Annotated in this window: 53 protein-coding genes (2 of these 53 cut by a window edge); 25 read left to right on the forward strand and 28 right to left on the reverse strand. The window is 74.4% G+C overall.

The annotated features are described in order from the left end of the window. The 3 genes from ABEA81_RS42660 to glnA all read right to left on the reverse strand — a co-directional run. Positions 1-182, reverse strand: the 5' portion of a protein-coding gene (locus ABEA81_RS42660) for an alpha/beta fold hydrolase (RefSeq protein WP_425570544.1). Its footprint begins 25 nt before the window's first position; the window shows 182 of its 207 coding nt (coding positions 1-182); its start codon is at positions 180-182; its stop codon lies beyond the left edge, outside the window. Continuing rightward, complete coding sequence (locus ABEA81_RS42665; RefSeq protein WP_425570545.1) at positions 137-943, reverse strand: alpha/beta fold hydrolase; 807 nt, start codon at positions 941-943, stop codon at positions 137-139. The genes ABEA81_RS42660 and ABEA81_RS42665 overlap by 46 nt, the downstream gene beginning before the upstream one ends. Positions 944-1,146: 203 nt before the next feature. Next, complete coding sequence (gene glnA / locus ABEA81_RS13155) at positions 1,147-2,568, reverse strand: type I glutamate--ammonia ligase (protein WP_345605278.1); 1,422 nt, start codon at positions 2,566-2,568, stop codon at positions 1,147-1,149. A 169-nt stretch (positions 2,569-2,737) separates the two neighbouring features. Between glnA and ABEA81_RS13160 the strand changes: the two genes are divergently transcribed. After that, the gene (locus tag ABEA81_RS13160; protein ID WP_345605279.1) at positions 2,738-3,199 is read left to right on the forward strand and encodes an RDD family protein; all 462 of its coding nucleotides are present in this window, start codon (positions 2,738-2,740) and stop codon (positions 3,197-3,199) included. A 121-nt stretch (positions 3,200-3,320) separates the two neighbouring features. Here ABEA81_RS13160 and ABEA81_RS13165 read toward each other — a convergent pair whose 3' ends face one another. After that, complete coding sequence (locus ABEA81_RS13165) at positions 3,321-4,052, reverse strand: DUF4191 domain-containing protein (RefSeq protein WP_345605281.1); 732 nt, start codon at positions 4,050-4,052, stop codon at positions 3,321-3,323. 41 nt (positions 4,053-4,093) lie between these two features. Further along, entirely contained in the window at positions 4,094-4,534 is a 441-nt protein-coding gene (locus tag ABEA81_RS13170) for an Lrp/AsnC family transcriptional regulator (RefSeq protein WP_345605282.1), read from the reverse strand. 115 nt (positions 4,535-4,649) lie between these two features. On the opposite strand from ABEA81_RS13170, the gene ABEA81_RS13175 reads away from it, so the two are divergent. After that, entirely contained in the window at positions 4,650-5,510 is an 861-nt protein-coding gene (locus ABEA81_RS13175) for an EamA family transporter (RefSeq protein WP_345605283.1), read from the forward strand. Between the two features lie 38 nt (positions 5,511-5,548). Here the strand turns inward: ABEA81_RS13175 and lipA are convergent, their stop codons facing one another. After that, positions 5,549-6,550 carry a lipoyl synthase gene (lipA, locus tag ABEA81_RS13180; RefSeq protein ID WP_345605284.1) on the reverse strand — a complete coding sequence of 334 codons (1,002 nt, stop codon included), beginning with the start codon at positions 6,548-6,550 and terminating at the stop codon, positions 5,549-5,551. A 111-nt stretch (positions 6,551-6,661) separates the two neighbouring features. Between lipA and ABEA81_RS13185 the strand changes: the two genes are divergently transcribed. Next, on the forward strand, positions 6,662-7,594 hold the full coding sequence (locus ABEA81_RS13185) for an LLM class F420-dependent oxidoreductase (protein ID WP_345605285.1): 933 nt from the start codon (positions 6,662-6,664) through the stop codon (positions 7,592-7,594). A gap of 160 nt (positions 7,595-7,754) precedes the next feature. On the opposite strand, the gene lipB is transcribed toward ABEA81_RS13185, so the two are convergent. The 6 genes from lipB to lpdA form a co-directional block, all read right to left on the reverse strand. Continuing rightward, positions 7,755-8,495: a lipoyl(octanoyl) transferase LipB gene (lipB, locus tag ABEA81_RS13190; protein ID WP_345605286.1), complete on the reverse strand. Its 741-nt coding sequence runs from the start codon at positions 8,493-8,495 to the stop codon at positions 7,755-7,757. A 5-nt stretch (positions 8,496-8,500) separates the two neighbouring features. After that, entirely contained in the window at positions 8,501-10,051 is a 1,551-nt protein-coding gene (locus tag ABEA81_RS13195) for an FAD-dependent monooxygenase (protein WP_345605287.1), read from the reverse strand. A 67-nt stretch (positions 10,052-10,118) separates the two neighbouring features. Then, the gene (locus ABEA81_RS13200) at positions 10,119-10,727 is read right to left on the reverse strand and encodes a TetR/AcrR family transcriptional regulator (protein ID WP_345605288.1); all 609 of its coding nucleotides are present in this window, start codon (positions 10,725-10,727) and stop codon (positions 10,119-10,121) included. A gap of 55 nt (positions 10,728-10,782) precedes the next feature. Next, on the reverse strand, positions 10,783-11,676 hold the full coding sequence (locus ABEA81_RS13205) for a TIGR01777 family oxidoreductase (RefSeq protein WP_345605289.1): 894 nt from the start codon (positions 11,674-11,676) through the stop codon (positions 10,783-10,785). A 177-nt stretch (positions 11,677-11,853) separates the two neighbouring features. Further along, positions 11,854-13,665: a 2-oxoglutarate dehydrogenase, E2 component, dihydrolipoamide succinyltransferase gene (sucB, locus tag ABEA81_RS13210; RefSeq protein WP_345605290.1), complete on the reverse strand. Its 1,812-nt coding sequence runs from the start codon at positions 13,663-13,665 to the stop codon at positions 11,854-11,856. Between the two features lie 68 nt (positions 13,666-13,733). Further along, positions 13,734-15,116, reverse strand: coding sequence for a dihydrolipoyl dehydrogenase (gene lpdA, locus ABEA81_RS13215; protein WP_345605291.1), 1,383 nt, complete (start codon positions 15,114-15,116; stop codon positions 13,734-13,736). A gap of 155 nt (positions 15,117-15,271) precedes the next feature. Between lpdA and ABEA81_RS13220 the strand changes: the two genes are divergently transcribed. Then, the gene (locus ABEA81_RS13220; RefSeq protein WP_345605292.1) at positions 15,272-15,595 is read left to right on the forward strand and encodes an oxidoreductase; all 324 of its coding nucleotides are present in this window, start codon (positions 15,272-15,274) and stop codon (positions 15,593-15,595) included. Positions 15,596-15,658: 63 nt separating this feature from the next. Here ABEA81_RS13220 and ABEA81_RS13225 read toward each other — a convergent pair whose 3' ends face one another. Then, on the reverse strand, positions 15,659-17,158 hold the full coding sequence (locus tag ABEA81_RS13225) for a leucyl aminopeptidase (RefSeq protein WP_345605293.1): 1,500 nt from the start codon (positions 17,156-17,158) through the stop codon (positions 15,659-15,661). A gap of 104 nt (positions 17,159-17,262) precedes the next feature. On the opposite strand from ABEA81_RS13225, the gene ABEA81_RS13230 reads away from it, so the two are divergent. Genes ABEA81_RS13230 through ABEA81_RS13240 form a run of 3 tightly spaced genes read left to right on the forward strand, consistent with a single transcriptional unit; the run spans position 17,263 to position 20,834 of the window. Then, positions 17,263-18,546, forward strand: coding sequence for an APC family permease (locus ABEA81_RS13230; RefSeq protein ID WP_345605294.1), 1,284 nt, complete (start codon positions 17,263-17,265; stop codon positions 18,544-18,546). A gap of 9 nt (positions 18,547-18,555) precedes the next feature. Next, a complete protein-coding gene (gene gcvT / locus ABEA81_RS13235; protein WP_345605295.1) occupies positions 18,556-19,686 on the forward strand; it encodes a glycine cleavage system aminomethyltransferase GcvT in 1,131 nt (376 codons plus the stop codon). 41 nt (positions 19,687-19,727) lie between these two features. Beyond that, positions 19,728-20,834, forward strand: coding sequence for a branched-chain amino acid aminotransferase (locus tag ABEA81_RS13240; protein WP_345605296.1), 1,107 nt, complete (start codon positions 19,728-19,730; stop codon positions 20,832-20,834). A gap of 423 nt (positions 20,835-21,257) precedes the next feature. Here ABEA81_RS13240 and ABEA81_RS13245 read toward each other — a convergent pair whose 3' ends face one another. The 4 genes from ABEA81_RS13245 to ABEA81_RS13260 form a co-directional block, all read right to left on the reverse strand. Continuing rightward, positions 21,258-21,995: an adenosylcobinamide-GDP ribazoletransferase gene (locus ABEA81_RS13245; RefSeq protein WP_345605297.1), complete on the reverse strand. Its 738-nt coding sequence runs from the start codon at positions 21,993-21,995 to the stop codon at positions 21,258-21,260. Then, a complete protein-coding gene (locus ABEA81_RS13250) occupies positions 21,992-22,993 on the reverse strand; it encodes a nicotinate-nucleotide--dimethylbenzimidazole phosphoribosyltransferase (RefSeq protein WP_345605298.1) in 1,002 nt (333 codons plus the stop codon). The genes ABEA81_RS13245 and ABEA81_RS13250 overlap by 4 nt, the downstream gene beginning before the upstream one ends. Before the next feature lie 173 nt (positions 22,994-23,166). Continuing rightward, entirely contained in the window at positions 23,167-23,694 is a 528-nt protein-coding gene (locus ABEA81_RS13255; RefSeq protein ID WP_345605299.1) for a bifunctional adenosylcobinamide kinase/adenosylcobinamide-phosphate guanylyltransferase, read from the reverse strand. A 25-nt stretch (positions 23,695-23,719) separates the two neighbouring features. After that, the gene (locus ABEA81_RS13260) at positions 23,720-24,364 is read right to left on the reverse strand and encodes a DUF3043 domain-containing protein (protein ID WP_345605300.1); all 645 of its coding nucleotides are present in this window, start codon (positions 24,362-24,364) and stop codon (positions 23,720-23,722) included. 33 nt (positions 24,365-24,397) lie between these two features. On the opposite strand from ABEA81_RS13260, the gene ABEA81_RS13265 reads away from it, so the two are divergent. The 3 genes from ABEA81_RS13265 to ABEA81_RS13275 all read left to right on the forward strand — a co-directional run bounded on the left by ABEA81_RS13265 (position 24,398) and on the right by ABEA81_RS13275 (position 27,075). Then, positions 24,398-25,519, forward strand: coding sequence for a glycerate kinase family protein (locus ABEA81_RS13265; protein ID WP_345605301.1), 1,122 nt, complete (start codon positions 24,398-24,400; stop codon positions 25,517-25,519). A gap of 128 nt (positions 25,520-25,647) precedes the next feature. Further along, a complete protein-coding gene (locus ABEA81_RS13270; protein ID WP_345605302.1) occupies positions 25,648-26,010 on the forward strand; it encodes a HesB/IscA family protein in 363 nt (120 codons plus the stop codon). A gap of 144 nt (positions 26,011-26,154) precedes the next feature. Further along, positions 26,155-27,075 carry a carbohydrate kinase family protein gene (locus tag ABEA81_RS13275; RefSeq protein ID WP_345605368.1) on the forward strand — a complete coding sequence of 307 codons (921 nt, stop codon included), beginning with the start codon at positions 26,155-26,157 and terminating at the stop codon, positions 27,073-27,075. A gap of 6 nt (positions 27,076-27,081) precedes the next feature. Here the strand turns inward: ABEA81_RS13275 and ABEA81_RS13280 are convergent, their stop codons facing one another. After that, entirely contained in the window at positions 27,082-27,675 is a 594-nt protein-coding gene (locus tag ABEA81_RS13280) for a GNAT family N-acetyltransferase (RefSeq protein ID WP_345605303.1), read from the reverse strand. Positions 27,676-27,866: 191 nt separating this feature from the next. Here ABEA81_RS13280 and ctaC point away from each other — a divergent pair, with 191 nt between their 5' ends. From ctaC to katG, 4 genes are all read left to right on the forward strand, one after another. Continuing rightward, positions 27,867-28,787 (forward strand): aa3-type cytochrome oxidase subunit II, encoded by a 921-nt coding sequence (gene ctaC, locus ABEA81_RS13285; RefSeq protein WP_345605304.1) that lies wholly within the window; start codon positions 27,867-27,869, stop codon positions 28,785-28,787. 8 nt (positions 28,788-28,795) lie between these two features. Further along, on the forward strand, positions 28,796-29,194 hold the full coding sequence (locus ABEA81_RS13290) for a cytochrome c oxidase subunit 4 (RefSeq protein ID WP_345605306.1): 399 nt from the start codon (positions 28,796-28,798) through the stop codon (positions 29,192-29,194). 10 nt (positions 29,195-29,204) lie between these two features. After that, positions 29,205-30,650: a purine-cytosine permease family protein gene (locus tag ABEA81_RS13295; RefSeq protein WP_345605307.1), complete on the forward strand. Its 1,446-nt coding sequence runs from the start codon at positions 29,205-29,207 to the stop codon at positions 30,648-30,650. A gap of 106 nt (positions 30,651-30,756) precedes the next feature. Beyond that, positions 30,757-33,090: a catalase/peroxidase HPI gene (gene katG, locus ABEA81_RS13300; protein WP_345605308.1), complete on the forward strand. Its 2,334-nt coding sequence runs from the start codon at positions 30,757-30,759 to the stop codon at positions 33,088-33,090. Here katG and bioB read toward each other — a convergent pair. The 3 genes from bioB to ABEA81_RS13315 are packed head-to-tail and all read right to left on the reverse strand — an operon-like array spanning position 32,987 to position 35,937. Further along, on the reverse strand, positions 32,987-34,048 hold the full coding sequence (gene bioB / locus ABEA81_RS13305) for a biotin synthase BioB (RefSeq protein WP_345605309.1): 1,062 nt from the start codon (positions 34,046-34,048) through the stop codon (positions 32,987-32,989). The two genes, katG and bioB, sit on opposite strands and share 104 nt — an antisense overlap. Before the next feature lie 43 nt (positions 34,049-34,091). Then, the gene (locus ABEA81_RS13310) at positions 34,092-35,249 is read right to left on the reverse strand and encodes an acyl-CoA dehydrogenase family protein (RefSeq protein WP_345605310.1); all 1,158 of its coding nucleotides are present in this window, start codon (positions 35,247-35,249) and stop codon (positions 34,092-34,094) included. A gap of 34 nt (positions 35,250-35,283) precedes the next feature. Then, positions 35,284-35,937 (reverse strand): O-methyltransferase, encoded by a 654-nt coding sequence (locus ABEA81_RS13315; RefSeq protein WP_345605311.1) that lies wholly within the window; start codon positions 35,935-35,937, stop codon positions 35,284-35,286. A gap of 98 nt (positions 35,938-36,035) precedes the next feature. Between ABEA81_RS13315 and ABEA81_RS13320 the strand changes: the two genes are divergently transcribed. The 4 genes from ABEA81_RS13320 to ABEA81_RS13335 all read left to right on the forward strand — a co-directional run bounded on the left by ABEA81_RS13320 (position 36,036) and on the right by ABEA81_RS13335 (position 39,330). Beyond that, a complete protein-coding gene (locus ABEA81_RS13320) occupies positions 36,036-37,337 on the forward strand; it encodes a sensor histidine kinase (RefSeq protein WP_345605312.1) in 1,302 nt (433 codons plus the stop codon). Continuing rightward, the gene (locus ABEA81_RS13325) at positions 37,338-37,979 is read left to right on the forward strand and encodes a response regulator transcription factor (protein ID WP_345605313.1); all 642 of its coding nucleotides are present in this window, start codon (positions 37,338-37,340) and stop codon (positions 37,977-37,979) included. A gap of 5 nt (positions 37,980-37,984) precedes the next feature. Then, positions 37,985-38,854, forward strand: a complete 870-nt coding sequence (locus ABEA81_RS13330; RefSeq protein WP_345605314.1) for a Vgb family protein — start codon at positions 37,985-37,987, stop codon at positions 38,852-38,854. A 143-nt stretch (positions 38,855-38,997) separates the two neighbouring features. Beyond that, the gene (locus ABEA81_RS13335) at positions 38,998-39,330 is read left to right on the forward strand and encodes a hypothetical protein (RefSeq protein WP_345605316.1); all 333 of its coding nucleotides are present in this window, start codon (positions 38,998-39,000) and stop codon (positions 39,328-39,330) included. Positions 39,331-39,401: 71 nt separating this feature from the next. On the opposite strand, the gene ABEA81_RS13340 is transcribed toward ABEA81_RS13335, so the two are convergent. Further along, a complete protein-coding gene (locus ABEA81_RS13340) occupies positions 39,402-40,295 on the reverse strand; it encodes a serine hydrolase (protein WP_345605317.1) in 894 nt (297 codons plus the stop codon). Beyond that, the gene (locus ABEA81_RS13345) at positions 40,292-41,167 is read right to left on the reverse strand and encodes a LysR family transcriptional regulator (protein WP_345605318.1); all 876 of its coding nucleotides are present in this window, start codon (positions 41,165-41,167) and stop codon (positions 40,292-40,294) included. Before ABEA81_RS13345 ends, ABEA81_RS13340 begins: the two co-directional genes overlap by 4 nt. A gap of 98 nt (positions 41,168-41,265) precedes the next feature. On the opposite strand from ABEA81_RS13345, the gene bla reads away from it, so the two are divergent. Together bla and ABEA81_RS13355 are read left to right on the forward strand one after the other, a co-directional pair. After that, the gene (bla, locus tag ABEA81_RS13350) at positions 41,266-42,165 is read left to right on the forward strand and encodes a class A beta-lactamase (RefSeq protein ID WP_425570546.1); all 900 of its coding nucleotides are present in this window, start codon (positions 41,266-41,268) and stop codon (positions 42,163-42,165) included. A gap of 65 nt (positions 42,166-42,230) precedes the next feature. Further along, positions 42,231-42,830, forward strand: a complete 600-nt coding sequence (locus ABEA81_RS13355; RefSeq protein WP_345605320.1) for a D-alanyl-D-alanine carboxypeptidase family protein — start codon at positions 42,231-42,233, stop codon at positions 42,828-42,830. Positions 42,831-43,717: 887 nt separating this feature from the next. On the opposite strand, the gene ABEA81_RS13360 is transcribed toward ABEA81_RS13355, so the two are convergent. The 5 genes from ABEA81_RS13360 to ABEA81_RS13380 form a co-directional block, all read right to left on the reverse strand. Further along, on the reverse strand, positions 43,718-45,520 hold the full coding sequence (locus ABEA81_RS13360) for an NHL domain-containing thioredoxin family protein (RefSeq protein WP_345605322.1): 1,803 nt from the start codon (positions 45,518-45,520) through the stop codon (positions 43,718-43,720). A 242-nt stretch (positions 45,521-45,762) separates the two neighbouring features. Next, on the reverse strand, positions 45,763-46,467 hold the full coding sequence (locus tag ABEA81_RS13365; protein ID WP_345605323.1) for a phosphatase PAP2 family protein: 705 nt from the start codon (positions 46,465-46,467) through the stop codon (positions 45,763-45,765). 14 nt (positions 46,468-46,481) lie between these two features. Further along, on the reverse strand, positions 46,482-48,149 hold the full coding sequence (gene pgi, locus ABEA81_RS13370; RefSeq protein ID WP_345605324.1) for a glucose-6-phosphate isomerase: 1,668 nt from the start codon (positions 48,147-48,149) through the stop codon (positions 46,482-46,484). A gap of 20 nt (positions 48,150-48,169) precedes the next feature. Then, entirely contained in the window at positions 48,170-48,943 is a 774-nt protein-coding gene (locus tag ABEA81_RS13375) for an ROK family protein (RefSeq protein WP_345605325.1), read from the reverse strand. Positions 48,944-49,026: 83 nt separating this feature from the next. Further along, positions 49,027-49,740: a flavin reductase family protein gene (locus ABEA81_RS13380; protein ID WP_345605326.1), complete on the reverse strand. Its 714-nt coding sequence runs from the start codon at positions 49,738-49,740 to the stop codon at positions 49,027-49,029. Between the two features lie 107 nt (positions 49,741-49,847). Here ABEA81_RS13380 and ABEA81_RS13385 point away from each other — a divergent pair, with 107 nt between their 5' ends. The 5 genes in view from ABEA81_RS13385 to ABEA81_RS13405 are tightly spaced (each overlapping or abutting the next) and all read left to right on the forward strand, a layout consistent with a single transcriptional unit that may run on beyond the window. Further along, the gene (locus ABEA81_RS13385) at positions 49,848-51,137 is read left to right on the forward strand and encodes an SWIM zinc finger family protein (RefSeq protein ID WP_345605327.1); all 1,290 of its coding nucleotides are present in this window, start codon (positions 49,848-49,850) and stop codon (positions 51,135-51,137) included. After that, positions 51,134-52,561, forward strand: a complete 1,428-nt coding sequence (locus ABEA81_RS13390; protein WP_345605328.1) for a DUF5691 domain-containing protein — start codon at positions 51,134-51,136, stop codon at positions 52,559-52,561. The genes ABEA81_RS13385 and ABEA81_RS13390 overlap by 4 nt, the downstream gene beginning before the upstream one ends. Beyond that, on the forward strand, positions 52,558-53,655 hold the full coding sequence (locus ABEA81_RS13395) for an ATP-binding protein (RefSeq protein WP_345605329.1): 1,098 nt from the start codon (positions 52,558-52,560) through the stop codon (positions 53,653-53,655). Before ABEA81_RS13390 ends, ABEA81_RS13395 begins: the two co-directional genes overlap by 4 nt. After that, a complete protein-coding gene (locus tag ABEA81_RS13400; RefSeq protein ID WP_345605330.1) occupies positions 53,652-55,817 on the forward strand; it encodes a DUF5682 family protein in 2,166 nt (721 codons plus the stop codon). The genes ABEA81_RS13395 and ABEA81_RS13400 overlap by 4 nt, the downstream gene beginning before the upstream one ends. Continuing rightward, positions 55,814-56,686, forward strand: partial view of a VWA domain-containing protein gene (locus tag ABEA81_RS13405; RefSeq protein ID WP_345605331.1) — the 5' portion only. It continues 288 nt past the right edge of the window; 873 of the gene's 1,161 nt are visible here — the first part of the coding sequence; its start codon is at positions 55,814-55,816; its stop codon lies off the right edge, out of view. The genes ABEA81_RS13400 and ABEA81_RS13405 overlap by 4 nt, the downstream gene beginning before the upstream one ends.

Below are 56,686 nucleotides of genomic sequence, written 5' to 3' on the forward strand. Positions count from 1 at the left end.
ATGATCGCCGCGCTGACCTCCTCCGGCCGCTCCTGCTGGGTCCAGTGTCCGCACCCGGGCAGCAGGGTGGCGCCGCGCAGGTCGGTGAGCGTGCCGCGCAGCGCGTCGACGAGGGCGTCGGCGGGAACGCCGGCGATCACGAGATCCTGTTCGCCTGCCACGAACAGGGCGGGCCGGGTGATCGGTGCCCCGTTCCAGGCGGCGGTGAGCGCCCAGCTCCGGTCGAGGTTGCGGTACCAGTTGAGCCCGCCGGTGAAGCCGCGGCCGCGGTACTCGTCGACGTAGACGTCCAGGTCCTCCTCGGTGAGCCAGGCCGGGAGGTGTTCCGGTTCGGGCATGAGGTCCAGGAGGCCCGTGCCCGGCTCGACCACCGGCAGCAGCGGCGACGTCCCGCCGGACGTGGCCGAGAGCAACCGCCGGAACGTCGCCCGCGGGTCGGCCGCCAGCTCGGCGTCCGCCACGCCGGGGGGCTGGAAGTACAGGATGTAGTGGCCCGGGCCGAAGTGGCGGGCCAACGCCTCGGTGGGCCGAGCCGGGCCGCGGCCGCGGAACGGCACCGACAACCCGACGGCGCCGCGCACGCGATCGGGGCGCAGCAGCGCCGTGTGCCACGCGACCGGCGCGCCCCAGTCGTGCCCCACCACCACGGCCCGCTCCTGCCCAGCGCGTCCAGGAGGCCGACCACGTCGCCCACCAGGTGCAGGATCGTGTAGTCCGCGACGTCCCCGGGCGCGTCCGTGCCGCCATAACCGCGCTGGTCGGGCGCGACGGCGTGGAACCCGGCTGCGCCGAGGGCCACCAGCTGGTGGCGCCAGGAGTACCAGCACTCCGGGAACCCGTGCAGCAGCAGGACGACGGGTCCGTCCGCGGGCCCGGCCTCGGCCAGGTGCACCCGCAGGCCGGGTACGTCGACGGACCGGTGGCTGATCGCGGTGGCGTTCATGCCGCTGAACCTACGGGCGACGGGACGCGATCGGGCCGGACGGGCGGCACGTTCGTCCAGCCCGATCGGACGGGAGTGCCGCTCGTCCGATGATCGGCGCCGCCACCCGCCGGCCGCTGGGTCCCCGCTCCTCGCACACGACGAAGGCCCGGCCTCCCCGTCCGAGGACGGAGCGCCGGGCCTTCGTCAGATCGTCGCGACGATCACACGTCGTAGTAGAGCGCGAACTCGTACGGGTGCGGGCGCAGCCGCAGCGGGTCGATCTCGTTCTCCCGCTTGTAGTCGATCCAGGTCTCGATCAGGTCGGGGGTGAACACGCCGCCCTCGAGCAGGTAGTCGTGGTCGGCCTCGAGCCGGTCGATCACGGCGCCGAGGCTGCCCGGCACCTGCGGGATGTCCTTGGCCTCCTCGGGCGGCAGCTCGTAGAGGTCCTTGTCGATCGGGGCCGGGGGCTCGATCTTGTTCTTGATGCCGTCGAGGCCGGCCATCATCATCGCCGAGAAGGCGAGGTACGGGTTGCCGGACGAGTCGGGGCAGCGGAACTCGATGCGCTTGGCCTTCGGGCTGCTGCCCGAGAGCGGGATGCGGATGCAGGCCGAGCGGTTGCGGGCCGAGTAGACCAGGTTGACCGGGGCCTCGAAGCCGGGCACCAGGCGGTGGTAGGAGTTCACCGTCGGGTTGGTGAAGGCCAGCAGGCTCGGCGCGTGGTGCAGCAGGCCGCCGACGTAGTAGCGGGCGGTGTCGGACAGGCCGCCGTAGCCGGACTCGTCGTGGAAGAGCGGCTGGCCGTCCTTCCAGAGCGACTGGTGGACGTGCATGCCCGAGCCGTTGTCGCCGAACAGCGGCTTCGGCATGAACGTCGCGGTCTTGCCGTGCTGCCACGCCGTGTTCTTGACGAGGTACTTGAACAGCATGATGTCGTCGGCGGCGTGGAGCAGGGTGTTGAACTTGTAGTTGATCTCGGCCTGCCCGGCGGTGCCCACCTCGTGGTGCTCCCGCTCCACGGTGAAGCCGCTCTCGATCATGTTGCTGACGATGTCGGCCCGCAGGTCGGCGTAGTGGTCGACCGGCGGCACCGGGAAGTAGCCGCTCTTGTAGTTGATCTTGTAGCCGAGGTTGCCGCCCTGCTCCTCGCGCCCGGTGTTCCACCAGCCCTCGACGGAGTCGATGTGGTGGAAGGACTCCTGCGGGTTGGAGGCGAAGCGGATCGAGTCGAAGATGTAGAACTCGGCCTCGGGCGCCATGAACGCGGTGTCCGCGACACCGGAGGCGCGCAGGTACTCCTCGGCCTTGCGGGCCACGTTGCGCGGGTCGCGGCTGTAGGGCTCGCCCGTGATCGGGTCGTGCACGAAGAAGTTGATGTTCAGCGTCTTGTGCTTGCGGAACGGGTCGAGCCGGGCGGTGGCGGCGTCGGCGAAGAGCGCCATGTCGGACTCGTTGATCGCCTGGAAGCCGCGCACGGACGAGCCGTCGAACGCGGCGCCGTTCTCGAGCAGGTCACCGGCGGTGGCTGCGGGGACGGTGAGGTGCTGCATCACTCCGGGGAGGTCGCAGAACCTGATGTCGACGTACTCGACACCCTCGTCCGAGATGTACTTCAGGACCTCTTCGGAGTTGCTGAACACCCACTGACTCCTTCGTGCGACACGGTGGTCGGGTAGGGCTGTTGCCCTCGTCTTGGGCGAAGGTATGGCGGCCTTGTTGCCCAGCGGTCACTCGGTCGTTTCACAGAAGTTAACGGACCCGGCCGGGAGGCCGGTCCTCGTCACATCGCGCACGCATACGCTAGGCCCCATGGCCCGCTGGATCGAGTCCTGGCCGCCCGGCGCTTCCGCGGGAACGGGTGGGACGTACCCCGGCAAGCGGCTGGGCCTGCCCGCTACGGGCGTCAACTCGGTGGCCGGGCTCGGGCGCCGGTTCGCGGCGCTCGCGATCGACTGGTTGCTCGCGTACGGGATCGCGGCGCTGCTCACCGGGCCCGGCGCGCTCGACGACCCGAACCTCGGCTGGTCGGTGCTCGGGATCTGGTACCTGCTCACGGCCGTGCCGGTGGCCGTGTTCGGCGCGAGCGCGGGGATGACCGCGCTCGGGATCCGGGTGGCCTCGCTGGGCTCGGCGGCGGTGATCGGTGTGCCGCGGGCGCTGCTGCGCACGGCCATGACCGCGCTGGTGGTGCCGCCCCTGGTGCGCGACGAGGACGGCCGCGGCTGGCACGACCGCGCCACGCGGACGGTCGTGGTCCGCAGCCGGGCGTGACGGATCGTACGAGCGGCACTTCCGTCCGATGGGGCGGGACCGAGAGTGCCGTTCGTCCTGCGGAGCCTCCCTGGAGCGTGCTGGGCCGGGGCTCGGGCGAAGTGCAGTTCGTGCGATCGGGTCAGCGGCGGCGGACCGTGCGCTGCACGCTGCGCATCTTCGCGCCGGCGGGCATCGGGCCCTTCGGCATGGCCGCCGCGCGGGTGCCGAGGGCGGCGAGGCGCGCCTCCATCGACTCCATCTCCTGGCGGTTGATGTTGCGCGGCAGCTTCATGAGGTGGCGCTGCAGCTTGGCGAGCGGCACCTGGCCCTCGTCGTTGCCGACGACCACGTCGTAGATCGGCATGGTGCCGGCGACGCGGGCCGTGCGCTTCTTCTCCTGGGCCAGCAGGCTCTTGACGCGGTGCGGGGCGCCCTCGGCGACGAGGATGATCCCGGGCCGGCCGATGACCCGGTGCACGGCGTCGAGGTGGGTGGTCCCGGCGACGCCGGGGGTGACCCGCCACTGGCCGCGCAGGTTGTCCAGGGCCCAACCCGCGGCGCCCGGCTGCCCGTCGGCCTTGCTGTAGACGTTGCGCTGGACGCGGCGGCCGAAGATGCTGACGGCCGCCAGCAGCCCGACCGCGATGCCGAGCGGCAGCAGGATCCACTGCATGCCGAAGAACAGCCCGATCACGAAGAAGACGGCCACCGACAGCAGCAGGACGCCCACCATGATCGGGAGCAGCGCCTTGTCCTCGCGGCGCTGCATCTGGAACGCCTGCCAGATCTGCTTGTAGCGCGCCCTGGACGCCGCACGCCGCGCGCGCTTGGCTGTCTGCTTCGCTTCCTTGTCGGGCTTCCCACCGGCCATGTGACGAGGATACGGGTGTCACGCCGCCGGCACCGCACGCGTCAGGTGTCGAGGCCCGGCGTGCGCGGCGGCACCGGGGTAGCGACGACGAACGAGCTCGTGGTCTGGCCGTGGAGCAGGAACCGGTCGAGGACCCCTTCGAGGGCGTCGATGGCCGCGACGTGCACCTTCAGCAGGAAGCAGTCCTCGCCCGAGATCCGGTGGCACTCGCTGATCTCGGGGAGCCGGGAGGCGAGCTCCACGATCTTCGGCAGCTGCCCGGGGCCGGGCCGGACCCGCACCCACGCCGTGACCGGGAGGCCGAGCGCGGCGGGGTCGACGTCCAGCCGGTAGCCGCGGATCACCCCGGTCTCCTCCAGCCGGGCCACGCGCTCGCGCACGGCGGGCGCCGACATCCCGACCGCCCGCGCCAACTGCGCCACGCTCTGGCGGGGATCCTCGCTCAGCAGGGCGAGGATCCGGCGGTTCACGTCGTCGAGCACGGACCTTCCGTCCGGAAGGCCGCTCGGGATACGAGGTGTCCGCGACGAGGTCATGATGCCCTCCGGCCTTCCGATGCTCATGGCTTTCACCGATCGGACCGTCGACGATAGGCCGGTGCAGCGCAACCGGCTGCCCGCGCACGCGTACTTCGTGGGGAGCGCGGTCTTCCACTACCTCGGTCCGGCGTTCGCGGTGCTGCTGTTCGCCCGGGTCGACGTCCTCGGCGTGGCCTGGCTCCGGATCGCCGCGGCCGGCATCGTCTTCGCGCTCTGGCGCAGGCCGTGGCGGGTGTGGCGCCGCCTCGACGGCGGCACACGCCGGCTCGTGGCCGGGTGGGGCGCGGTGCTGGCGGTCATGAACAGCGCGTTCTACCTGGCGATCGACCGCATCCCGCTCGGGACGGTCGCAGCGGTCGAGTTCCTCCCCGTGGTCGTGCTGGCTGCGCTCGGGGCGCGCACGCCGCGCAACGGCGCGGCCGTCGGGCTGGCCGTTGCCGGGGTGTGGCTGCTCTCCGACGTGCGCCTGGTCGCGGAGCCGTGGGGCTTCCTGTTCGCCGCCGCGAACGCCGTGCTGTTCGCGCTCTACATCGTGCTCGGCCACCGCGTCGCGCGGAACGAGGCCGTCACCGGGATCGACGGCCTCGCGCTCGCCATGCTCGTCGCCGCGGTCGTCGCCGCGCCGATCGGGTTCCTGGACGCGGCGCCCGCCTTCGTCGACCCGGTGGCGCTGGCGGCCGGCATCGGCGTGGGCATCACGTCGTCGGTGATCCCGTACGTGTGCGACCAGCTCGCGATGGCGCGGCTGCCGCGCGCCACCTACGCACTGCTCGTCTCACTGCTCCCGGCGACCGCGACGATGATCGGGATCATCGTGCTCGCGCAGCTGCCGACCGCTGTGGAGATGGCCGGCGTGGTGCTGGTGGCGGGCGGCGTCGCGCTGCACCGGGAGCGGCGGGAAGCGGCCGTGGCCGCGTGAGCTCCAGATCCCCCACCTGCCGGCCTCGTCGGCGCCGCCTACCGCGCCAGCAGCGAGCTCGCCTCCTGGGCCGCGGGGCCCTCGGCGGCCAGGTGCGCCAGGTCGGGCGAGAGCTCCTCGCCGCGGTGGGCCACGGTCTGCGCGTAGAGCCGCCCGGCCCGGTAGGACGAGCGCACCAGCGGCCCGGCCATCACGCCTGCGAAGCCGATCTCCTCGGCCACCTTCGCGTGCTCGACGAACTCCTCCGGCTTGACCCACCGCTCCACCGGGTGGTGGCGCGCCGACGGGCGCAGGTACTGCGTGATCGTGATGATCTCGCAGCCGGCCTCGTGCAGGTCGCGCAGCGCGGCGGTGACCTCGTCCGGGGTCTCGCCCATGCCCAGGATCAGGTTCGACTTGGTGACCAGCCCGGCCGACCGGGCCTTCGTGATGACCTCGAGCGAGCGGTCGTAGCGGAACGCGGGCCGGATCCGCTTGAAGATCCGCGGCACGGTCTCCAGGTTGTGGGCGAGCACCTCGGGCCGGGAGCCGAAGACCTCGGCGAGCTGGTCGTCGCGCGAGTTGAAGTCGGGGATCAGCAGCTCGACGCCGGTGCCCTGGTTGAGCGCGTGGATCTGGCGCACCGTCTCGGCGTACAGCCACGCGCCGCCGTCGGGCAGGTCGTCGCGGGCCACCCCGGTGACGGTGGAGTAGCGCAGGCCCATGGTGCGCACCGACTCCGCGACGCGGCGCGGCTCGTCCCGGTCGAGCTCGGCGGGCTTGCCGGTGTCGATCTGGCAGAAGTCGCAGCGGCGGGTGCACTGCTCGCCGCCGATGAGGAAGGTGGCCTCCCGGTCCTCCCAGCACTCGTAGATGTTGGGACAGCCGGCCTCCTCGCACACGGTGTGCAGCCCGCCGGAGCGGACGAGCGACTTGAGCTCGGTGTACTGCGGCCCGGTGCGGGCCTTCGTCCGGATCCACGACGGCTTGCGCTCGATGGGGGTCTCGCTGTTGCGAACCTCCAGGCGCAGGAGCTTGCGACCCTCGGTGTTGATGCTCACTCCGCAAAGCTCCGTTCGGAAGCGATCGTCACGGCCCCAGGCTACGCCCCGGCGATGCGCGCATCGGAGGTTGCACGGAGGCTGCACGCAGGGCAGGACTAGGTTCGGACCGTGGACCTGCGGATCTTCATCGAGCCCCAGCAGGGGGCCAGTTACGACGACCAGCTGCGCGTCGCCACCACCGCGGAGGCGGCCGGCTACAACGCCTTCTTCCGCTCCGACCACTTCCTCAAGATGGGCGACGTGTCCGGCGAGCCGGGGCCGACGGACTCCTGGCTGACGATCGCGGGCATCGCCCGGGAGACGTCGCGGATCCGGCTGGGCACGCTGGTGAACTCCGCCACGTTCCGGCTGCCCGGCCCGCTCGCGGTGGCCGTCGCGCAGGCGGACGAGATGTCCGGCGGCCGCGTCGAGCTGGGGCTGGGCGCCGGCTGGTTCGAGGCCGAGCACGCCGCGTACGGCATCCCGTTCCCGGGCCTGCGGGAGCGGTTCGACCGGCTGGCCGAGCAGCTCGAGATCATCACCGGGCTGTGGGGCACGCTGCCCGGTGACCGCTACTCGTTCGCGGGTGAGCACTACACCATCACCGACTCGCCCGCGCTGCCCAAGCCGGTGCAGCAGCCCCACCCGCCCGTGATCGTGGGCGGCCACGGCCCGAAGCGCACGCCCGCGCTCGCGGCCCGGTTCGCCGCCGAGTTCAACGTGGGCTTCTCGCCGGTGGACGTCGTCGCCGCGCAGTTCGAGCGGGTCGACGCGGCCTGCACGGCGATCGGGCGCGACCCGTCGGAGATCGTGCGCTCGATCGCGCAGGTGATCGCGGTGGGCCGCGACGACGCCGAGGTGGCCCGGCGGGCGCTGACGATCGGGCGCGAGGTGGACGAACTGCGCGCGAACGGGATCGCCGGCACGCCGTCCGAGGTCGTCGACCGGCTGGGGGAGTGGCGGGACAAGACCGGCATCACCCGCATCTACCTGCAGCTGCTCGACCTCGCCGACCTCGACCAGGTGGAGCTCATCGCCTCCCAGGTGGCGCCCCAGCTCTAGTGCCCCCCGCCGGAAGTCCGCCGAACAATTCGGCGGCCCAGCCCCACGCTGCGCGCACCGGCCGACGTCCCGAGTACGCCCGGTACGAGGGCCGCCGCCCGGCACACGCAGCGAGAACCTGGATCCGCCGATATACGCACCGAACTTCCGACTCGGGACACTAGCCGAGGGCAGGGTGCAGGCGCAGGTCGAGCCCGGCCGGCGCGGCCGCGCGCGCCACGACGTGCTCGGCCACCGGCAGCGTGCCGTCCAGTACGGCTTCGACGGCCGCAGCGGCAGCGTCGATGATCTCCGCCACCGGCACCGGCCGGCCCAGCTCGGCGGACAGCGACGTGACGCCCGCGTCGGTGATGCCGCACGGCACGATCCGGTCGAACGCGGCGAGATCGGGCTCGCAGTTGAGCGCGAAGCCGTGGAGGGTGACCCCGCCCTGCACGCGCACGCCGATCGCGCCGATCTTGCGTTCGGGGTGCCGGTCGTCGGCGGGCAGCCAGACGCCGCTGCGCCCGTCGACGCGGCCCGCGGTGGTGACGCCCGCGTGGTGCACCACGCGGATGAGGGCCTCCTCCAGCCGCCGGACGAAGTCGACGACGTCGAGCGGCTCGGCCAGCCCGACGATCGGGTAGCCCACGAGCTGGCCGGGGCCGTGCCAGGTGATCCGCCCCCCGCGGTCGACGTCCACCACGGGGGTGCCGTCGGTGGGCCGGTCCTCGGGCTGCGTGCGCTTGCCCGCCGTGTAGACCGACGGGTGCTCCAGCAGCATCAGCACGTCGGGGCCGGTGCCGGCGCGGCGGGCGTCGGCGTTGCCGCGCTGGACGTCCCACGCGGCGCGGTACTCGACGGTGCCGAGGCGGTCGATGCGCAGCGGGTCGGCGCTGCTGCGGCAGGAGCGGGTCACCATGCCGGTCACGCTACCCCCGCGGCCGAGAAGGCCGGCGCGCCGAACCAGGCGCCGAGCGCCTGACGCAGGCCGTCGGCGTCGTGCTCGCCCGCCCACGCGACGTACCCGTCGGGGCGCACGAGCAGGGCGTCCGCGGGCGGCTCCGGGGTCGTGGCGGTCACGACGTCGACCCGGTCCGTCCACCCGCGTGCCGCGGCGGTGAGATCGGCCCGCCCGGCCAGGTCGAGCAGCACCGGGCGGGCGGCCCTGAGCAGCTCGGCCACCCGCGTCTCCCGGCCGTCGACGCGCAGCGGGAGGTCCGGGGCCCACCGACGGGTCAGGGGATGCGCCGGCCCGTCGAACCGCGCCGGGTAGTGCAGGTCGGCTCCCGCCATGAGGTCGGCGATGCGGCGCGTCGCCGTGGTGTCGGCCAGCAACTCGGTGACGAGCGACCGCAGCGCGGTGATGTCGGCGCCGGGGGACAGCAGGGCGCTCTGGGCCCGGCTGTGCATGATCACCCGCTCCCCGGCCGGGCGGCGCTCGTTCTCGTAGGTGTCGAGCAGGCCGGCGGGTGCGGTGCCGTGCACGGCGGCGGCGAGCTTCCAGCCGAGGTTCAGCACGTCCTGCATGCCGAGGTTGAGCCCCGGCCCGCCGACGGCGCTGTGCACGTGGGCCGCGTCGCCGACGAGGAACACCCTGCCGTCGCGGTAGCGGTCGGCCTGGCGGGAGTTGACGCCCACGTGCCGCCGCCGGTCGTACGGCTGCCCGTCCGGGAGCGGGGTCAGCGGGAGCCGGGTGCCGAGCACCCGGTGCAGGGCGGCGGTCAGTTCCTCGAGGGGGATCTCGTCGGCGTCCTCCACGCCTTCCTCTCCCCACTCGAACGCGCTCACGCGGTAGCAGCCCGGTTCGACCATCGCGAAGGCGAAGACCCCCGTCCCGGTCCGCAGGAACATCGCGGGAGCGAGCCGGCCGTGGCCGGGCACGTCCAGCTCACCGGTGTCCAGCGCGACGGGCGCGGCGATGCCGACCCGGCCCGACCGGGACACGAACCCGGTGTCGGTGGTTCCCGGGAAGTCGATGCCGAGCTGCTTGCGGATCCCGCTGGTCCCGCCGTCCGCGGCCACGAGGTAGCGCGCGTCGAGCCGGTAGGGCCCGGCCGGGCCGAGCACGTCGACCGCGACCGAGTCCGGGGTCTGGCGGACGCCCGTCACCTCGTGGCCTCGCCGGACCGGGACGCCGAGCTCGCCCGCCCGCTCCTCGAGCAGCTCCTCCATCCGCCGCTGCGGGATCCCCAGCGCGTGCAGCGAGTGATCGGGGAACGGGGTGAGGTCCAGCGGGATCGCCCCGAAGATGAACCGCGGCACCGGGTGCGGCGGGCCGTCGTGCCCGCTGAAGAGCTCGTAGATCCCCCGCCGGTCGAGCGCCTCCACCACCCGGCCGACGAGGCCGTTGGCCTTCGGCTTCCTCGACCGTTCGGCGAGCCGTTCCAGCACCACCGCATCCACTCCGGCGAGCGCGAGCTCGCCCGCCATCAGCAGGCCGTTCGGACCGGCACCGACGATCACGACGTCGTACACGGAGCCCTCCTCGGGGCAGGACGGATCGGCGTCCCGCCGACGCGGGACGCTGGTTCTGGACGTGGGTCTAGACGGAGCGCGGATCCGGCAGGCCGGCCGCGAACTGGCGCAGTGCGTCGTCGAGCAGGGAGGCGAGCGCGACGGGCGGGTCGGCCCGCAGCCACTGCTCGCTGGCGACCTGGACCGCCGCTCCGGCCGCCGCGGCGACCAGCCGCGGGTACATGTCCCGGTCCGGATCGGTGCCGGTCCGCTCCGCCACGGCCGCCGTGAGCTCGCGTTCGGCGGTGGCGGACGCCTTCACGAACTCGCCGCGCAGCTCGAGCTGCGCCAGGAGCAGGCGCACCCCGCTGGTCCATTCGGCCGGGGGACCGGGAGCGGCGGGGTCGGGCGTGCCGAACACCGCGCGGACGGCATCGGTGAGCGCCGTCCAGAGCGGATCGGTGGTGGGGCGGGTGCGCAGCTGGTCGGCGACGTGCGCGAACCGGTCGAGGTGCCGCCACACGATGGCCTCGTACTTGCTGGCGAAGTAGTTGTTGAACGTGCGCGGGGACACGCCCGCCTCCGCGGCGATCTCGTCCACGGTGACGCCGGCGAGGCCGCGCTCGACGGCGAGTCGCAGCGCCGCCCAGCTGAGCGCCGCGCGCGTCTGCTCCTTCTTGCGTTCGCGCAACCCCATGGGACCGAGGTTAGTGCAAACTTGCGGAGCCCGCAAATTTGCTGGTCCTGCAGTTTTACGGCTGCTCGATCGCCGCCTGGAGCGCGTCGCGGATCGTCAGGTGGCGGAAGGGGTAGCCGTGCTTCTGCAGCACGGCCGGCACCACGAACGGGCCGGTGAGGACGAGCTCCTCGGCGAGCTGACCGAGCACGGTGCGCAGCACGGCCGCGGGCACGACGAACGGGGCCGGCCGGTTCAGCACCTCCGCGAGCGCGGCGGTGAACTGGGTGTTCGTCGCGGGCTCCGGGCCCGCGAGGTTCACCGGGCCTGCGACCTCGGCGTGCTCCAGCAGGAACCGCATCGCCCCGACCTCGTCGTCCAGCGAGATCCAGGGGAACGCCTGGTGGCCCGTGCCGATCCGGCCGCCGAGCATCAGCGAGAACAGCGGCCGCAGCCGCCCGAGCAGCCCTCCGTGCGGGGCCAGCACGCCCGCCGAGCGCATCAGCACCACCCGGGTCCCGCCTTCGGCGGCGGGGGCGGTGGCGGCTTCCCAGTCCCGGCACACCTCGGAAAGGAAGGTCGTGCCCGACGGGGCCGTCTCGTCCACGACGCGGGTGCCGGTGTCGCCGTAGAAGTGCACGCCGGACGCGCTGAGCAGGGTCGGGACCCGATGCTGTGCGACCGCGGTCGCGAGCACCTCGGTGGGGACGTTGCGGCTGTCGCGCAGCAGCTGCTTGCGCGCCCCGCTCCACGGCCGGTCGCCGATGCCGGCGCCGCCGAGGTTCACGACGGCGTCGACGCCGTCGAAGGTCCCCTCGTCGATCCGGCCGGCGGGAGGGTCCCACCCGCGCTCGTCCGGGGCCGCGGGAGCCCGCCGGACGAGCCGCAGGACCTCGTGGCCCGCGTGCCGGAGGTCGGCGACGAGAGCGGTACCGATCAGGCCGGACGAACCGGCGACCACGACGCGCACGCCCGAGATCTTCGCGGAAGCCGTCCCGCATCGCGACCGGGGGACCGGTCAGCCGGTGGTCCCGTCGGGCAGTCCAGGCGCGATGTCGGGGTGACCGGCGTGGCGCGCGGCCTCCCTCGCCCCCGGGTCGTGAGTGGATACGGGTGCCCCGGCACCCGTATCCACTCACGGTGGTGTCTAGAGGCCCAGGTCGGCCTCGAAGGCACCTTCCTCGAGGCGGGCCTTGATCGCGCTCACGAACCGGCCGGCGTCGGCGCCGTCGACGATCCGGTGGTCGTAGGTGAGCGGCAGGAAGCAGACCGAGCGGATGGCGATCACATCGTCGCCCTCGGGGCCGGTCACGACGGTGGGCTGCTTCGTGATCTTGCCCGTGCCGAGGATGGCGACCTGTGGCTGGTTGATGATCGGCGTGTCGAAGAGCGCACCGGCGCTGCCGATGTTCGTGATCGTGAACGTGCCGCCCGACAGCTCGTCCGGGCCGATCTTGTTCTCGCGCGTGCGCTGCGCGACGTCGGAGATCCGGCGGGCCAGCCCGGCGATGTTCAGGTCCTCGGCGTTCTTGATCACCGGCACGAGCAGGCCGCGCGGGGTGTCCACCGCGATGGCGAGGTGCACGGCCCCGTGGTAGGTGACCTCCTTGGTCTCCTCGTTGATCGAGGAGTTGACCTGCGGGTACGCCTTGAGCGCCTCGACCGTCGCCTTCGCGAAGAACGGCAGGAACGTCAGCTTGACGCCCTCGCGCCGCTCGAACTCGCCCTTGGCGCGGGCCCGAAGCGCGGCGATGCGCGTGACGTCGACCTCCTGCACCGTGGTGAGCTGGGCCGAGATCCGCAGCGACTCGGTCATCCGCTGGGCGATGACCTGTCGCAGCCGCGGCATCTTCACCGTGGTGCCCGGCTCCGGCGCGCCGGCCGCGGGCTTCGGGACCTGCCGCGCGGGCGCTCCGGACGGGGCGGCCGCCGGCGTGGACGGGGCCGCCGCGGCCGCGGGCTCCGGGGTGGGCTCCGGGGTGGGCTCCGGGGCGGGCTTCTTCGCCTCGGCCGCGGCCAGCACGTCCTGCTTGCGGATGCGGCCGCCGACGCCGGAGCCGCTGATCGAGGACAGGTCGACGTCGTGCTCGGCGGCGAGCTTGCGCACCAGCGGCGTGACGTACGGCGCGCCGCCGCGCGAGCCGTCGTCCTGCGCCGCGGGCTGCTCGGCCTCCTCCGGCTCCTCGGCCTGCGCGGGGCGGGACGCGGGGGACGGACGCTCCTCGGCCTGGGGGCGGGCGGGCTCGGGCTCGGGCTGCGCGGCCGGCTCGGGGGCGGGAGCCGGGGCCTCCTGCCTGCCACCTGCGGCCGCGTCGCCGATGACGGCGAGCCGAGCGCCGACCTCGATCGTCTCGTCCTCGGCCGCCGTGATCTCCAGCAGCGTGCCGGCCACGGGGGAGGGGATCTCGGTGTCGACCTTGTCGGTGGACACCTCGAGCAGCGGCTCGTCGACCTCGACCCGGTCGCCGACCTGCTTGAGCCAGCGGGTGACGGTGCCCTCGGTGACGCTCTCGCCGAGCTCGGGCATGCGGACGGCAGTGCCCTCGCCCGCGGGCGCCGTGGCGGCCTGCGGGGCCTCGGCCGGCTGCTCCTGCTGGGACGGGGCCGCGGCGGGAGCAGGCTCCTCGGCCTCGGCCACCTCCTCGGCGGGCTCGTCGACGGTGGGCTGCACCGTCCGGCCGCCGGCGGAGTCGGCGGGACCGGAGTCGGTGGGTGCCTCGTCGGCGTCGCCGATCACGGCCAGCTCGCCGCCGACCTCGACGGTCTCGTCCTCGCCGGCGACGATGCGCTGCAGGACGCCTGCGGCGGGCGATGGGATCTCGGTGTCGACCTTGTCGGTGGACACCTCGAGCAGCGGCTCGTCGACTTCGACCCGGTCGCCCTCCTGCTTGAGCCACCGGGTGACGGTGCCCTCGGTGACACTCTCACCGAGGGCGGGCATCTGGACGGAGAAGGCCATTTCGGGTCGGAGCTCCTCTTCCTGCGGTTCGGGGTTCGGTTGCCGGGGCGGCTGTCGGCTGTGCCAGATCAGGAGTGGCTGTGCAGGGGCTTGCCGGCGAGCGCGAGGTGCGCTTCCCCGAACGCCTCGTTCTGGGTGGGGTGGGCGTGCACGAGCGCGGCGACGTCCTCGGCCTGGGCGTCCCAGTTGTAGACGAGCTGGGCCTCGCCGATGAGCTCGCCGACGCGGGCGCCGATCATGTGGATCCCGACCACCGGACCCGGCGTGCCCTCGCCGCCGGCCTTGACGAGCTTGATCGCGCCCTGGGTCTGCAGGATCTGGCTCTTGCCGTTGCCGGCGAGGTCGTAGACGAGCGTCTGGACGTCGCCGTGCTTCTCCCGGGCCTGGGCCTCGGTGAGCCCGACCGAGGCGACCTCCGGTTCGCAGTAGGTGACGCGCGGGATGCCGGCCTCGTCGATCGGCGCCGGCGCCAGCCCGGCAATCTCCTCGGCCACGAAGATCCCCTGCTGGAAGCCCCGGTGGGCGAGCTGGAGGCCGGGCACGATGTCGCCGAGGGCGTACACGTTCCGCAGGTTGGTGCGCAGCCGCTCGTCGGTGAGGACGAACCCGCGCTCCATGGTGATGCCGGCCTCCTCGTAGCCGTGGCCCGCGGTGTTGGGCCCGCGGCCGACCGCGACGAGCAGCAGGTCGGCCTCGATCTCCTCGCCGGACTCCAGCGAGACGGTGACCGAGTCGTCGGTCTGCTTCGCGCCGGTGAACTTCACGCCCGTCTTGAACGCGATCTTGCGGCGGCGGAATGCCCGCTCGAGCTGCTTGGAGGCGAACTCGTCCTCGTTGGGGACGAGGCGGGGCAGCGCCTCGACGATCGTGACCTCGGCGCCGAAGCTGCGGAACACCGAGGCGAACTCGACGCCGATCACGCCGCCGCCCAGCACGACGACCCGGTTGGGCACGGAGCCGAGGTGGATGGCCTCGTTGCTGGTGATGACCCGGCCGCCGATGTCGAGGCCGGGGAGCGACTTCGCGTAGCTGCCCGTGGCGAGCACCACGTTCCGCCCGACGTAACGATCATCACCGACGACGACCGCGTTCGGGCCCTCGAACCGACCCGTGCCCTCCACGAAGTTGATCTTGCGGGACTTGACCAGGCCCTGCAGGCCCTTGTACAGCTTCGCGACGACGCCGTCCTTGTAGCCGTTGACGCCGGCCATGTCGATGCCGGCGAGCGAGCTCTTGACGCCGATCTTGTCGCCCTCGCGGGCGGCGTCGGCCACCTCCGCAGCGTGCAGCAGCGCCTTGGTGGGGATGCAGCCGTAGTGCAGGCACGTGCCGCCCAGCTTGTCGCGCTCCACCAGGACCACGGACATGCCCAGCTCGGCGGCGCGCAGCGCGGCGGCGTAGCCACCCGAACCGCCCCCGAGAACGACCAGGTCCGCGTTGTGCTCGGGCACGTGTGCACTCCCTATCGATCGGCTGCCACGGGTGTGGATGCGGCATGTCACGCCGCGGAAGCCATCTTGTCATCCGCCGGTGCCGGACGCGGCGCCTGGTCGGCCGGGAGCGGATCCGCCGTCTCGATCGTTGAGGGTCCGGGAGGTGGCGCGAGATGGGGCTGTTCGGGAAGCTGCGGCGGGGCGCGTCGCGGGCGAGGAACGAGGACGAGGCGCACCTGCGGGCATGGGCCGCCGCGCACGCGGGCGTCGAGGCGTTCGTCGAGCCGCGCACCACCGTCACCGAGACCACCGTGCTGCTGGTCGACAAGGACGGCGCGTGGACGCGCCGCCGCACCCCCGGCCCGGCAGCGGCCCGCAAGTTCGCCCGGTCGCTCGCGATGCCGATCTACGACGTGCAGCTGGTCGGCTACCCGCAGCGGATGCGCGACCACGACGCCCGGCAGCGCATCCTCCGCAAGCGGGCCCGAGGCGATTAGCACCTTGGAGCCTTACTGCTGTTCACACGGCCCGGGAACAGCAGTAAGGCTCCAAGGTGCGTCTCAACCGTTCTTCGCGATGTCGGTCAGGAGGGCGTGGAGGGTGCGGACGGGCACGCCGGTGCCGCCCTTCGTCACGTAGCCGTACGGGCCGCCGCTGTGGAAGCTCGGGCCCGCGATGTCGATGTGGGCCCACTGCAGGCCGTCCGGCACGAACGCACGCAGGAACGTGCCGGCCACGAGCATGCCGCCCCAGCGACTGCCCGTGACGTTCGCGATGTCGGCGATGCGGGAGTCCAGCTCGCCGCGCATGTGCTCGGGCAGCGGCATGGCCCAGCCGTCCTCGCCGGTGGCGCGGGCGTGGGCGGCCACCCGGTCGCGGAAGTCGTCGCTGCCCATGACGCCTGCCGTGCGCATGCCGAGCGCCACCTGCTGGGCGCCGGTGAGGGTGGACGTCTCCACCAGGTAGTCGGGGTCGTCCTCGGACGCGCGGACGATCGCGTCGGCGAGGATGAGCCTGCCCTCGGCGTCGGTGTTGAGCACCTCCACGGTCTTCCCGCCGTACATCCGCAGCACGTCGCCGGGGCGGTAGGCGGTGGCGCTGGGCATGTTCTCGGCCATCGGCACGGTGGCGGTGACGGCCACGGGCAGCTGCAGCTGCGCCGCGAGCACCGTGGTGGCGATCACCGCGGCGGCGCCGCTCATGTCCGAGGTCATGTGGTCCATGTTCGCGGCCGGCTTGATCGAGATGCCGCCGGTGTCGAACGTGATGCCCTTGCCGACCAGCGCGACCTTGGCCCGCGGCTCGGAGCCGCCCGCGTACCGCAGCCGCACCAGCCGCGGCTTGCGCGACGAGCCGCTGCCGACGCCCAGCACGCCGCCGAAACCGGCGGCGGCGAGCGCCTCGTCGTCCAGGACCTCGACCTCGACGCCCGCGGCCTCGGCGAGCTCACGCGCGCGGGCGGCGAACGTCTCGGGGTAGAGGTCGTTGGGCGGGGTGTTCACCAGGTCACGGGCGGTGCGCACGGCACCGGCCACCGCCGTGGCGGTGCGCAGGACCTCCTCCTGCCCGTCCTCGGCGAGGAGCCCGACGGCGCCGACGGGGGCGCGGCCGCCGCCGTTCGAGCGGTACTCGGTGAACGTGTAGGCGCCCAGCAGCGTGCCCTCCGCCGCCGCGCCGAGGTCGAGCCGCCCGAGCGTGCTCACGGCGCGCCCGCTGCCGGCCAGCGCGCGGGCCGCGGAGCCGGAGGCCCGCCGCACCTGGTCGGCGTGCGGCTCCCCGCCCTCGTCCGGAGCGCCGAGCCCGGCGGCGACGAGCAGCGGCGCGGTGATCGCACCCCGCGTGGGCAGCTTCACCACCTCGTCGGCCTTGCCGGTGGCGCCGACGACGGCGAGCAGGTCGGCGAGGGTCGTCTCCCCGCCGAACGCCTCGGCGATCTCCGTGGCGCCCGTGGCGAGGCGCGGGCGCTCCTCCCCGTCGGCCGCGGGCAGCAGGCCGATGACCACGGCGTCGACGTCGGCGGTGACGGGCGAGCCGTTGGCGATGTGCAGGTCGGTGGACACGCGGCGGGGTCCTCTCGGGAGAAGGGGTGGCGAGACCGGTTCGAAATGCTAATGACACCCGCGTGCCGTCGGACCGGGCAGGCCCGGGTGCAAGGGTGGACGCCGTGTCCTCGAGCCTGGAGCGCCGACTGGGTACGGCCGACGCCACGGTGCTCGGGCTGGCCGCCATGCTCGGTACCGGCGTGTTCGCGGTCTGGGCGCCCGCCGCGGCCGCCGCGGGGCCGTTCCTGCTGCTCGCCGTCCTGCTCGCGGGGATCGTCGCGGCCTGCAACGCCGCGTCCACCGCCGACCTCGCCGTCGCCCACCCGGAGAGCGGCGGCGGCTACGTGTACGGCCGGGAGCGGCTCGCCCCGGCCTTGGGCCGGCTCGCAGGCGTGGCGTTCCTGGTCGGGAAGACGTCCTCGGCGGCCGCGGCGGCCGGGGTCTTCGGTGCCTACGTGCTCCCCTCGAGCCCGCTGCCGGCTGCCGTGCTGGTGATCGTGGCCGCCACCGCGCTGAACGTCGCCGGCGTGCGCTGGACGGCGCGCGGGGCGTACGCGCTGGTCGGAGGCACGCTCGCGGTGCTGCTGGTCGTGGTGGTGATCGGGCTGCTCGGGCCGGTCCCCGCCGACGTCGGCACCCTCGCCAGCCCGGACGCCGAGCCCGTTCCCGGTCCCGGCGGCGGGCTCGGAGTGCTCACCGCGGCCGCGCTCGTGTTCTTCGCCTTCGCCGGGTACGCGCGCGTCGCGACGCTCGGCGAGGAGGTGCGCGACCCCCGCCGCACGATTCGGCGGGCCGTCACGCTGGCGCTGGGCATCACGCTGCTGACCTACCTGCTCGTGGCCGCGGCACTGGTGGTCGGGCTCGGCACGGACCGGCTCGGCACCGAGGCCACCCCGCTCGTGGCCGTGGTCGACGCGGGCCAGATGAGCGCGCTCGGCGTGCTCGTCCGCGCAGGCGCGGCAGTGGCGGCCGGCTCGGCGCTGCTGTCGGTGCTGGTCGGGGTGAGCCGCACGGCGCTGGCCATGGCCCGGCGCCGGGAGCTGCCCGGCGGCCTGGCCGCGATCTCCGCGCGTGGCACACCGTGGCGCGCCGACCTGGCAGGTGGCCTCGTCGCGATCGGCATCGCGGCGGTGGCCGGCCCGGTGGCGGCGATCGCGCTCTCGGCCTGCTCCGTGCTGGTCTACTACGCCGTGATCAACCTGGCCGCGCTGCGGCTGCCGCGGGCGGAGCGCAGCTGGCCGCACGTCACGTCGGTGCTCGGCCTGCTGCTGTGCGTCGGGCTCGCCGCGCTGCTGCCCACCCGCCAGGTGCTGATCACAGCGGTCGCCCTCGCCGTCGGGTGGACGCTCTGCACGCTGCTCGGCCACGGCCGCGCGGCTGCACCGGGCGACGGGGCGTCCGGGTAGGTTCGCCGCGTGGCCGATCTCCTCACCAGCCCGCTGCACGACCGGCACACCGCGCTCGGCGCCACCCTCGGCGAGTTCGGGGGCTGGTCGATGCCCCTGGCGTACCCCGCAGGCACGGTGGCCGAGCACACCGGCGTGCGCGAGGCGGTGGGCGTGTTCGACGTGAGCCACCTCGGCAAGCTCGCGATCACCGGCCCGGGGGCGGCGGAGTTCGTGAACCGCTGCTTCACCGCCGACCTGGGGAGGATCGGGCCCGGGAAGGCGCAGTACACGCTGTGCTGCACCGAGTCCGGCGGCGTGGTCGACGACATCATCGTCTACCTCGTCGGGCCGGACGAGGTGCTCGCCGTGCCCAACGCCGCCAACGCCGCCCGGGTCTCCGAGCTGCTGCGGGCGGCCGCCCCGGACGGGGTCGCCGTCACCGACCGGCACCGCGACCTCGCCGTGCTCGCGGTCCAGGGGCCGAAGGCGGCCGAGGCGCTCGTGACCGTGCTCCCGGGCGCGGCGGACCTCGCCGGCCTGGACTACATGGCGTTCGCCGACGTCGCCGCGCGCAGCGACAGCGGAGCGCGCATCGACGCCGCGATCCGCGTCTGCCGCACCGGCTACACGGGCGAGCGCGGCTACGAACTGCTGGTGCCCGCCGACGACGCGCCGCGCGTCTGGGACGCCCTGCTCGCCGCGGCCGAGCCGCTCGGCGGCGGCCCCGCGGGGCTCGGCGCCCGCGACACGCTCCGTACGGAGATGGGCTACCCGCTGCACGGGCAGGACCTCTCCGAGGACATCACGCCCGTGCAGGCCGGGAGCGGGTGGGCAGTCGGCTGGACGAAGCCGGAATTCTGGGGCCGCAAGGCCCTGCTCGCGGAGAAGGAGGCCGGGCCGGCGCGGCGGCTGCGCGGGCTGCGGGCCACCGGGCGCGGCATCCCGCGTGCCGGCATGGCGGTGCTTGCCGGCGGCGAGCGCGTCGGCACCACCACGTCGGGCACGTTCTCCCCGACGCTCAAGGCCGGCATCGCGCTCGCCCTGATCGACACCGCATCCGGCGTCGGCCTCGACGACCCGGTCACCGTCGACGTCCGCGGCAGGGCCCTGGACTGCACGGTCGTGAAGCCACCGTTCGTCCCGTCCCACGTGCGGTAGTCGGACGTCCGACCGTTGTGCGGCCTAGTACCGTCTCCGGTATGACCGTGGAGTTCTCCCGCGCCCCCCACCCGTCCCCGGTCCCTGCGGCCCGGCGGGTGGAGATGGTGGCCGACCCCGGGTTCGGCCGGTATTTCACCGACCACATGGTCACCATCCGGTGGAAGGCCGGTGTGGGCTGGCACGACGCGGCGGTGGTGCCGTACGGGCCGCTCACCCTCGACCCGGCCACGATGGTGCTGCACTACGGGCAGGAGATCTTCGAGGGGCTCAAGGCCTACCGGCAGCCCGACGACTCGATCGCGACCTTCCGCCCGGAGGCCAACGCGGCCCGCTTCCGGTCCTCCGCCGCCCGCATGGCGATGGCGGAGCTGCCCGACGAGCTGTTCCTCGCCTCCCTGGAGGAGCTCGTGGGCGCCGACCGCGAGTGGGTGCCGCCCGCGGGCGGCGAGGACTCGCTGTACCTGCGCCCGTTCATGGTGGCAACGGAGGTCGGGCTCGGGGTGCGGCCCGCCGCCGAGTACCTGTACGCCCTGATCGCCTCGCCGGCAGGTCCGTACTTCACGGGTGGTGTCGCTCCGGTGGACGTGTGGCTGTCCACCGACTACACGCGCGCGGCCCTCGGCGGCACCGGCACCGCGAAGTGCGGCGGCAACTACGCCGCCTCCCTGCTGCCGCAGGCCCAGGGCGCCGAGCACGGCTGCGCCCAGGTCGCCTACCTCGACGCCGAGGAGCGGCGGTGGATCGACGAGATGGGCTCGAACAACCTGTTCTTCGTGTTCGGATCCGGCGACGACGTCGAGGTGGTCACGCCGTCGCTCACCGGCAGCATCCTCGCGGGCGTCACGCGCGACTCCCTGCTCGTGCTGGCCAAGGAGCTGGGCTGCCAGGTCACCGAGCGGCGGGTGTCGGGCCAGGAGTGGCTCGAGGGCGCCGCCGACGGGCGGATCAGCGAGGTCTTCGGGTGCGGCACCGCGGCGGTGATCACGCCGATCGGGCGCGTCAAGCACAACGAGGGCGAGGTGGAGATCGGCGGCGGCCAGCCCGGCCCGGTCACCCTGAAGCTGCGCGCCCTGCTGACGGACATCCAGCGGGGGACCGCGCCGGACACCCACAGCTGGATGCGCACGCTGGTCGCTGCGGGCTGAGCCGGTCGGCGGTTCGACGATCAAGCGCAGATGGCGGCCGGCCGTCACGAGGTGACGATCCACTGCGGTAGGCGCGCCGTTCCCGGCCGGTCGCGGCCTGCCTCCCGCCTCGCCCGCGCGTGTTCGCCCCGGTTGGTCCCAGCCCCAGCGATGTTCGGTGCGGAACGCACCGCCAGGGAGCGGGCTGGGCCACCGCGAGCAGTACACCATCGCAGTCGGCACCACCGTGCTGTGCTGCTCTGCCGGTCGCCGCCGCCCGGTCGCGACGAGCGGCACCTCGACGCAGCCGCCGCCACCGTGGAGTACTGCGGATCACCGCCCCGCTGTCACTGCCCTTGCACGGTGGTGCAAGGGGGCGCGCCCCCGATTCGGCACACCCTCGGGAGGCACGTCAGGTCCCTGCCCCGCTGATCAAAAGCGTTTCTAGCCGGTCGCCAGCGCCACCAGGACCACCGTCGTCGCGAGCTCGTTGCCCGCGCCGAGCACGTCGCCGGTCATGCCTCCGAAGCGGTGGGCCGTGTGCCGGGACAGCGCGACGACGAGCGCGGCGCCGAGCACCACGCCGGCCCCGGCGCGCAGGCCCATCGTGAGCCCGGCGGCGGCCAACGCCGCCCACCAGGCCACGGGCACCCACCACGGTTGTGACCCCGCCACCAGCGCGCCGAGGCCGCCGGGCCGCGCGGCGCGCACCCCGCGCCGGGCGATCCAGCCGAACCCGGCGCGGCCGGCCGCCGCGGCCAGCGCGACCCCGGCCACCGCGGACGGGCCGGTGGACGCGAGCTCGGCGAGCGCCACGGCCTGGACGCCCAGCACCACGACGAGCGTCACCACCGCGAACGCGCCCACGCCGCCCTCGCGCATCACGGCGAGCGCGCGTTCCGGCGGGCCGTAGCACCCCAGCCCGTCCGCGGTGTCGGCCAGCCCGTCGACGTGCATGCCGCGGGTGGCGAGCGCGCAGAACCCGACGGCGAGCAGCCCCGCGGCGAGCGGCGGCACCCCGAGCGCGGCCATGCCGAGGAGCAGGCCGCCCGCCACCGCGCCCAGCGCCGCACCGACGACCGGCGCCCAGCGCAGCGCGCCGGCCCCGAGCCGCGCGGTCGGCTCGGGCGACCGCACCGGCAGCACGGTCAGCAGGCCCAGCGCGACCGCGAGGGACCTCACGCGTGCCCGGCTTCTCCGAGCAGCCGCACCGCCATCTGCAGGAGCGGGACGGCGGCCACGGCGCCGGTGCCGTCGCCGAGCCGGATGCCGAGGTCGAGCACGGGGGACAGGCCCAGGTGCTCCTCTACGGGGGCCATCGCCGGGTCCGGGGACCGCTGGGCGTAGAGCCACCACTCCCTGGCGCCCTTCGCCAGCTCGTCGGCCAGCAGCGCGGCCGCCCCCACGACGAGCCCGTCGAGCAGCACCGGCGTGCGCCGCAGCGCGGCCTGCACGCAGAAGCCGGTGAGCGCGGCGATATCGGCGCCGCCCGCGACCCGCAGCAGGGCGAGCGGGTCGCGCACGTACGGGCGGGCCCTGCGCAGCGCGTCGCGCACGGCGGCAGCCTTGCGCATCCAGCCCGCGTCGTCGATCCCGCTGCCGCGCCCGATCACGGCCACCGGCTCCGTGCCGGTGAGCGCCGCGACGAGCGTCGCCGCCGGGGTGGTGGCCCCGACCCCGAGCGAGGCAGGCACCAGCAGGTCGGCGCCCGCGTCCACCTCCTCGTCGGCCAGCGCCCGCCCGACGGCCAGCGCGCGGTCGACCTCGTCGGCCGTGAGCGCGTCCTCGCGGTCGATGCGGCCGCTGCCGCGCCGGATCCGGCGCTGGTCGCCCTCGTCGGTGTCGAGCGCGACGTCGACGACCCGCATCGACACGCCCGCAACCGCGGCGAGCACCCCGACCGGCGCCGTGTGCTCCTGGATCCCGGCGATCTGGCGCAACGTGTCGCCCGGCGCGTGCGCGGACACCCCGGCGGCGGCGATCCCGTGGTCGCCCGCGATCACCACCAGGCGGGGCCGCGCGAGCGGCCGCGGCGGGCACACCCCCTGCGCCGCGGCGAGCCAGACGCCCAGTTCGGCGAGCCGGCCGAGCGCCCCGTCGGGCACGTCCAGCTCGGCGTGGCGGGCGACGGCGGCGCGCCGCGCGTCGACGTCGGGCGCGGTGATCGCAGGAAGCTCCACGGGATGTTCCTACAGCGCGCGGTGCGGCGCCCGCGGGGCGGGTGCCGCGACACCTCAGCTGTATGGGCGGGGCGGCTGCGGCGGCAAGGCGGTCGCACACCAACTTCGGTGCTGGCACACCAACTGCAGTCACTGTGTGAGCACCGAAGTTGCTGTGTGACGCCCCTGCTCGCCTACTTCAGCCGCAGGGGGAGGCCCGCGACCAGCAGCGTCACCTCGTCGCAGACGGCCGCGAGGGCCGCGTTGAGGGCACCCAGCTCGTCGCGGAACAGGCGCCCCGCCCGGGTGCCGGGTACGACGCCGAGGCCGACCTCCGCCGACACCAGCACGACCCGGCCCGGCGCGGCCGCGACCGCCGCCACCAGCTCGTCGACCGCGGTGCCCACGGCAGGCGGCACGGCGGGCGCGTCCCAGGCCCCGGCGTCGTCGAGCACCCCCGTGAGCCAGGTGGCGAGGTCGTCGACCAGCAGCGGCCCGCCGCCCGCGCGCACGACCGCGGCGACGTCGGCGTCCTCGAGCGTGGCCCAGGACGGGGGACGGCGGGCGCGGTGGGCGTCGATGCGCGCCGACCACTCGACATCGTCGGGGCGGCGGCGGGCGGTCGCCAGGTAGCGGACCGGGGCGTCCGCCGGCAGCATGCCCTCGGCGTGGGCGGACTTGCCCGAGCGGGTGCCGCCCAGCACCAGCGTCCGGCTCAGCATCGATGCTCGTTCCGCGACGCTGCGGTCAGGGGTTCGCGCCCCGCTCGACCCGCGGCTTCGGGATGCGCAGCCTGCGCAGCTGGCTGGCCCGGGTGAACGCGTACCAGCCGGTGGACAGGGCGCCGATCTGCTCGTCGGGGAACTTCGCCCGCGCCTTCCGGGTGACCGACGCGCCGAGGAAGATCCCCTCGATGATCATCGTCGACAGGGCGACGAGGCTGAACAGGCTCAGGTACTGCTGGGCGGCCGGCACCGGGACCAGCAGTGAGAGCACGACGATCAGCGCCAGGGGCATGAAGAGGCCCATGATGTGCGGCCGGGAGTCGATCACGTCGCGGACGTAGGCCTTCACCGGCCCGCGGTCCCGAGGCATGAGGTAGCGGTCGTCACCGGCGGCCATCCGCTGCCGCCGCTCGTCCGCCAGGCGGCGCCGCTCCTCCTTGCTCGGCCGGTTCGCCTTGGCGAGCCGCGCGGCCTCGCGCTGGGTGCGCGGCGGTGGCGCGGCCGGCCCGCGGCGCTTGCCCTCGGCGTCACGGCGCTTCGGGGTGGGACGGCCCTTGCCCGCGGTGCGCTTCGGCGAGGACGTGTCGGAGTCGGTGGGCGCCGGCGCCGCGGACTCGGACGAGTCGGCGCCGACCTTCGACGGCGTGGAACGGCGCAGGAACCTCACGCACGTCACCTTACGGGCGATAGCGTCTGGCACATGCGAGTGGTCGTGGCACCTGATTCCTTCGGCGGCACCCTGAGCGCCACGGCGGCGGCCGAGGCGATCGCGGAGGGGTGGCGCCGCACCGCCCCCGACGACGAGCTGCGGCTCCTCCCGCTCGCCGACGGCGGCACCGGTTTCGTCGAGGTGCTGCACGCCGCGCTCGGTGGTGAGTGGCACGAACGCGAGGTCACGGGGCCGTTCGGCGACCCCGTGCCGGCGCGGTGGCTGCGGATCGGGGACACCTGCTACCTGGAGTCCGCCGCCGCGTGCGGGCTGCACCTCGTACCGCGGGAGCGCCGCGTCCCCGAGGTGGCCGTCTCGGTCACCTCGCGCGGGGTCGGCGAGCTGGTGGCCGACGCGCGCGACGCGGGTGTCGCCGAGGTCGTCGTCGGGCTGGGCGGATCGGCCACCACCGACGGTGGCGCCGGGATGCTGGCGGCGCTGGGCGCCGTTCCCGTCGACGCCGACGGCGCCCCGCTCTCCGGCGGCGGAGCCCCGCTGGCCCGCTGCGCCCGGCTGGAAGGCGCGGTCGACCTGGGCGGCGTGCGGCTGGTGGCCGCCGCGGACGTGGACAACCCGCTGCTCGGACGGCACGGGGCGGCCGCGGTGTTCGGCCCGCAGAAGGGCGCCGACGACGGCGCCGTCGCCGAGCTGGACGCCGCGCTGGCGCGGTTCGCCGACGCGCTCGCCGCCGCGTTCGGCGTGGACGTGCGCGACGAGCCGGGCGCCGGTGCCGCGGGCGGGCTCGGCGCGGCACTGCTCGCGTGCGGCGCGCGCCGGGTGTCGGGAGCGGGCCTGGTGCGCGAGCTCGTCGGCCTGGACACCGAGCTCGACAAGGCCCAGCTCGCCATCACGGGCGAGGGCAGCTTCGACTGGCAGTCGCTGCGCGGGAAGCTCATCACGGCCGTGGCGCGGGGTGCCGCCGACCGCGGCCTGCCGTGCGTGGTGCTGGCCGGGCAGGTGTCGGTGGGGCGGCGGGAGGCCGCCGCGGTGGGCGTCGACTCCGCATACGGGGTGGCCGAGCACGCGGGCAGCGTCGAGGCCTCGATGGCCGACCCGGCGGGCACCCTCGCGGCGCTCGCCGAGCACGTGGCCAGGCAGTGGAGCAAGGGCTGAGCGACGCTCGCGGCGCGAACACCGATACCGATGGTGGCGCCCGTCACGGTGGGGTCGCTGCCCGGGCGGGATCGGGTACCGGAGGTACCCTGGGAACAGGACCGCGCCGCACGATGTTGGGGAGAGTCATGACTGTCGACAACACCACCGCCGTCGAGACCGAGACGCACGGCGTCGAGCTCACCGACGCCGCCGCGCTCAAGGCCAGGGCGCTGCTCGACCAGGAGGGCCGCGACGACATGCACCTGCGCATCGCCGTCCAGCCCGGTGGCTGCGCCGGCCTGCGCTACCAGCTGTTCTTCGACGACCGCGAGCTCGACGGCGACCTGTTCCGTGACTTCCACGGCCTGAAGGTCGGCGTCGACCGGATGTCCGCCCCGTACCTGCAGGGCGCCGTCATCGACTTCGTCGACAGCATCGAGAAGCAGGGCTTCACGATCGACAACCCGAACGCGGGCGGCTCCTGCGCCTGCGGCGACTCGTTCAACTGATCGCGGCCAAGGATCGTGGCCAACTGAGCTGACTGCGGCTTCCTCGCGGACCCCGGCCGGACCCCTCGGCCGGGGTCCGGCGCGTCTGTAGGGTGACTCCCCGTGCCTATCGCCGTGACCGGGTCCATCGCCACCGACCAGCTGATGCACTTCCCCGGTCGGTTCGCCGACCAGATCGTCCTCGAGCAGCTCGACCGGCTCTCGCTCAGCTTCCTGGTCGACGACATGGTGATCCGGCCCGGCGGGGTGGCCGGCAACATCGCCTTCGCGCTCGGTGTGCTCGGTCGTTCGCCGCTGCTGGTCGGCGCGGTCGGGTCCGACTTCGGCGAGTACCGGGCCCGGCTGGAGGCCAACGGCGTCGACTGCTCCGCCGTGCTCGTCTGCCCGGATGTCAACACGGGCCGCTTCGTCTGCACCACCGACGACGACATGCGCCAGATCGCGTCCTTCTACACCGGCGCGATGGCGCGCTCCCGGGAGATCTCCCTGGCCCCGCTGCGGGACCGGATCGAGCTGGTGCTGGTGGGCGCCAACGACCCCGAGGCGATGCTGCGCCACACCGACGAGGCCCGGGAGCTGGGCATCCCGTTCGCGGCCGACCCGTCCCAGCAGCTCGCCCGCATGGATGGCCCGGAGATCCGCCGGCTCGTCCAGGGCGCCCGCTACCTGCTCACCAACGACTACGAGTGGGAACTCCTGCTCAAGAAGACCGGCTGGACCGAGGCCCAGGTCGCCGACGAGGTGGGGATCAGGGTCACCACGTACGGCGAGAACGGCGTGGAGATCCACGGCCCGCAGACGTTGAAGGTCGGCGTGGTGCCGGAGACCGGGAAGGTCGACCCCACCGGCGTCGGTGACGCGTTCCGCGCCGGGTTCCTCGCCGCCGTCTCGGGTGGCCTGTCGCTGGAGCGCGCCGCGCAGCTGGGCTCCCTCATCGCCGTGCAGGTGCTGGAGACCGACGGCCCGCAGGAGTGGTCGTGGGACCGCGCGAGCGCGCTGACGCGCCTGGGCGGCGCCTACGGCCCGGAGGCGGCGACGGAGATCGAGCGCGTGCTGCCCACCTGACCCGGATCAGAGGTCCAGCTCCCACTCTCCCAGCCGGTCGTAGGGGCAGTAGCCCATCGCCTCGTTGATCGACCGTCGCGGGCCCGGATCCGGTCGGCGTCGTGCTGCTCGGGGCCGTAGTGCAGGTCGTCGAGCGGGGGATCGGTGGACATGCGTGCCTTCAGCGCCGCCATGTCGTCGAGCCGGTCCGCCGGGGTGTTCCCCGTCCACTGGACGAGCTCGTAGCCGGTGGCGGCCGGCGGCGCGTGCGGCGTCGGCGAGCCGGTGCAGCAGCCTGCGCCCGATCCCGCGCCCGCGGTGCGCCGGTGCGACGACGAGCTCACCGAGCGCGTTGTCCGGGTTGTCCAGCAGGGGGAGCGCGAGCAGCGCAACCCCGACCGGCTCCGTCCCGGCGCGGGCCGGCCACGCCGTCTCGGCGTCGCCGGGCTCGCCCGCCTCCAGCCGAGCGTGGTGCTCCACCCAGCACGGCGGTGGGTCGGCGGGCACGTCGTGCGCCTGCGCCGCCGCGAGGACCGCGAACCAGTCGCGCAACGCGCCTTCGTCGTGGGGCGCGACGGTGTCGAGGGTGACGGGGGCGGCGAGTTCGACCACGATGCCCATCGCGGCACGCGGCGGCCGCGCGCGCCACCGGATTCCGCCCCACCCGGGCCGGTCGCCGGTGACCTGCTCGGCTAGTCTCTACGCGTGGTCGAAGTCGGCCGGGAAGACGCAGCTACGGTTCAGGAGGGCGGCTTGCAGTGGGCCGAGCACAGCGCGGGGAAGTCCGCCGCTCAGGGACGAGGCGGGGCCCGATGAGGCGCGCGGTCCAGTTGGCCGGGCTGGCGCTCCTGATCGTCCCGCTCACCACCGGATGCTCGGTGGAGGAGGTCCTGCGTTTCGGGTGGCCGGCGGGCATCACCCCGCAGGCCGAGGCGATGCGCGAGCTGTGGACGTGGGCGGCGGTCGCGGCGCTCGTCGTCGGCGCGGTCACGTGGGGCGCGATGTTCTGGGCGATCGCGTTCCACCGCAAGCGCAAGGGTGACGACAGCCTGCCGCGCCAGACGCAGTACAACCTGCCGCTCGAGATCACCTTCACGGTGATCCCGACGATCATCGTGGCGGTGCTGTTCGCGTTCACGGTCAACGTGCAGAACTACGTCGACGTCGACCAGCAGGACCCGGACCTGCGGGTGGACGTCACGGCGTTCCAGTGGAACTGGGAGTTCGAGTACCCGGACGCCCCCACGCCGGACGGGCGGCCGGTGAGCACGCTGGGCACGAGCGAGACCATCCCGCTGCTCGTGCTGCCCACCGGGCGGCGCATCGAGTTCTCGCAGCGGTCCAACGACGTGATCCACAGCTTCTTCGTGCCGGAGTTCCTGTTCAAGCGCGACGTCTTCCCGATGCCCGAGGTCAACGACCAGGACAACGTGTGGCAGATCGACTCGATCGACCGTGAGGGCGCGTTCGTCGGGCGGTGCGCCGAGCTCTGCGGCACCTACCACTCCATGATGAACTTCGAGGTCAGGGCGATCTCGCCGGCGCTGTTCGACCAGTGGCTCGGCCTGCGGCAGCAGGTGAACCCGGCCACCGGTGCCCCGTACACGGCCGGTGAGGCACTGCAGCAGCTCGGCTGCGGTCAGCTGTGCACGCCCCAGGCCTACACGACCTATCCCTTCAACACCGAACGCACGCAGCGCCACGCGTCGCAGCCGGTCACCGCGGGGAGCTGAGGCACGCCATGAAGGTCGAATCCCGCATCTTCGAGATCATCACCGCGTTCTTCTTCCTCGCGGCGATCGTCTACACCGTGCTGGCCCGGGAGGCCGTCGGCGTCGCGGCGCTCTTCCTCACCGGCGGCCTGTCGCTGATCATCGGCACGTACTTCCGGTTCGTCTCCCGGCGGCTGGAAGCGCGCCCGGAGGACAACCCCGAGGCCGAGGTGTCCGACGGCGCGGGCGACGTGGGCTTCTTCTCCCCGGGCAGCTACTGGCCGATCGGTGTGGCGGCGAGCGCCGCGGTGTGCGGCATCGCGCTCGCCTTCTGGCACGTGTGGCTGCTGGTGATCGGCGGCGTGCTGCTGCTGTTCACCGTCGGCGGGCTCGTCTTCGAGTACCACATCCGGCCGGCGGAGCACTAGCGTCAGTCCCGTGGCGGACGGGGAGGGGCAGCCGTCGGCGCTGCGCGTCGAGGAGAACGGCATCAACGTCATCTCCGACGCCGAACGCCACGGCACCCCGCGCCAGCTGTTCTGGCCGTGGTTCGCCGCCAACGTCTCGGTGCTCGGGCTGAGCTACGGTGCGTTCGCGCTCGGCTTCGGGATCTCCTTCCCGCAGGCGCTGGTGGCCGGGGTCGTCGGGATCGTGTTCTCGTTCCTGCTCGTCGGGTTCGTCGCGATCGCCGGCAAGCGGGGCTCGGCCCCGACGATGGTGCTGAGCCGGGCGGCGTTCGGCGTGCGGGGCAACCGGCTGCCGTCCGCGATCTCCTGGCTGCTGACGGTGGGCTGGGAGACCGTCCTCACCACCCTCGCGACCCTCGCCACGGCCACGGTCTTCTCCCGGCTCGGCTGGGGTGGCGGCACCGGCACCCTGCTGGTGGCGCTCGTCGTGGTGGCCGCGCTCACCGTCGCGGCAGGCGTGCTGGGCTTCCAGTTGATCATGCGCCTGCAGACGGTGATCACGGTCGTCACCGCCGTGCTCACCGTCGTCTACATCCTGCTCGTCGTCGACGACGTCGACTTCGCGGCCGTCGGCGCGCTGCCGAGCGGGTCGGCCCAGGAGGTCGTCGGCGCGCTGGTGATGCTGATGACGGGGTTCGGCCTGGGCTGGGTGAACGCCGCCGCCGACTACTCCCGCTACCTGCCGCGCGGCGCGTCCGGTCGCGGGGTGGTGGTCTGGACGACGGTCGGGTCGGCCCTCGCGCCGCTGGTGCTGTTCGCGTTCGGGCTGCTGCTCGCCGGCTCGTCCTCCGAGCTGTCGGACGGCATCGCCGCCGACCCGATCGGCGCGCTCACCACCGCGGTACCCACCTGGTTCCTCGTACCGTTCGCGCTGGTGGCGGTCCTCGGCCTGGTCGGCGGGGCGGTGCTGGACATCTACTCGTCCGGCCTCGCGATGCTCGCGATGGGCGTACGGGTCCCGCGCTACGTCGCCGCGCTGATCGACGGCGGGATCATGATCCTCGGCACGATCTACGCGGTGTTCTTCGGTGGGGAGTTCCTGGGGCAGTTCCAGGGCTTCCTCATCACGCTCGGGGTGCCGGTGGCGGCGTGGTGCGGCGTGATGCTCGCCGACATCGCGCTGCGCCGGCGTGACTACGACGAGGCCGCGCTCTTCGACCCGGCCGGCCGGTACGGCGACGTGCGACCGTTACCGATCGCCGTCGTGGTGGTCGGCACGCTGCTCGGCTGGGGGCTGGTCGTGAACAGTTCCGCCGCGTGGCTCGCCTGGCAGGGCTACCTGCTGGGCCCGCTCGGTGGTCGCGAGGGCCCATGGGCGTACGCGAACCTCGGCGTGCTCGTGGCGCTGGTGCTCGCGTTCCTCGCCACCTGGGCCGGCACCGGCCGGGGGGTGCGCGCGCAGGAGGCGCGGGCCTGACCTTTTCTGCAGGGGCGGTCCGGAGCCGGAGGTGACGCGTCCCGCCAGGAGTACTTATGGTGGCGGGTGCTGGTCTGTGACGCAGAACCGAAGGCGGTTCTCCCCCATGACGGATGTACAGAGCCCGGGCACCCCCGTCGACGAGAAGAGCGGGGGCGGCCTCGGTCTCCCGGCCCCGGCACCGCCCCGCAGCCGCCCGAGGCGCCCCACGACCAACCGCGACTGGTGGCCCCACCAGCTCGACCTCTCGATCCTGCGCAAGCACCCCGCCGCGGCCGACCCGATGGGCCCGGACTTCGACTACGCCGCGGAGTTCGCGACGCTGGACCTGGACGCACTGGCGCGTGACATCGACGAGGTGCTGACCACCTCGCAGGACTGGTGGCCCGCCGACTTCGGCCACTACGGGCCCCTCGTGGTCCGGATGGTGTGGCACTGCGCCGGGACGTACCGCGTCGGTGACGGCCGGGGCGGCCCGGGTGCCGGGACGCAGCGCTTCGCGCCGCTGAACAGCTGGCCGGACAACCGGAACCTCGACAAGGCGCGCCGGCTGCTGTGGCCGGTGAAGGAGAAGTACGGTCGCAAGATCTCGTGGGCGGACCTGATGGTCTTCGCCGGCAACCGGGCCCTGGAGTCGATGGGCTTCACGACGTTCGGCTTCGGCGGCGGCCGCGTGGACGTCTGGGAGCCCGAGGAGGACGTCTACTGGGGTCCCGAACACGCGTGGCTCGGCGACGAGCGCCACACCGGCGTCCGGGACCTGGAACGGCCGCTCGCGGCCGACCAGATGGGCCTCATCTACGTCAACCCGGAGGGCCCGAACACGGTCCCGGACCCGTTCACCTCGGCCCGGGACATCCGCCACACGTTCCGGCGCATGGGGTTCGACGACGAGGAGACGGTCGCGCTGATCGCGGGCGGGCACTCGTTCGGCAAGGCCCACGGGGCGGGCGACCCCGAGCGCCTCCTCGGCCCCGACCCCGAGGCCGCCCCGATCGAGGACCAGGGCCTGGGCTGGAGGTGCGGCCACGGCACCGGCAAGGGTCCCGACACGATCTCCAGCGGGCTCGAGGGCACGTGGACGGCCACCCCGACGCGGTGGGACAACAGCTTCTTCGAGAACCTCTTCGAGTTCGAGTGGGACCTGGAGCTCTCCCCGGGCGACCTGTGGCAGTGGCTCCCGAGGGACGGCGGCGGCGCCGGCACGGTGCCGGACGCCCACGACCCGTCGAAGGCCCACCCCCCGAAGATCCTCACCACGGACCTCGCGCTGCGGTTCGACCCGATCTACGAACCGATCGCGCGCCGGTTCTACGAGAACCCCGACCAGATGGCCGACGCGTTCGCCCGGGTCTGGTTCAAGCTGACGCACATCGACATGGGCCCGATCCAGCGCTACCTCGGGCCGCTCGTCCCCCGGGAGAGCCTGATCTGGCAGGACCCGGTGCCGGCCGTGGACCACGAGCTGGTGGACGCCGACGACGTCGCCGCGCTGAAGGCGCAGGTCCTCGCCTCGGGGCTGTCGGTGTCCCAGCTCGTGTCCACCGCGTGGGCGTCGGCATCGACGTTCCGCACGAGCGACAAGCGGGGTGGGGCCAACGGCGCGCGCATCCGCCTCGAGCCGCAGCGCGACTGGGAGGTCAACGAACCGGACGAGCTCGCGCGCGTGCTGCGCACCCTGGAGGGGGTCCGGGAGTCCTTCAACGGCGGACAGGCCGGGGGGAAGAAGATCTCGCTGGCCGACCTCATCGTGCTCGGCGGGTGCGCCGCCGTCGAGCAGGCGGCCCGCGACGCCGGCCACGATGTCCGGGTCCCGTTCACGCCCGGCCGCACGGACGCGTCGCAGGACCGGACGGACGTGGAGTGGTTCGCCCCGCTCGAGCCCGTCGCCGACGGGTTCCGCAACTACCGCGGGAAGGGCGGCCGGGTGCCGTCCGAGCACCTCCTGGTCGACCGGGCGAACCTGCTCGACCTGAGCGCGCCCGAGATGACCGTGCTCGTCGGCGGGCTGCGCGTGCTGGGGGCGAACCACCGGCGGTCGCCGCTGGGTGTGCTCACCTCGGCGCCCGGGACGTTGACCAACGACTTCTTCCGGAACCTGCTCGACATGGGCACCACGTGGAAGCCCACGTCCAAGGGCGCTGAGACGTTCGAGGGCCGCGACCGGGCGAGCGGCGAGGTCAGGTGGACCGCCAGCCGTGTCGATCTCGTGTTCGGCTCGCACTCCGAGCTGCGGGCCATCGCCGAGGTCTACGCGAGCCGTGACGGGCGGGAGCGGTTCGTGCGCGACTTCGTGGCCGCCTGGGACAAGGTCATGAACCTGGACCGGTACGACATCAGGCGTTGGCCGGCAGGTCGGTGCCGGCGCCCCGGCGCCGCAGCACCACCAGGTCGTGGCGGGCGTCCGGCAGGCTCTGCTCCTCGAGCCCCTCGACGGTGAACCCGGCGTCGGCGATCATCTGCCGGTCGTCGGCGCCGGGCTGGCCCTCGCTCGTCAGGTAGTCACCGAGGAAGATCGAGTTGGCGAGGTGCAGGGCGAGCGGTTGCAGGCTCCGCAGGTGGATCTCGCGCCCGCCGGCGAGCCGGACCTCGACGTCGGGGAACACGAACCGGAACAGCGCGAGGATCCGCAGGCAGCGCTCGGGGGTGAGCTCCCAGCGGCCTTCGAAGGGCGTGCCGGCGAACGGGATCAGGAAGTTGACCGGCACGGAGTCCGGGTCGAGGTCGCGCAGCGCGAAGGCGAGGTCGAGCACGTCGTCGTCGGACTCGCCCATGCCGAAGATCGCCCCCGAGCAGGGGGAGAGGCCCGCCGCGGTGGCCCGCTCCAGCGTGTCGACCCGGTCGGCGAACGTGTGCGTGGAGCAGATCTCGCCGTAGCGGGCCTCGCTGGTGTTGAGGTTGTGGCTGTAGGCGTGGGCGCCCGCGGCGCGCAGCCGGTCGGCCTGGCCGTCGGACAGCAGGCCGAGGCACACGCACACCTCGACGTCGGGCCGGTCCGCCTTGATCGCGTCGATCGTGCGTTCCACGCGGGTGATGTCGCGCTCGTGCGGGCCGCGGCCGCTCGCGACCAGGCACACGCGCTTGGCGCCCGCCCGCACCGCCCGGTCGGCGATGCCCGCCGCCTCGTCGGGGGAGACCCAGGTGTACTTGAGGATCTCCGCCTCCGACCCCAGCCGCTGGGAGCAGTAGCCGCAGTCCTCGGGGCACATGCCGCTCTTCAGGTTGATGATCGTGTTGAGCTTCACCCGGCGACCGAAGAACTGCCGCCGCACCCGCGAGCCGGCGGCGACCACGTCGAGCAGCTCGTCGTCGCCCGCGAGCACGCGCCGGGCCGCGTCGCGGCGGATGGGTTCGCGGGCGAGTGCGGTGCGCGCGAGGCCGCCGAGGACGTCGTCCATGTCCAGCACCTTGGTCAACTTCCGCGCGCGCGGCAAGGCCCCCTCAGTCGCGGGCGGCGTCGCCGAGCGCCTGCCGGGCGATGATCACCTGCTGGATCTGGCTGGTGCCCTCGTAGATCCGGAACAGCCGCGCGTCGCGGTAGAACCGCTCGACCGCGACCCCGCGGATGTACCCCGCCCCGCCGTGCACCTGCACCGCCCGGTCGGCGACGCGGCCGACCATCTCGCTCGCGAAGTACTTGGCGACCGACGGGCCCCGCACCTTGTCGGTGCCCGCGTCGTAGGCCCGCGCGACGTCGAGGACGAGGGACCGCCCCGCCATGTGGTCGGTCACCGAGTCGGCGATCAGGCCCTGCACCAGCTGGAACGACGCGATCGGCCGCCCACCCTGCTCACGGGTCTTCGCGAACTCGACCGACTCGTGCACCAGGCGGCCCGCCATCCCCACGCACAACGCCGCGATGTGCGCGCGGCCGTGGGCGAGGCACCTCGCCGCGGTCTGGAAGCCGCGGTCCACGCCGTCGGCCCCGCCCACCAGCGCCTCGGCGGGCACGCGCACGTCGTCGAGGTGGACGTCGGCGGTCCAGGCCCCGAACTGGCCCATCTTGTGGTCCTTCGGCCCGACCGAGAGCCCCGTCGTGCCGGTCGGCACGAGGAACGTGGAGATGCCCCGGTTGCCGGCCGCATCGGGGTTGGAGCGGGCGAACACCATGATCACGTCCGCGATGGGGGCGTTCGTGATGTACCGCTTCGAGCCGTTCAGCACCCAGTCGGAGCCGTCCCGGCGGGCGGTGGTGGCCAGGCCCGCCGGATCGGAGCCCGCGTCGGCCTCCGTCAGCCCGAACGACGCCGTGACCTCGCCCGAGGCCAGCCGCGGAAGCCAGTCCTCCTTCTGGTCCTCCGTGCCCCCGACCAGCAGCACCTGCCCGGCGATGCCGTTGTTGGTGCCGAAGAGCGACCGCAGCGCGGGCGTGGTCCAGCCCAGCTCGAAGGCGAGCTGCGCCTCCTCGATGAGCGACAGGCCGAGCCCGCCGTACTCCTGCGGGATCGCGAAGCCGTAGAGCCCCATCTCCTTGCACGTGGCGATCACGCGTTCCGGGATCGCGTCCTCGGCGTCGATCTGCTCCTCGATGGGCACGACCTCCTTGCGGACGAAGTCGCGCACGGCGGAGAGGATGTCGGCCAGGTCGGCGGGGTCCATGGCGGGGGACGTTACCCGCCGGTACACGCCCCGGTCAGCGCACGCGGGCCAGCAGGAAGCCGTCGTAGCCCTTGCTCCCCACGGTCTGGACGACCGTGGCGTCGACGCGCGGCTCCTGCGCGATCACCTCGGCGACCGCGCGCGTGCCGCGGACGTCCGGGTCGGGGTTGTGCGCATCGGCGACGCGGCCGCCGCGCACGACGTTGTCCACGACGATCAGGGTGCCGGGCCGGGAGAGGCGCAGGGCGTGCCGGAAGTACTCGGCGTTCGACCGCTTGTCGGCGTCGATGAATGCGAGGTCGAACGGGCCGTCGAGGGTGGGGAGGGTGTCGAGCGCGGGCCCGACGCGCACGTCGACCACACCGCCGAGGCCCGCGCGGGCGACGTTGGCGCGGGCCACCTCGGCGTGGGTGGTGTCGACCTCGCACGTCACGAGCTCGCCGTCGGCCGGCAGCGCGCGGGCGAGCCAGATGGTGGAGTAGCCGCCGAGCGTGCCGATCTCGAGGATCCGGCGGGCGCCGACCGTGCCGGCGAGCAGGTTCAGCAGCTTCCCCTGCGCGGGGCTGACGTCGATCGCGGGTAACCCGGCGAGGGCGTTCGCCTCCTGCGCCGCGTCGAGCACCGGGTCCGGGCCGAGCAGCTGCCCGGTGAAGTACGCGTCGACCGCCTGCCACGTCCGCTCGTCCATCTGATCAGCCTATGACCGTGGCGGTTCGGGTTCGCCCTACCCTGAGCGGGGAGGCGCACCGGCTGGGTGGCGTCGGGTGGGGGGACGAGAGTAGCGGCATGACCGAATACGTGCCCGTCGCGGCGGTCGCCGGGCCGACGACCGCCGGGCAGCGCTTCTGGCGGGGTTACGGCTACCTGCTCGGTGGCCTTCCGCTGTGCATCGTCGCGTTCGTGATCGCGGTCGTGGGTTTCGCCGCCGGGGTCGGCACGATCGTGGTCTGGCTCGGGCTGCCCATCCTCGCCGGCACGCTGCGCGCCTCGCGCGGCCTGGCCGGTGTCGAGCGGCGCGGCGCCGAGTGGGCCACGGGCAGGCCGCTGCCGCCGCACCACTACCGGGAGACCCGTGGCCGGGGGATCGGCCGGCTGTTCAGCATGATCGCCGACCCGCAGTCGTGGCGCGACCTGCTGCACTCCGTGGTCGCGTTCCCGGTGCGGCTGGCGATGTTCGTCATCGCCGTGGTCTGGACGGTCGGCGGGCTCGGCTCGCTGCTCTACGTCACGTGGGAGTGGTCCCTGCCGCGCGACGACAACGGGGGCCTGTTCTGGCTGATCTTCGGCTACCCGTTCCGGCTGGGTGAGATCGCGATCAACACCGGCCTCGGCGTGATCATGCTGGCGACGGCGCCGCTGGTCATCCGCGGGCTGGTGGCGACGCGGGCCGGGCTCGCGCGGGGTCTGCTCACCAACCAGACCGCGGCCCTGCGCGCCCGGGCGGCCCAGCTGGAGTCCAGCAGGCGGGCGGCTGTGCAGGCCGAGGCGCAGACCCTGCGCCGGCTCGAGCGCGACATCCACGACGGCCCGCAGCAGCGGCTCGTCCGGCTGAACATGGACCTGGAGGCCGTGGCCCGCAGGCTCGACGACAACCCGGAGAAGGCCCGCCCGCTGGTGGCGGAGGCACTGGAGCAGAGCAGGGAGGCCCTCGACGAGCTGCGCGCCCTCTCCCGCGGCATCGCCCCGCCGATCCTCGCCGACCGCGGCCTCGGCCCCGCACTCGCGGCCGCCGCCGCCCGCTGCCCGGTGGAGGTCTCCCTCGACGTCGCCCTGCCGCCGGGGCAGCGCCTCGCCGCCGCCGTCGAGAACACCGCGTACTTCGTGGTCACCGAGGCCCTCACGAACGTCGCGAAGCACGCCCACGCCTCCCTCTGCACCGTGGTCGTCTCCGCCGACGCCGGCCGGGTGCTCGTGCAGGTGCGCGACGACGGCCGGGGCGGCGCCCACCTCGGGAAGGGCCACGGGCTCGCCGGGCTCGCCGACCGCCTGGCCACCGTCGAGGGCGTGCTCGACGTCGTGAGCCCGCCCGGCGGCCCCACCGTGCTGACCGCCGAGATCCCGCTGCAGGGCGTGGGGGATGATCGGTAGGTGAGGGTCGTTCTTGCCGAGGACTCGCTGCTGCTCAGGGAGGGGCTCGTCCGCCTCCTCGACGAGGCGGGCGCCACCGTCGTGGCCGCCGTCGGGGACGGGGACGGCCTGGTGGCGGCCGTGCAGGAGCACCGGCCCGACGTCGCCGTGGTGGACGTCCGGATGCCCCCGAGCTTCACCGACGAGGGCCTGCGCGCCGCGCTGGAGGTGCGCCGCACCGTGCCCGGCACGGCGATCCTGGTGCTGTCGCAGTACGTCGAGGAGTCCTACGCCTCCGACCTGCTCACCGCGGGCGGGGGCGTCGGCTACCTGCTGAAGGACCGGGTCTCGAAGCTCGCCGACCTGTCCGACGCGCTGGAGCGGGTGGTCGACGGCGGCACCGTGCTGGACCCGGAGGTCGTCTCGGCGCTGTTCGCGCACCGCCGCCGCCGCGACCCCCTGGCCGAGCTCTCCCCGCGCGAGCGCGAGGTCATGGGGCTCATGGCGGAGGGGCGCACCAACACCGCCATCGGCCGCACCCTCGTGATCAGCCAGGGGGCGGTGGAGAAGCACATCTCGTCGATCTTCACCAAGCTCGGCCTGCCGCCGTCGAGCGACGACCACCGCCGGGTGATGGCTGTGCTGACCTGGCTGGGCGCGTAGCGCCGATGCTCACCCGAACCGCGGTCGGCGCACCCGGCGCCGGTCCCTACGCCGTGGCCGTCGACGCCGCAGGCGTCACGTGGACCACGCTCGTCCACGCGGGCCAGGTCGCCCGGATCCCGCCCGGCGGCCCACCCGAGCTGCACGACCTGGGCAACCCGGACGCCCGGCCGTCGTTGCTCGCGCTCGCGCCGGACGGGGCCGTCTGGGTCACCCGGGGAGGCGACGACCGCATCGATCACATCCGGGCCGACGGCACGCGGAGCAGCTTCGCGGTGGGCACCGGCCCCTACGGGATCGCGCTCGGGCCCGACGGCGACGTCTGGTTCACCGCCATCGCGGCGGACGCCATCGGCCGCCTCACCCCGGACGGGTCGGTGGCGCTCACGCAGGTCCCCGGCGACACCGGCATGCCGGCGATGATCACGCCCGGGCCCGACGGCGCGATGTGGTTCACCCTCAACCGGGTAGGAGCCCTCGGGCGGGTCGGCACCGCGGGTGAGATCACCGTCCACCCGCTGCCGGACGCCGGGTGCGGCCCCGTCGGGATCGCGGGCGACGGGGCCGCGATCTGGTTCGCCGAGATCGGCGCCGGGCGGGTCGGGCGGCTCGTCCCGGGCGATGCGCTGCAGGAGTTCGACCTGCCCGACCGCGAGGCCCGCCCGCACGCCGTCGCCCCGGACGGCGCCGGTGGCTGCTGGGTCACGCTGTGGGCCGCGAGCGCCCTCGCCCACCTCGACGAGCGCGGCACCGTCACCGCCGTGCACGACCTCGGTGCGGGGTCGGAGCCGCACGGGGCGGCTCTCGGCCCCGGCGGTGCGGTGCTGGTGGCGCTGGAGAGCGGGCACCTCGTCACCCTCCGGCCGGCGGGCTGATCCTCGGGAATCCATATCACCCCGATGCTGAGATCCCGTTGAGATGTGGCGGGTAACGGCGGATCACGGGCGGTCGATGGTCGAGACGTACGCGTCAGCACCGATGCGTGCATCGTTGTCGGGGGATCCAGGGGGGATCTGCAATGCGACGTGTTCTCGCCGTTCTCGCCGTTGCCGCGGCGTCTTTCGTCGGAGCGACCGGGGTGGCCGCTGCCGCGCCGGTGACGTACGAGGTCACCGACTCCTGGCAGCTGACCTACATCGGCGGCGACCCGAGGGTCCTGCCGGAGATGGAGGACGACGTGGTCGAGGTCAAGTGCTGGCGGAGCGACGAGATGACGGACTGGAAGGTGAACGAGCGGGAGTTGGTCGGCGGTTCGTGGGAGCGGACCGACGGCACCGGGATCCAGGTCCAGCCCGAATTCACCGGGAAGACCGAGACTCTCACCATCACCGTCAGCTGCCGGCGCGGCTGACTCGTCGGAACGGGCGCGCACCGATTCGGGGAATGCCCTGAATCGGTGCGCGTTCGTATTCCGGATCGGCGTCAGAGCCGGCCCGAGCGCAGTTCCGTCACTGCGAGGCGGGCGGCCCGGCCGATCACCGCGTCGGCTCGCGGCAGCAGCTCCTCGGCGCGCGCGGCCCGGGTGAACACGGCGACCGCGACGGGCCGCTCGCCGTCGAACTGCACCACGCCGACCTCGTTGCGGACGGCGGCCAGGGTGCCGGTCTTGCCCGCGACCCGCACCCCGACCGGCGGGAACCCCGACCGCAGCCGGTGCTGCCAGGCCTGCGCGCCCAGCAGGTCGCGGGCGAACCGGCACTGCTGCGGCGAGGCCGCGCGGTCGGACCAGACGGCGGCGAGCAGCCGGGTCATCTCGCGCGCGGTGGTGGCGCTGGCGAGCACGGCGTCGTACGCCCGGACGGCGACGGCGGCGTCGTTGCTGGTGAGGGCGCGGAACGCGGAGGCGGTGTCGGTGGTGGCGGTGTCGGCCACGATGCTGCGGTACACATCGGCGGTGCCCCCGTGCACCCGCGTGCGCTCCAGCCCGAGGTCGTGGAGCGTCTCGTTCACGTGGTCGAGGCCGACGCGCCGCAGCAGCACGTCGGCGGCGGCATTGTCCGAGACCGCGATCATGGAGCAGGCGAGGTCGCGCCATGACATCGTCACCGGGTCGCGCATGATCGACAGGCCGGTGGGCCCCGTGGTGCGCCCGGACGGGTCGACGGTGACCCGCTCGCGCGGGTCGATGTCGCCCGCGTCGACGCGGCGGCCGAACGCGACGAGCAGCGGGAGCTTGTAGACCGACGCCATCACGACCGGCTCGTCCGGATCGACCCCGACCTCGCGGGCCGCACCGCCGAGTGGCATCGCGTGCAGCCTGCCGTGCACGCCGGCATCGGCGAACGCGCGGCGGATCTCCCGCTCCGGCCCGCTCACGGCGCCGGCTCGCCGTCGAGCGCGCCCAGCACCGCGTCCCGGACGGCCGGGTCGGGTCCCGTGCCGCGCCACGCCGTGCGCAGGCGCAGCGGCAGCGGTTCGCCCGCGACCTCGCGGCGGACGACGCCGGGCGCGCCGAGGTCCGGGTCGGCGGTGAGCGCGAACGCCCGGCCGGTGGCGACGAGCACGAGCGCGGCGCGGTCGTCCGGAGCGCTCACCGGGCCCGTCACCAGCCCGCGCTGCTCGAGGGTGTCGAGCAGGAGGTCGTACGCCGCCGGGCCGTGCGCCCGTGGCGGCGTGGCGAGCGCGAGCCCGCGCAGCGACCGCAGGACCACCGGGCCCGCCGTCGCCGCCGCCGGGTGGCCCGCGGGCAGGAGCAGCGCGGTGGTGAGCCGGTGGACGGGCCCGCTCTGCAGGCTCCCCAGCAGCGCGGGGTGCACGACGACGGCGAGGTCGAGGCGGCCGGCCGCGAGCGCGTCCAGCAGCTCGGTGGACGGTGCGGTGACGATCTCGGGGGGCGCGTCGCCGCACGCGGTGACGATCGCGGCGACGATCGCGGCGACCGACCGGATCGGGAGCTGTGGCACCGCACCGATCCGGACCGGTGCCGCTCCGTGCGCGCTCGCCGCCCGCCGGAGGTCCTCGGCGTCCTCCAGCAGGGCCCGGGCCCGGGGGAGCAGGTCGCGGCCCGCGGCGTTGAGCCGGGCCCCGCGGGAGCTGCGGTCGACCAGGATCACGCCGAGCGAGCGCTCCAGCCGCTGCAGGCCCTGCGACAGCGGGGGCTGCGCGATCCCGAGCCGCGCCGCGGCGTGCCCGAAGTGCTCCTCCTCCGCGATCGCGACGAAGAACTCCAGGTGCCGGAGGAGATCCACGCGGCGAACCGTAGCAGCGGCGATAGTCGATCCATATCGCGGTCGGCGTGTCGCCATATTTGCGGTATCGCCGGCCGATTGCTTGCCTGTCCCACGTGATCGAGACGAAGCCGAGCCGCCGCTCCGTGCTGGCGGCGGCGCTCCTGCTCCCGCTGGCCGGATGCGGCGCACCGGCGGCCGCGCCACCCGCGCCCGCCGCCCCCGCGACGCAGACGCCGGCGCGCACGGACCGCCTGCCCGAACTGGAACGGCGCTTCGACGCGCGCCTGGGCGTCTACGCGGTGGACACCGGCAGCGGCCGGGAGCTGGCCCACCGCGCCGACGAGCCGTTCGCGATGTGCTCGGTGTTCAAGGCGCTCGCCGCGGCCGCCGTCCTGCAGCGCACCCCGCCCGAGTACCTCGACGAGCGCGTGCACTTCACCGAGGCCGACCTCATCGACCCGTCGCCGATCGCGGCGCAGCACGTCGCGGAGGGCATGACGGTCCGCGAGCTCTGCGACGCCGCCGTCCGCTACAGCGACAACGCCGCCGGCAACCTGCTGCTCGCCGACGTCGGCGGCCCGGCGGGGATCACGGCGTTCGCCCGGTCGCTCGGCGACGAGGTGACGCGGCTCGACCGGACCGAGCCGGAGCTGAACACGGCGATCCCCGGCGACGAGCGCGACACCACCACGCCGCGGGCGATCGCCGGGAGCCTCCGGGCGCTGGTGCTCGGCGACCACCTCGACCCCGCCGACCGCGCCCTGTTCACGGAATGGCTCGTCGGCAACAGGACGGGGGACGAGCGCATCCGCGCCGGCCTGCCCGCGGGCTGGCGCGTGGGCGACAAGACCGGCACGGGCAGCTACGGCACGGCCAACGACGTCGCGGTGCTGTGGCCGCCGGACGCCGCGCCGATCGCCGTCGCGGTGCTGACGTCCCGGGCCGCCGAGGACGCGACGCGCGACGAGGCACTGCTCGCGGAAGCGGCGGCGGTCGTGGCGCAGGAGCTCGGCTGAGCGCGTCCCGCGACCATGATCACGATGGCGGGGAACGGGCGCGCCCGATCGGTACCGTCGAACCGGTGCTCCCCACCCGCGCAGCCAGGACCCGCCATGCCGTGATCGGCATGCTGATGGCGTCGGTGTGCGGGGCGGCCCTCGCGCTGGGGGTGCTGGGCGCGAACGGGCGGGTGGTGCTCGTGTGGGACCGGGTCGTCGGGGCGCCGGCCGCGATCGTGGTGGAGATGCCAGGAGCCGAGACCGGTCCACCCTGCCCCCTCGACGCGCGCTACGTCGACGAGCCACCCGACCGCCTTCCCCAGCCGACGCTCGCGGCCTGGCAGCGGCTCCGGTCCGCAGCCGGCGCCGACGGGGTGCGGCTCTGCCTGAACGACGGCAAGCGCAGCCGGGAGCAACAGGCGCGCCAGTTCGCCGAGGCTGTGCAGGAGTTCGGCAGCGCCGGGCTGGCCAGCAGGTACGTGCTGCAACCCGACGAGTCGATGCACGTCGTCGGGATCGCCGTGGACATCCAGCCGCTCGCCTCGGCGGGCTGGGTGGAACGCAACGGCCGCGCGCTGGGGTGGTGCCGCCGCTACGAGAACGAGCCGTGGCACTTCGAGTACGACCCGGCGTACGTGACGGCCGGGTGCCCGGCGCTGCTGCCCAGCGCGACCGGGTCATAGCGGCACTCGGATCGTCGGCGTGGGGCGCGAGTACCACAGCTCGGATTCGGGCCGGGCACGCCCACGATCCGCGGCGCCACCGGATGCGGTTCTGGCCACAGCCGCCATGATCAGCCGCCATGATCAGCGAGTGCGGTTCTGGAACCGCACGGGTGCGGCTTCAACACCGTTCTCGGCAATCATGAGCCTGTGATCGACGGGATCGTGACGTGAGCCGCACCTCTGCGGTTCAGGTCACGTTCGTGCTGATCATGCGCGGGCGCACACCCGAGTTGCGGCGATGCCCCGGAGCGGTGTCACCCCCGCCTCACGTGGGCGAGCCCGCTCACCTCGGGACGGGATGCGATCGATACCCGCCCGTTGGGGCCGCGCGCAGACAGCCGGGTCGGAATCCACCCCGCTCGGCGGGCATGCGGCCGGTTCGGGTGCACTACCGGGCCCTGGGGTTGCGCTGGCGGCCGTCCCCGACGCGGGGGCACGCCCGTCCACGACGAGATCGTCCCCGCCGGGTGGCTACGCGACCGTCCTGTGGTCCCGATCCCTGCCCCAGCCCTCCCTGGGATTCCGATGCCGCCCCGTGCACCGCCTTCCACTGGTCCGACTCACAGGCGCGTGCCATCGGGGACCCGGCCCGAGAAGTCGCCCACGAGGACGGCGTAGACCCAGGCCCGGGACCCACCGGGGTGACCGCGTGACAGTCCGGACGAGGGGCGGAGGCAGGCCGTGACCGTCGGGTACGGCGCGCCCGCCGCAGCTGACCGTCACCTCGTGATCGCCCGGCGGCCGGATGCAGCCCATGTCCCGATTCCGCCGATCGTGGATGCATCCATCGCCGGCGTCGAGTGCGGCAGCCGATTCGACAACACGCTCCTCCGGATCCACGTGGGTCAGCGCACGGCGCGCAGGTCCAGTACGAGCTCGTCGGACGCTCCGTCGACCAGCCGCACCGGGATGCCCCAGTCCTGCTGGTAGCGGTGGCACGCGGCGAACACGCCGTCGTCACCCCCGTCGTTCTCGTCGCAGGCCGCCGCCGCGACGCTCACCTGCAGCACCCCCTCCGGTGGGGCGTCCGGGGCGAACCGCAGCATGCGGGTGAGGCCGGGGGTCGTGCCGGCGCCGTCCGCGAGCAGCTCGGGAGGGGACGCCGCCACGGTGAGCGACGTCGGGTCTCCGAACCGGGAGTCGAGGTGCTGGCCGGTGGGCGGTGTGAAGTCGACGCGCAGGACCAGCGCGCCGGGGGCGAGGTCGGTGCGGGCCCGCCGCACCCGGTGGACCCCGCCGTCGATCCGGGTGCTCGCCGGGATCGCCAGCCGGACGAGCCGGTGGGCCGCGGACTCGACCACGACGAGGGTGTCCCCGTCGACGAGCACGTCGCTGGGCTCGCGCAGGTCCCGGGCGAGGGTGCTCACGGTGCGGGTGGCCGGGTCGTAGCGGCGGACGGCGCCGGTGTAGGTGTCGGCGACCGCCACCGACCCGTCCGGCAGCACGGCCACGCCGAGCGGGTGCTGGAGCAGGGCCTCGTCGGCGGCGCCGTCGCGGAACCCGAAGTCGAACAGGCCCGTCCCCACCGCGGTCGACACCTGCGCTCCCGCGGCGGGCGCCGCCTGGACGGACCGCAGGGCCGAGACCTCGGAGTCCGCCACCCAGAGCGTGCCGTCCGCCCCGGTCGCGAGCCCGGACGGCTGTGCGAAGAACGCGTCCTCGGGAGCGCCGTCGCGCAGGCCCTCGTTCGTGGTCCCCGCGAGTACCGTGACCGCGCCGGAGGCCGGGTCGAACGACCACAGCTGGTGGTTGCCCGCCATCGCCACGACCACCCGGTCCTCCCACCACGCCAAGTCCCACGGCGACGACAGCTCGCCGGCGCCCGCGCCCGGCTCCACCCGGGTGCGCAGCTGCTCCCCGGTGCCGGCGAGCGTGGTGACCGTGCCGTCGGCCAGCCGCACGCCCCGCAGCGCGTGGTTGACCGTGTCTGCGACCACCACGTCGTACCCGCCCACCGGTTCCGGCAGCAGCAGGAGCCCCTGCGGCTCGGAGAAGCGGGCCGGCGAGTCGGAGAAGCCGCGCTCGCCGGTGCCGATCCGCCGCCGCTCGGTGACCAGGTCGGGTTCGAGCTCGACCAGCTGGTGGTGCGCGGAGTCGGACACGAGCAACGTGCCGCCGGGTAGCGCGATCGCCTTGCCGGGGAAGCGCAGCGCGGTGGCGGGCTCCGGCGGCGCGACGTACGGGCCGTCCCCCCGGTGCAGGGTGCCGGCCGCCCCGTGCTCGGCGACGAGCTCCTCGATCAGCACGCCCAGCCCGTGCGCGTGCCCCTCACCCGACAGCTGCGCCACGACGTAACCGGTCGGGTCGACCACCACCAGCGTCGGCCAGGCCCGCGCGGCGTAGGCGTCCCAGGTGACCAGCTCGGGGTCGTCGAGCACCGGGTGGTGCACCGCGTAGCGCTCGACGGCCGCCGCGACCGCGTCCGGGTCGGCCTCGTGCGCGAACTTCGGCGAGTGCACGCCGATCGTCACGAGCACGTCGGCGTAGCGCTCCTCCAGCTCCCGCAGCTCGTCGACGACGTGCAGGCAGTTGATGCAGCAGAACGTCCAGAAGTCGAGCAGCACGATCTTCCCGCGCAGCCCGGCGAGCGTGACCTCCGCGCCGCCGGTGTTGAGCCAGCGGCGCCCCCGCAGCTCCGGTGCACGCACCCGTGATCGACCCACGACGGGCTCAACCGGCAGGTCGGGCCGGGTGTTCCGGTCACCGTCGGATGATCAGTGTCGATCGATCAGTGCCGGTCGCGCTCGCAGAGCGATACCAGCATGAACACGATGGTGCACACGACGATGATGCCGATGAGATCGAGCCAGGTCATGAGGACCACATCCTGTGGCCGCCGATCGGTTCGGAGCGCGGCCCTGCTGTGTGCTCGCTCCGTGAGCCGGGTTGGTTACGGCACGGCCTGCACCGCCCGGGCGCGCCACCAACTCCACGCGGCCACGCAGACCGCGAGCCAGGCGCCGCCGACCAGCCAGCCGGCGACCACGTCGCTGAACCAGTGCACACCCAGGTAGACGCGGGTGAGGCCGACCGCGCCCACCCACAGCGCGGCGGCCGCCACCAGCCCGGCGCGGACGGCGGCCGTGCGCCCGGGCCAGGCCAGCACGACGAGCGTGCCGATCACGACGACCGCCGTGGTGGCGTGCCCGGACGGCAGCGACTCGCTCGCCGCGTGCACGAGCCGCCCGTCCGCCGGGGGCCGGGGCCGGTCGAGCAGCTCCTTCAGGGCCCGGAAGACCAGCTGTGCGCTTGCCATCGCGCCGACGACGAACACGGCGTCGGCGCGCCGGTGGAGGGACCAGAGCCGGGCGCCGGCCGCGACGGCGAGCACCGCCATCGCCGCCGTGCTGCCCAGGTGGGTGACCACGACGGCCACCGTGGTGAGCAGGCCGGTGCGCGACTCGATCGACTCGTCGAGCACCGCGGCGTCGAGCCGGGCCGGGCCGACGCCCGCGAACGCGGCCCAGAGGCCGGCGAGCGCCGCGATCCCGAGTAGGACGGCGATCGCCACGCCGACGCCCGGACGTGGCGCGCGCGGCGGCGCGGGCCCGTCCATCCCTGCGGGCCGGTCGTCCGGATCGGTGAGTCGAGCCATCCGTCCCTCGTGCGTCAGGCGGGGCGCCCCCGCATCTCCCGGTAGCGGCGCACGAGCGCCGCCGTGGAGGCGTCGAGGCCCGCGGTGTCGGCCTCGTCGGCGGCCAGCACCGGGGCGAGCTGCTTCGCGAGCACCTTGCCCAGCTCCACGCCCCACTGGTCGAACGAGTCGATGCCCCAGATCGTGCCCTCGACGAACGTGACGTGCTCGTAGAAGGCGATGATCTGACCGAGCGTGGAGGGCGTCAGCTTCCGCGCGAGGATCGTGGACGACGGCCGGTTGCCGGGCATGACCTTGTGCGGCACGACGTCGGCGGGAGTGCCCTCGGCGGCGATCTCCTCGGCGGTCTTGCCGAACGCGAGCGCCTGGGTCTGCGCGAACAGGTTGGACATGAACAGGTCGTGCATGTCGCCTTGCGCGTCCACGTCGATCACGTGGTTGGGCTCCGCGAAACCGATGAAGTCGGCGGGCACGAGCCGCCTGCCCTGGTGCAGCAGCTGGTAGAAGGCGTGCTGGCCGTTGGTGCCCGGCTCGCCCCAGAAGATCTCCCCGGTGACCGTGGTGACCGGGCTGCCGTCCCCCCGCACCGACTTGCCGTTGCTCTCCATCGTGAGCTGCTGCAGGTAGGCGGGCAGCCGGTGCAGGTACTGGCTGTACGGGAGCACCGCGTGGGTCTCGGTGCCGAAGAAGTTCGTGTACCAGACGTTCAGCAGGCCCTGGATCGCCGGCAGGTTCTCCTCCAGGGGGGCCTTGCGGAAGTGCGAGTCCATCGCGTACATGCCGGCGAGGAACTCGGCGAACTGCTCCTTGCCGATCGCGACCATGAGCGAGAGCCCGATCGCGGAGTCGACGGAGTACCGGCCACCCACCCAGTCCCAGAAGCCGAACATGTTGGCCTCGTCGATGCCGAACGCGCTGACCTCCTTCGCGTTCGTCGACACGGCCACGAAGTGCTTGGCCACGGCCGCCTCGTCGCCCCCGAGCCCGTCGACCAGCCAGCGCCGCGCCACCTTGGCGTTCGTGAGCGTCTCGAGCGTGGTGAAGGTCTTGGACGAGACGATGAACAGCGTGGTGGCGGGGTCGAGGTCGCTCGTTGCCTCCGCGATGTCGGTGGGATCGATGTTCGAGACGAACCGCATCGTGAACGAGCGGTCGGCATAGGCGCGCAGCGCCTCGTAGGCCATCACCGGGCCGAGGTCGGAGCCCCCGATCCCGATGTTGACGACGGCGCGGATCCGCTGGCCGGTGTGCCCGGTCCACTCCCCGGAGCGCACGGCGTCGGTGAACTCGCCCATCCGGCGGAGCACGGTGTGGACCTCGACGGGCACGTCCATGCCGTCGACCGCGAGCGCCGTCGCCTCCGGAGCCCGCAGGGCGGTGTGCAGCACCGCGCGGTCCTCGCTGGTGTTGATGTGCTCGCCCGCGAACATGGCCTCGGTGCGCTCCGGCAGCCCGGCGGCACGGGCGAGCGCGGTGAGCAGCGGGAGCGTGTCCCGGGTGATCCGGTGCTTGGAGTAGTCGAGGACGAGGTCGGCCCCCGTGGCGGTCAGGGCGTCGGCGCGGCCGGGGTCGTCGGCGAACAGCTCGCGCAGGTGCCGGCCGGCGACGGCGGCGTGGTGGTCGGCGAGGGCGGACCACTCCGGGGTGGCGGTGATGTCGGTCCCATGGACGTTTGTGGACACCGGGCCATAGTGCCGGGTCGTCAGGACGCCGTCGCGCTGGGGACGCGCGGGTTGTCACCCGTCCGCTCCCAGAGGGCGATGCCGCCCAGCAGCCCGGAGATGTTGGGCACGATCGTCCGGTTCGGGCCGATGGTGTCCGGGTCGAGCCGCTTCGCGTTGCCGCCACCGATGTACATGTGGTCGGGCAGCACCATCTCCTCGAACGCGTCGAGCGCCTCGAGCACCCGCTTGCGCCACTTCTCCTTGCCGATCTTGTGACGTTCGTTGTCGCCGCACGAGACCTCGATGGAGGTGCCGCCGTACGTGCCGTGCGACAGCTCCATGTGCGGCAGCAGCGTGCCGTCGAAGAACACCGCGGTGCCGATGCCGGTGCCGAGCGTCACCACGAGCTCCATGCCGTGGCCGGAGATGACGGCGCAGCCCTGCACGTCGGCGTCGTTGGCCACGCGGATCGGCGTGGCGAACCGCTCGGCGATCGCGGCCTCCAGCTCGAAGCCGGTCCACATCGCGACCAGCTCGGGGTCCGGCGGCAGGCCCGGGCCGCGGCGGGAGAACGCAGGCACCTCGCGGACCCGCCCGCGGCGGATGGCGCCGGGGAACCCGACGGACACGCGGTCGTGCTCCGGCTGGGACTTCACCAGCTCGGTCAGCTCGTCCAGCAGCACGGGCGGGGTGCACGGGTAGGGCGTCTCCCGGCGCGTCCGCTCGGACAGCGGGTCGCCGGTGGCGGTCAGGACGATGGCCTTCAGGCCGGACCCACCGATGTCGATCGCCAGCGTGCGCGGTCCGTCCATGGCTGCGTCCTCCTCGTGCCCCTGCCCCACGACCGGGCACGTTAACCGGCGCGGGGCAGCGGCGCACCTACCCGGGGGCCGCGTCACGCGGGTGACGCGGTGCGGGTCCTCGTGGGTGCCGTACGCGCCAGCTCGATGTCGGGGCTGCGGTAGAGCCGCTCCGGGACGCGGGCCAGCGTCGAGGGGTGCACCTGCGGGCCGAGGCCGTAGAGCTTCTGGAAGCTCATGATCAGCGGGCGCCACGCGTCGGGGTCGATGTGGTCGTCGGTGCCGGGGAGCCGGACGGCGTCGTGCACCAGCACGCGCTGCACCCGGACCTCGATCGCGAGCACCGCGCCGCGCTGCCGCTCGTCCTCCTCCGCGAGTGGGTGCACCGCCTCGACGACGGCCTCCATCGCCACCGGGCACTCCGCGACCCGCGGCGGCGCCACCGTCTCCGACGCCACGGGCGAGAGCCCTGCCCGGCCGAACTTGTCGGCGACGTGGACGTAGCCGCGCTCGCGCTTGCGCGGCGGCACCGGGTCGGAGCCGGTGGTCAGCGCGAGGCGGTCCACCGCTGGCGCCAGCGCGTCCGACGGGAGGTTCAACACCGCCTCACCGGTGCGGAGCATGTTGCGCGTGGTGCGGGAGGTCGCCCCGATGCCGAGGATCGCGCGCCACCCGAGCCAGAACGCCGAGGAGATCGGCGCCAGGTTGGCCGACCCGTCCTCGTTCTCGGTGGAGACGAGCACGACCGGGGTGCCGAAGTACAGGATTCCGGGCTCGATGGTCTCGTGCACCGGGGGTTCCGTCGTCATACGTCCAGGGTGGGAGCGCCGGCCGGGCCCGTGCTGGCGGGAATCGGTCGTGCTGATCGACTGGCGCCTGCGCGGTGCGTGTCGGGCCCCGTCCCTATTGTGTGGCGGTGCCGTGGAGCGTGGAGCGGGTGCTCGCCCTCGCGCCCGACCCGGCGTCCGCCGGCGCCGGACGTGGTCAGGCGGTCCCGGCGACGTGGATGGAGCCCGGGGCCTCCGAGGCCGCGGTGTGGGGCGCGTGCCGGGGGAGCGGGAAGCAGCCCTACCAGGTCTGCGTCGAGCTCGCGGAGCCCGCGTTCCGGTGCACGTGCCCCAGCCGCAAGATCCCCTGCAAGCACGCGCTCGGCCTGCTGCTGCTGTGGGCGCGGGGTTCGGTGCCGGACGGAGCCGAGCCGGAGTGGGTGCGCGCGTGGCTCACCGAGCGGGCGGAGCGGGCCCGGCGCCGCCCCGGCCGGCAGGCCGGGGTGCCTCCCCGCGACCCGGAGGCCGCCGCGCGGCGGGCCGAGCAGCGGGCCCAGCGGGTCGCGGCGGGGGCCGCCGAGCTGCGGGAGTGGCTCACCGACCGGGTCCGCAGCGGGCTGGCCGGCGCGGACGCCGAGGAGCTCTACGGCGTCGCCGCCCGCATGGTCGACGCGCAGGCGCCCGGACTGGCGGGCGGGCTGCGGCGCGCGGCAGGCGTGATCGGGCGGGGCCGGGACTGGCCGGGACGGCTGCTGACCGAGCTCGCGCTGCTGCACGTCCTGGCGGGGGCGAGCACGCGGCTCGCCGACCTGCCCGCCGACCTGGCCGCCACCGTCCGCACCCGGCTGGGGTTCCCCACCGACACCGCCGACGTGCTCGCGAACGGGGAGCGCGTGACCGACCAGTGGGTGGTCACCGGGTTGGTGGACGAGGTGACCGAGCGGCTCACCACCCGCCGCGCCTGGTTGCGGGGCCGCGACAGCGGGCGCCCCGCGCTGGTGCTGTCGTTCGCCCCACCGGGCCAGCCGCTCGACCGCTCGCTGCCTCCGGGCCACGTCGTCCGCGGCGAGCTGGCCTTCTACCCCGGGGCCGCGCCGCTGCGGGCGCTCGTCGCCGGTGCGGACGAACCGGTCCGCGCCGGCCGTCCGGGCGGTGATGCGGTGTGCGCCGCGCTGGAGTCGGTCGCGCAGGCGCTGGCCGTCGACCCGTGGCAGGACCGGTGGCCGCTGCTGCTCGCCGGCGTCGCCCCCGTCGCGGACGGCGGCGGCTGGCTCCTCGTCGACGCCGAGGGGGCCGCACTCCTGATCGACGAGCGGGCCGACCCGTGGCCGCTGCTCGCCGTGTCCGCCGGCGCCCCCGTCCCGGTGGCCGGCGAGTGGACGGCCACCGGCCTGCGCCCGATGACCTGCTGGGACGGCGACCGGACCGTGCGGTTGTGAGCTACTGGGACGACCTCGTGAGCACGGCGCTGCTCGGCACCCAGCGCCGCCGGTTCGACCCCGGCGGGCTGCCCGCGCCGGTGCGGCCCCTCGTCCCCGACGAGCCGGAGGCCGGCCTGCTCACCGCGGCCGCGGTGCTCGCCACCTACCGGCGAGCCGGGCGCGTCCCCGCGCGGCCGGGCAGCCGCCCGGCCGCGCCCGGGCGCGACGAGCGGCCGCTCGTCCCACCGGCGGCGCGGCGGAGGCTGCTGCGGCTGCCCGCGGAGCTGCTCCCCGAATGGCTGGACGCGGTGCGGGAGCGGGGCCTGCGCGTCCCGCAGGAGAACCTGCGGGCGCTCGTCGACGCCGCGCGCACCCGGCCGCCGCTGCGCGCTCCGCTCGCGGCCGCCGCCGGGCCGGCCGGCGCCTGGCTGGGGGAGCGCAACCCCGCGTGGGCGTTCCTGGCCTCGGCGGTGCCCGGGGTGGTCGACGACCAGGCCTGGGAGTACGGCAACGCGCTGCAGCGGCGGGACTGGCTGGGCCGCACCCTCGCCGCCGACCCGCCCGCAGCGCGCGCGGCGCTGGCGGCGACCTGGGCGAGCGAGCCGGCGGGCGTGCGGGCGGATTTCCTCGCGGTGCTCGGCGAGCACCTGGACGCCGGCGACGAACCGTTCCTCGAGGCCGCGCTGGACGACCGGGCGGCGCCGGTGCGGGAGGCGGCCGCGGACCTCCTCGCGCGCCTGCCCGGGTCGCGGCTGGCGGCGCGGATGCGGGAGCGGGCCGCACGCCTGGTGCGGGCCGACGGGGACGCCCTCGCCGTCACCCCGCCCGACCTCGACGACCGCGCGCTCCTCCGGGACGTCGGTGGCCCGCAGGCGCGCGCCGCCCGGCAGCCGGCCGACCTGCTGCGCGCGGCCGTCGCCGCCACCCCGCTCGGGCACTGGGCGGGCTTCGGCGCGCCGGCAGCGGTGCTGACGCGGCCGGTGCGCGGCTGCGAGCCCCGCGTCCTGCACGCAGGCTGGGCCGATGCCGCCGGCCGCGAGCGGGACGCCCGGTGGGGCGCCGCCGTGCTCCCCGCGATCGAGCCCGCGGCCGTCGACGGCTCGATCACGAACATGGTGCGTCGCCTCCCGGCCGCGGTGCAGGGTCCGGCGCTCGCGGTGCTCGCCGCGAAGCTCCCCCCACCGGCGATGGCCTCGGCGGTGGGACAGCTGCCCGCCCCCTGGCCTCCCGAGCTGGGCACGGCCGTGCTCGACTGGATCGGTACCCAGCCCGGCAACCGGGGGCTCGGTGGCGCCGCGCGGGCCGCCGCCGTCCGCGTGCCCCGGGCATGCCTGCACCACCCCGTCGCCACCGGGCCGCTGCCGATCGGCGCCGCGCCGTGGTGGCGCGAGCTGGCCGCCACCCTGACCGTCCGCCGCGAGATGCACGAGGAGCTGCGATGACCGCGCCGAACCCGGATGCGGTGCTGCGGCCGCACGCCGAGCAGGACCACGCCGACGAGCTGGCCGCGCTCGCCGCGGCCGACGACCGGGCGCGCCCGCCGTCGTGGCGGCTCTCGCCGTGGGCGGTGGTCACCTACCTGCTCGGCGGGGCCCTGCCCGACGGCACCGAGATCACGCCGAAGTACGTCGGGCCGCGGCGGCTCGTCGAGGTCGCCGTGGCCACCCTCGCGACGGACCGCGCGCTGCTGCTGCTCGGCGTGCCCGGTACGGCGAAGACCTGGGTGTCCGAGCACCTCGCCGCCGCGATCAGCGGCGACTCCACGCTGCTCGTGCAGGGCACGGCGGGCACCGCTGAGGAGGCCATCCGCTACGGCTGGAACTACGCCCGCCTGATCGCAGAGGGCCCCAGCCCGGCCGCGCTCGTGGAGAGCCCGGTGCTGCGGGCCATGCGGGACGGCAAGATCGCCCGGCTCGAGGAGCTCACCCGCATGGCCGCGGACGTGCAGGACGCGCTGATCACGATCCTGTCGGAGAAGACGATGCCCGTGCCCGAGCTGGGCACCGAGGTGCAGGCCCGGCCCGGCTTCAACCTCATCGCCACCGCCAACAACCGCGACCGCGGCGTCAACGAGCTCTCCAGCGCCCTGCGCCGCCGGTTCAACACGGTGGTGCTGCCGCTGCCGGACTCCGCCGACGCCGAGGTGGAGATCGTCGCCCGCCGGGTGGCGCAGCTGGGCGCGTCCCTGGAGCTGCCCTCCGAGGTGACGGCGCTCGCCGAGATCCGCCGGGTGGTCACCGTGTTCCGGGAGCTGCGCTCCGGGCGCACCGAGGACGGGCGCACCGCGGTGAAGTCGCCGTCGGGCACCCTGTCCACGGCCGAGGCGATCAGCGTGCTCACCGGTGGCCTCGCACTCGCCGCGCACTTCGGCGACGGCGTGCTGCGCCCGTCCGACGTGGCCGCCGGGATCCTCGGTGCCGTCGTCAGGGACCCCGTGGCCGACCGCGCGGTGTGGGTGGAGTACCTGGAGACGGTCGTGCGCGAACGGGAGGGCTGGGCCGACTTCTACCGGGCCGGGCTGGAGGTCACCGGGTGAGGACCCGCCTGTTCGGGATCCGCCACCACGGGCCCGGCTCGGCACGGGCCCTGGCCGCGGAGCTCGTCGCGTTCGCCCCGGACGTCGTGCTCATCGAGGGACCGCCCGAGGCCGATGCACTGGTGGCGCTCGCCGCAGACCCCGCCCTGCGACCGCCGGTGGCGCTGCTCGCGTACGCCGTGGACGAGGTCTCCCGGGCGGCGTTCTGGCCGTTCGCCGTGTTCAGCCCGGAATGGCAGGCCATCCGGTACGCCGTCGCGGCCGGCGTGCCGGTGCGGTTCTGCGACCTGCCCGCCGCCCACCAGTTCGCGCTCGCCGGCCGGGCGGGCGGCTCCGCCGACCCCCTGGAACGCCTCGCGGCCGTCGCCGGGTACGACGACCCGGAACGCTGGTGGGACGACGTGATCGAGCACCGCCGCGACCCGGCGTTCGACGTGATCGCGGACGCGATGGCGGCCCTGCGGGCCGGCGAGCCGACCGGGGAACACGACGCGCGCCGTGAGGCGTACATGCGCGGCGTGCTGCGCCGCACCCGCAAGGACGGGTACGAGCGCATCGCGGTCGTCTGCGGCGCATGGCACGTGCCGGCCCTGACCGACCCGCTCCCGCCCGCCTCCCGCGACCAGGCGCTCCTGCGCGGGCTGCCGAAGCGCAGGACGGCCTGCGCCTGGGTGCCGTGGACGCACGGGCGGCTCGCGGCGACCGGCGGCTACGGCGCCGGCGTGACCTCGCCCGGCTGGTACCACCACCTCTTCACCACGGAGCGGGACGTCACCGCGCGCTGGCTCGCCGCGGTGGCCGGCGTGCTGCGCGCCGAGGACCTGCCGGTGTCCACCGCGCACGTGATCGAGGCGGTGCGCCTCGCCGAGACCCTCGCCGCCCTGCGCAACCGGGTGTCCGCGGGGCTCGCCGAGGTCACCGAGGCCACCCTCTCCGTGCTCTGCGGGGGCAACGAGGTGCAGCTCGACCTCGTCACCAGGAAGCTCGTCGTGGGGGAGCGGATGGGGTCCGTGCCCGACGACGCCCCGCTGACGCCGCTGGCCGCCGACCTCGCCGCCACCGCCCGTCGGCTGCGCCTCAAGCGCGACCCGCAGCCCCGCGAGCTCGACCTGGACCTGCGCTCGCCCGGCGGGCTCGACCGCTCGCGGCTGCTGCACCGGCTGCGGCTGCTCGGGATCCCGTGGGGCAGGCCCGCCGCGAGCACCCGCCGCAGCACCGGCACCTTCCGGGAGACGTGGGAGCTGGCCTGGCAGCCGGAGTTCGAGGTGGACCTCGTGGCGGCCGGGGTGCACGGCACCACCGTGGCCGGCGCGGCGACCGCCCGCGTCCGGGCCGCCGTCACCGACGCACCCGCGCTGTCCGACGTCACCGCCGCCGTGGAGCGCTGCCTGCTCGCCGACCTGCCGGACGCCCTTCCGGACGCGCTCGCCGCCCTGGACGCCCGTGCCGCGGGCGACGCCGACGTCGCGCACCTCATGGCGGCCTTCCCGGCGCTCGCCAGGGCCACCCGCTACGGCGACGTGCGCGGCACCGACACCGGCGCGCTGCGCGCCGTGGCCGAGCGGGTGCTGGCCCGGATCTGCGCCGGGCTGCCGCCCGCCGCGCACGGCATCGACGAGGGCGAGGCGGCCCGCCTGGCCGGGCTCGTCGACGGCGTGCACGACGTCACGGGCCTCCTCGGCGATGAGGCCACCGGCCGCTGGCTCACGGCGCTGGGGCGGCTCGCGGAGCGGCCCGCCCTGCCCCCGCTGCTCGCCGGCCGGCTGGCGCGGCTGCTCTCCGACACCGACCGGATGGCCGCCGACGAGGTCGAGCGGCGGCTGGCGCGCGCCCTCACGGCCGGCACCCCCGCCGCGCACGCCGGCGCGTACGTCGAGGGGTTCTTCGCGGGCGGCGCGCTGCTGCTCGTGCACGACGACCGGCTGCTGCGGGTGGTCGACCGCTGGCTCGCCGAGGTGGCGGCGGACCAGTTCGACGAGGTGCTGCCGCTCCTGCGGCGCACGTTCGGGGCGTTCGCCGACCCGGAGCGCCGCGCGATCGGGGAGCGGGCCGCCGCGCTCACCGACGACGTGCCCGCCCCGCGCGTCGCCGACGGGCTGGACGAGCGGCGGGCCGAGCTGGTGGTGCCGGTGTTCGCCCGGCTGCTCGGGGTGGGGTCGTGAGCGACGACGAGCGGCTGCGGCGCTGGCGCCTCGTGCTGGGCAGCGGCCCGGAGGAGACCGCGGACGGCACCGGCGTCGCGCTGGGACCCGAGGACCGCCGCGTCGACGCCGCACTCGCGGCCCTCTACGACGGTGGGGGTGGCGAGGGGAACGGGCCGCGCACCGGCGGGCTCGGCGGCTCGTCGCCCCAGGTGGCGCGCTGGCTGGGCGACATCCGGCAGTACTTCCCGACGTCGGTGGTGCAGGTGATGCAGCGCGACGCCGTCGAGCGCCTCGGCCTCACCCGCATGCTGCTGGAGCCGGAGCTGCTCGCCGCCGTCGAGCCGGACGTGCACCTGGTCGGCACGCTGCTGTCGCTCCAGGGCGTGCTGCCGGAGCGGACGAAGGAGACCGCCCGGGCGGTCGTGCGCACCGTCGTGGCGGAGCTGGAGCGCCGGCTCGCCGACCGCGTGCGGGCCGCCGTCACGGGCGCGCTGGACCGCTCCACGCGCACCCGCCGCCCGCGCCCCGCCGACATCGACCTGGCCCGCACCATCCGGGCCAACCTGCAGCACTTCTCCCCGGACCTGGGCACGATCGTGCCGGAGCGGCTGATCGGCCACGGGCGTCGGCACCGGAGCGTGCAGCGCGACGTGGTCCTCGCCGTCGACCAGTCGGGCTCGATGGCCGAGTCGGTGGTCTACGCGGGCCTGTTCGGCGCCGTCCTGGCGTCGATGCCGGCGCTGCGCACGCGGTTCGTGGCGTTCGACACGGCCGTCGTCGACCTCACCGACTCCCTCGGCGACCCCGTCGAGCTGCTCTTCGGCACCCGGCTCGGTGGCGGCACCGACATCAACCGCGCGATCGCCTACTGCCAGTCCCTCGTCACC

The organism is Pseudonocardia adelaidensis, assembly GCF_039543345.1.
Taxonomy (GTDB): Bacteria; Actinomycetota; Actinomycetes; order Mycobacteriales; family Pseudonocardiaceae; genus Pseudonocardia; species Pseudonocardia adelaidensis.

What these genes read in the sequence shown, in the direction of transcription:
- ABEA81_RS42665 (WP_425570545.1), bottom strand. Translation starts at nt 943, where the DNA reads ATGAACGCCACCGCGATCAGCCACCGGTCCGTCGACGTACCCGGCCTG.
- ABEA81_RS13160 (WP_345605279.1), top strand. Translation starts at nt 2,738, where the DNA reads ATGGCCCGCTGGATCGAGTCCTGGCCGCCCGGCGCTTCCGCGGGAACG.
- ABEA81_RS13165 (WP_345605281.1), bottom strand. Translation starts at nt 4,052, where the DNA reads ATGGCCGGTGGGAAGCCCGACAAGGAAGCGAAGCAGACAGCCAAGCGC.
- lipB (WP_345605286.1), bottom strand. Translation starts at nt 8,495, where the DNA reads ATGGTGACCCGCTCCTGCCGCAGCAGCGCCGACCCGCTGCGCATCGAC.
- ABEA81_RS13200 (WP_345605288.1), bottom strand. Translation starts at nt 10,727, where the DNA reads ATGGGGTTGCGCGAACGCAAGAAGGAGCAGACGCGCGCGGCGCTCAGC.
- sucB (WP_345605290.1), bottom strand. Translation starts at nt 13,665, where the DNA reads ATGGCCTTCTCCGTCCAGATGCCCGCCCTCGGTGAGAGTGTCACCGAG.
- ABEA81_RS13220 (WP_345605292.1), top strand. Translation starts at nt 15,272, where the DNA reads ATGGGGCTGTTCGGGAAGCTGCGGCGGGGCGCGTCGCGGGCGAGGAAC.
- ABEA81_RS13240 (WP_345605296.1), top strand. Translation starts at nt 19,728, where the DNA reads ATGACCGTGGAGTTCTCCCGCGCCCCCCACCCGTCCCCGGTCCCTGCG.
- ABEA81_RS13255 (WP_345605299.1), bottom strand. Translation starts at nt 23,694, where the DNA reads ATGCTGAGCCGGACGCTGGTGCTGGGCGGCACCCGCTCGGGCAAGTCC.
- ABEA81_RS13265 (WP_345605301.1), top strand. Translation starts at nt 24,398, where the DNA reads ATGCGAGTGGTCGTGGCACCTGATTCCTTCGGCGGCACCCTGAGCGCC.
- ABEA81_RS13270 (WP_345605302.1), top strand. Translation starts at nt 25,648, where the DNA reads ATGACTGTCGACAACACCACCGCCGTCGAGACCGAGACGCACGGCGTC.
- ABEA81_RS13275 (WP_345605368.1), top strand. Translation starts at nt 26,155, where the DNA reads ATGCACTTCCCCGGTCGGTTCGCCGACCAGATCGTCCTCGAGCAGCTC.
- ABEA81_RS13280 (WP_345605303.1), bottom strand. Translation starts at nt 27,675, where the DNA reads ATGGGCATCGTGGTCGAACTCGCCGCCCCCGTCACCCTCGACACCGTC.
- ctaC (WP_345605304.1), top strand. Translation starts at nt 27,867, where the DNA reads ATGAGGCGCGCGGTCCAGTTGGCCGGGCTGGCGCTCCTGATCGTCCCG.
- ABEA81_RS13290 (WP_345605306.1), top strand. Translation starts at nt 28,796, where the DNA reads ATGAAGGTCGAATCCCGCATCTTCGAGATCATCACCGCGTTCTTCTTC.
- katG (WP_345605308.1), top strand. Translation starts at nt 30,757, where the DNA reads ATGACGGATGTACAGAGCCCGGGCACCCCCGTCGACGAGAAGAGCGGG.
- bioB (WP_345605309.1), bottom strand. Translation starts at nt 34,048, where the DNA reads ATGGACGACGTCCTCGGCGGCCTCGCGCGCACCGCACTCGCCCGCGAA.
- ABEA81_RS13310 (WP_345605310.1), bottom strand. Translation starts at nt 35,249, where the DNA reads ATGGACCCCGCCGACCTGGCCGACATCCTCTCCGCCGTGCGCGACTTC.
- ABEA81_RS13315 (WP_345605311.1), bottom strand. Translation starts at nt 35,937, where the DNA reads ATGGACGAGCGGACGTGGCAGGCGGTCGACGCGTACTTCACCGGGCAG.
- ABEA81_RS13320 (WP_345605312.1), top strand. Translation starts at nt 36,036, where the DNA reads ATGACCGAATACGTGCCCGTCGCGGCGGTCGCCGGGCCGACGACCGCC.
- ABEA81_RS13330 (WP_345605314.1), top strand. Translation starts at nt 37,985, where the DNA reads ATGCTCACCCGAACCGCGGTCGGCGCACCCGGCGCCGGTCCCTACGCC.
- ABEA81_RS13335 (WP_345605316.1), top strand. Translation starts at nt 38,998, where the DNA reads ATGCGACGTGTTCTCGCCGTTCTCGCCGTTGCCGCGGCGTCTTTCGTC.
- ABEA81_RS13365 (WP_345605323.1), bottom strand. Translation starts at nt 46,467, where the DNA reads ATGGCTCGACTCACCGATCCGGACGACCGGCCCGCAGGGATGGACGGG.
- ABEA81_RS13375 (WP_345605325.1), bottom strand. Translation starts at nt 48,943, where the DNA reads ATGGACGGACCGCGCACGCTGGCGATCGACATCGGTGGGTCCGGCCTG.
- ABEA81_RS13380 (WP_345605326.1), bottom strand. Translation starts at nt 49,740, where the DNA reads ATGACGACGGAACCCCCGGTGCACGAGACCATCGAGCCCGGAATCCTG.
- ABEA81_RS13395 (WP_345605329.1), top strand. Translation starts at nt 52,558, where the DNA reads ATGACCGCGCCGAACCCGGATGCGGTGCTGCGGCCGCACGCCGAGCAG.